We start from the raw sequence: 56,367 nt of genomic DNA on the forward strand, positions 1-56,367 counted from the left end.
CGCCCAACCCGCGTACAAAGCTGTGGTCGGTATAGGCGGGCCAGGCCGTGCCTGCGCCGTGGCGCAGCGCGGCAAAGGCGCGACCGTAATCGGCGTTGGTCCCAGAGCTCATGGCTTGGTAATGTCCATAGTGATCCGATCGACCGGGTTTACCGAGGGCACCATTCCGGTCTCGGCCAGGAACGCCTCGAACGCGGCATAGCGGCCATAATCCATCGCCGTGGGGCGCAGCGCAAAGCGCGGCAAGGTGTCGGCCCAGGCGCGCTTGTTCAGCTCATCCTGCAATTCGGTGGCGGTTGCTGCGAAAACTTCCCAGCTCTCATCCGGGTGATTGACCATGTATTGCGTCGCCTTTTCGGTTGCCGCAAGGAACCGCGCTACCATGTCTGTGTCCATAGTGTCGGGGTTGGCGACGTAGATCAGTTCGTCATAGGCGGGCAGGCCCTCTTCCTCGACAAAGAAACATTTGCCGGGCACGCCCTCGATATCCATCTGATTGAGTTCGAAATTGCGGTAGGCGCCGATCACCGCGTCGACCTGGCCCGACATAAGTGCGGGTGACAGCGACCAGTTCACATTGACTAGTTCGATGTCGCTCAGGGTCATGTCATATTTGTTCAGGATCGCCGACAGCACCGCCTCTTCGACACCACCGACCGAGAAGCCGACCTTGCGGTCCCGCAGATCGGCGGGGGATTTGATCGGCCCATCCGCCAGCGCCAACAAGCAGTTCAGCGGCGTGGCGACCAACGTCCCCACACGGATCAGCGGCAACCCTTCGTGGATTTGCAAGTGCAGTTGCGGCTGGTAGGAAATCGCCAAATCGGCCTGGCCTGCCGCCACCATCTTGGGCGGGTCCGACGGATCAGCGGGGGCGATAATCTCGACCTCCAGATCCTGTTCGGCAAAATAGCCCAGTTCCTGTGCCAGAATGACCGGCCCGTGGTCGGGGTTCACGAACCAATCGAGCATCAGGGTCATCTTGTCCTGCGCCAGCGCTGGTGAGGCGATCATCAGGGCGGCAACAATCGGGATCAGTTTCATTCGGAACCTTTCACAGTCAGTGCGGGCGCGTCGCCCATGGAGATAAGGGATATTTCGCCCGGCCAGCGGGCCTGAAGCAGTCGCGCCGCAGTCCAGGCGCGCAGGCCCGACCGGCAGCACAAAACGGTTCTTTGGTCAGGTTTTGGCAAGGGTCCACCGGGGCCAAAGTCTGTCGCAACGTGGCGCGCGGCGTGTGGGACAAAGGGCAGGGGGGCCTCGTCCTCACCGCGCAGTTCAACCGCGAAATCGTCGGATGTGACGCTGTCCGGGGCGACAAAAGACAATATGCGTTCGGGTTCCGGTGCGCCGTCAAAACGGAACCCGGCACTGCGAAACGTTCGCAGATCCAAAGTCAGCATTTGCCCCAGTGGCGCGGGTTTCAATGCCAGAAGATACGACAGCGCCATCTGCGCCTGCATCGCGCCCAGCGTTCCGACCAGCGGCCCCATCACACCGGCGGTGTCGCAGCTTGCCGCCTGGGCGGGCAGGTCGGGGAACACCGCCCGAAGTGATGGTGCACCGCCGCAGAATCCGCCCGCATAGCCCGCGAACCCCAGTGCAGAGGCCGAGAATAGCGGCAGTTCCCGCGCGTGACAGGCATCAGACAGCACATAGCTAACGGCGAAACTGTCGGCGCAATCGAGCACGGCATCAACTCCGTCCAGAAACCCGCCCACAGTTGCGGGGGTCAGCGACGCGCAGATCGGCACAATCGCGATGTCGCTGTTGCGGGCGCTCAGATGTGTTGCGGCCCTGTCAGCCTTGGGGTGGTCCACGTCCCCCTCCGTGTACAGAACCTGCCGGTGCAAATTGCTGCGCGACACGACGTCTGGGTCAACAATCGTGATCCGCCCGACTCCGGCCCCGGCAAGATACATCAACGCCGGACATCCCAGCCCACCAGCCCCCACAACCAGCAGATGCGCCGCCGTCAGCCGCGCCTGTCCATCAACGCCCACGTCGGGCAGGATCTGTTGGCGGGTATAGCGATTCATGTCGCCGCCCTCGTCGCGGCCAGCCACTCACGCACCCGCGCTTCGGGATCTGGGTTCAGGGTGATATCGGTCACGGCGGCTACGATGTCCGCCCCGGCATCAAACGCCCCGCCGACGCGTGCAATGTTCATTCCTCCGATGGCGACCAGAGGGATCTCACCTACCAGCGCCTTCCATTCGGTGACGCGTTCCAGCCCCTGTTGATGCCATTTCATCTGTTTGAGGATCGTCGGGTAAACCGGCCCCAGCGCGATATAATCGGGGTTCAGCGCCAATGCGCGTTCCAGTTCGGCCCGGTCGTGGGTGCTGATGCCCAGCCGCAAATCGGCGCGGCGGATCGCGTCCAGATCGGCGTCGTCCAGATCCTCCTGACCCAGATGCACGAAGTCGCACCCCTCGTCGATGGCGACCTGCCAGTGATCGTTGATTACCAGCACTGCCCCATGTGCGGCACACAGCGCCCGCGACCGGCGCACTTCTGCCCGCAGCGCATCGGGGGCCAGATCCTTGGCCCGCAGTTGAACGAGGCGGATGCCCAGCGGCAGCAGCCGCGCAAGCCAGTCGGCAGAGTCGAAAATCGGATAAAATCGGTCCAGCGTCATGACAGGAATGCCTTTCCCAACACCGGGGTCGATGGGGCGGCCATATCGCGCGGCTCCATCGGGTCAGCGTCGCAGGCCAGTCTGCCCGCCCGCAAGGCAAGGGCAAAAGCCTCGGCCATCGCGGCGGGATCACCAGCCTTGGCGACAGCAGTGTTCAGCAGCACCGCGTCATAGCCCAGTTCCATCGCCTGCGTTGCCTGTGACGGCAGGCCCAGCCCGGCATCAATCACCAGCGGTACATCCGGGAAATGCGCCCGCATCGCCCGCAGACCAAAGAGGTTGTTCAGCCCCAGCCCCGACCCGATCGGAGCCCCCCAGGGCATCAGCACTTCGCAGCCCGCATGCAGCAACCGGTCCGCGACGACCAGATCCTCGGTCGTGTAAGGAAAGACCTGAAAGCCGTCTTCGGTCAGGATTCGCGCTGCTTCGACCAGACCAAACACATCGGGTTGCAGGGTGTCCTCTTCGCCGATGACCTCAAGCTTGATCCATTTGGTACCAAAGACTTCGCGCGCCATATGGGCCGTGGTTACCGCCTCTTTGACACTGTGGCAGCCGGCGGTGTTGGGCAGCACATGCACGCCCAGATCGCGGATCAACGCCCAGAAATCCTGCCCCGCGCGGTCCTGTCCGCTTTCGCGGCGCAGCGACACGGTGGCCACGGCCGCGCCCGAGCGGCGGAACGCCTCGGCCAGAATGGCGGGCGAGGGGTATTGCGCCGTGCCCAACATTAGCGGGTTGTCGAGCGCGGTGCCGTAAAAGTTGCGCATCGCTCAGCCCCCCTGCATCGGCGCGAGGACTTCGATTGCGTCACCATTGGACAGGGTGAGCCCGGCGCGCAGCCCTTGCGGCACGAAATTGCCGTTGACGGCTGTGGCCACTACGGCATCGCCGTACCCGGCTTCGGTCAGGGCGTCGGTCAGGGTGGTGGCGGCGATCACGCGGGACTCACCGTTCAGGGTAATATTCATGGCAGAGCCTCCTCAGTCTGTTGGTCGAACACGGCCTCGGCCACCTGCCGCGCCATGGCGGGCGCCAGCAGGAAGCCGTGACGGTACAGCCCGTTTAGCCGGATCAGATTGTTCGTGCGGGCGACGCGCGGCATGTTGTCGGGATAGGCCGGGCGGATATCAACGCCGATCTCGATCACCTCGGCCTCGGCAAAGGCGGGGGCCAGCGCATAAGCCGACGACAGCAGTTCGAGCATGGCGCGGGCGGTGACGCCGCCACGTTCAGAACTTTCGATCATCGTCGCACCCAGCATGAATATGCCGTCGCCACGTGGCACAATATACAGCGGGATGCGCGGATGCAGCAGTCGCACCGGGCGGTGCAAAGTGACCTCCGGGCAGCGCAGCACCAGCATTTCGCCCTTGACGCCGCGCAGGTCGGGCAGGTCGTCGCGGGCGCTGTAGCCCCGGCAGTCGACCACCAGTCCGGGCAGATCAGCGGGGGTCGCCTCGCGCTGTTCAAAGGTGACGCCGTCGCGTTCCAACCCGTCACGCAGGGCAATCAGCGCCAGACGCGGGGTCAGATGCGCCTCGGACTCAAAGAACAGACCCGCTGGGAATCGTTCCCCCAGATCGGGCTCAAATGCCGCAATTTCGGTTGCTGTCACCGCACGATGGCCGTCGGTTCGGCGCGCAAAGCGCCGCAGATCCGCCCGGTCCCGCGCCAGCGACAGCACCAGCGATCCGTTGCGGGTGACAAGCCCTGTATGTGTGTGCCACCAGCCCGCAGCCTCTTGGCCCAGCCGGACAACAGGTTCCTCGGCGCTTTCGCCTTCGCAAAATGGTGCCAGCATACCCCCGGCCCACCAAGAGCACGCATGCGGACCGGGGGCCGCCGCACGGTCGATCAGATGCACGTGCGCCCCCCGGTCGGTCAGAGCGCGCGCGGCACAAAGCCCGGCCACGCCGCCACCAAGAACGGTGACCCCGATCATGCTTCGACTGCCTTTGTTGGCCAGAGCGCATGGAAATGATGCACCGGGCCATGACCCGAGCCGATGCGCAACTGGTCGGCGGCGGTGATCGCGGCCTGTAAATAATCGTGGGCGCGGCGCACGGCTGTCGTCAGGTCCAGACCCTGAGCCAGCCCGGACGCGATGGCCGCAGAATAGGTACAGCCGGTGCCGTGAGTGTTGCGCGTCTTTTGCCGCTCCGCTTGCAGTTCTGTCGCCCCATCCGGCCCCAGAAGTAGATCGGTGCAGATCGTCCCGGCCCCGTGCCCACCCTTGAGCAGGACGTTGCGCGGGCCAAGCGCCAGCAACGCCTCGGCCTGCGTTCGGGGCGCCGCGTCGGCCAGGTGCGGGACCAGTCGCGCCGCTTCGGGCAGGTTCGGCGTGATGAGCGTGGCGCGCGGGAATAGTTGCTCGATCATTGCTGCCATCGCGTCCTCTTGCAGCAATGCGTCGCCGGATTTGGCGATCATCACCGGGTCAAGGACAAGGGGTATGTCGGTGTCCTGCAGGGCCTGCGCCACCGCGTCGATGATTGCGGGCGAAAACAACATGCCGATCTTGATTGCGCGCACCTCAAGATCGTCGAGAACAGCGCGGATCTGTGCGGCGACCACAGCGGCAGGGATCTCATGCACTGCTGTCACCGCGCGGGTGTTCTGCGCCGTTACGGCTGTGATGACGGACGCGCCGTAAACGCCGAGAGCCGAAAACGTCTTGAGATCCGCCTGTATGCCGGCACCGCCGCCACTGTCGGACCCGGCAATCGTCAGAGTGATGGGGGGCGTGTCAAAGTCAGGTATCGTCGGCATCATGTCGTTCGCTTCGGTCATGGGACGTTGGGCGAAAAGACGTGCGTCGGGCGAATGGATCGCCCAGATACCCGTTCCCTACGCCGGTATTGCCCGGATCAGGTTCGACGGGTTATTCTCAGCCCCAAGAGGCACCCCGACGGATCGCGTGACGCTAGGATAGATTCGCTGGGGATGCAATGGGGGTGCTTAGCCCGCTGTGCCGCCCGAATGTGCCGGATGCCTGCGCCGCACGGACCCGGGGCGCTCCGGCAGGGACAGAACCGTGTCGTTGCGCTGGCGCTGGGCGATCACCTTGCCTTTGGCCACAACACACAACCGATCAGGGCGCAGGCGCAACGCCTCAATCGGGTTGCCGGCGTCCAGCACCACAAGCGATGCCTGCGCACCGACGCGCAGCCCGTAATCGGCCAGCCCCATGATCGACGCATTCACATTTGTCACCATGTCAAAGCAACGGCGCATTTCAGCCGGGCTGGTCATCTGCGCCACGTGTAACCCCATAAAGGCCACATCCAGCATGTCGCCCGTGCCCAGCGAATACCACGGATCCAGCACACAATCCTGACCCCAGCCTACGGCGATGCCCAAAGCCTGCATTTCCTTGACCCGCGTCAGGCCGCGACGTTTGGGATAGGTGTCGTGGCGTCCTTGAAGCACGATGTTGATCAGCGGATTCGGGATCGCGGCCACCTGCGCCTCGGCCATCAGGGGCAGCAGTTTCGAGACATAGTAATTGTCCATCGAATGCATCGAAGTCAGGTGCGATCCGGCCACACGCCCCTGCAATCCCAGTCGCTGGGTTTCAAACGTCAGCGTTTCGATATGCCGGGACAGCGGGTCATCGGTTTCATCGCAATGCAGATCGACCATCAATCCACGCTCGGCCGCGATCTCGCACAGGGCGGTGACCGAGGCCCGGCCATCCTCCATCGAGCGTTCAAAATGCGGGATGCCGCCGACCACATCAACGCCCATATCCAGCGCGCGCAAGGTATTGGCCAGTGCGGTCGGGTCGCGGTAGAGACCGTCCTGCGGAAACGCCACCAGTTGCAGATCAATATAGGGCGCGACCTGTTTGCGCACGTCCAGCAGCGCCTCGACCCCTAGCAGGCTATCGTCGCAGGTATCCACATGGCTGCGGATCGCCAGCAGACCCAGCGACGCCGCCCAGTCGCAATATTCCAGCGCCCGGTCGCGGACCTGTTCAAACGTCATCACCTGCTTCAGTTCACCCCAAAGCCCAATCCCTTCGAGCAGGGTGCCAGAGGCGTTGATGCGCGGCGTGCCGTAGGACAGCGTCGCATCCATATGGAAGTGCGGATCGACAAACGGCGGTGAGACGAGATCGCCGGTGGCGTCGATGACTTGCCCTGCCTCGGCCTCAATCTGGCCTATTGCGGCGATGCGGTCGCCCCGGATGCCAATATCGGCGACGGTGCCATCGGGCAGGGTGCCACCTTTGACAATCAAATCGAACATCAGCGGGATCCCTTGTTGAACGGCACCATGAGGGCGGCGGGCACCTGCGCGCGCCGCGCCATCACCACCAGTGCGAGAATGGACAGAAGATAGGGCGCCATCAAGAAGATCTGATACGGCACATCGGCGCCCAGTGACGTCTGCTGCACCCGGATTTGCAGGGCGTCAAACGCGGCAAACAGGATCGCGCCCAGCAACGTCTTGCCCGGCTTCCACGAGCCAAAGACCACCAGAGCGATGCAGATCCAGCCGCGACCGTTCACCATTTCAAAGAAGAATGAATTGAACGCCGACATGGTCAGGAATGCGCCGCCCACGGCCATCAACCCGCTGCCGACAACAACGGCGCCGATGCGCAACCCGCTGACGGACAGGCCTTGCGCCGCCACGGCGGACGGGTTTTCGCCCGCCGCTCTGATCGCGAGCCCCAGTGGTGTGCGCGTCAGCACCAGCGCCACCAGCGGCACCAGTGCAAAGGCCAGATAGGTCAGCGGAGTTTGACTGAACAGCGCGGTGCCGACCAGCGGGATATCGGACAGGATCGGGATCTCGAACGGTTGAAAGGCCGCGATCTTGGGAGGAGAGGTCACTTCTGGCAGGGCCACGCGGTAGACGTAATAGGTCAGCGACGTGGCCAGCAGGGTGATGCCCAGCCCGACGACATGCTGCGACAGGCCAAACGGCACCGTCAGCACCCCATGCAACAGCCCGAACGCCATGCCGGACAACATCGCGACCAGCACGCCTCCCCAAAGGCCAAGGCCGGCATAGACGCTCATCCAGCCGGCAAAGGCACCGACCACCATGATCCCCTCGATCCCGAGGTTCAGAACCCCGGCGCGTTCGCAGATCAACTCGCCCAGTGCGGCAAAGATCAGTGGGCTGGCGATGCGGATTGCGGCGGCCCAAAAGCTGGCAGAAAGGAGGATATCGAGGATTTCCATACGCCTAATCCCGCCTGATCCGAAACCGGGTGAGCATGATTGCCAGCACCATCAGCAGCAGTGCGGTGGCCAGCATGATATCGGCGATATAGGTCGGTACGCCGGCCGCGCGGCTCATGCTATCCGCCCCTACAAAGATGCCTGCCACGAACAGCGCCGCCACGACGACCCCCAGCGGGTGGAGCAGCGCCAGCATGGCGACGATGATGCCGGTATAGCCAAAGCCGGGCGAAAGATCGAGGGTGAGAGACCCCTTGAGGCCCGCCACCTCGGAAAACCCGGCCAGCGCTGCCAGGCCACCCGACAGCGCCGCCGTCTTGATCAGCACGCGTGTCACCGGGATACCGGCAAAGCGCGCGGCCTCGCGGTTGAGGCCGGTGGCGCGCATCTCGAATCCCAGGGTGGTGCGGGTCTGGATCACCCAGACCAGCGCGGCAGACAGCAGCGCCAGTCCAAAGCCCCAGTGCAGCCGCAGGCCGTCGATCAGGCGGGGCAGGCGTGCCTCGGTGATCAGGCGCGCGGATTTTGGCCAACCCATACCCATCGGATCCTTGAGCGGCCCTTCGAGCAGGTAGGACACCCACAGCAGGATCACAAAGTTCAACAGCAGGGTGGTCACCACCTCGTCCACGCCCAGTCGGGTCTTGAGGAATGTGGGCACCAGCAGCATCACCGCGCCTGCGGCAATTGCGGCCAGCGCCAGCGTGGGCAACAGAGTGGCGGCAGGCCACGCCAGCGCCCCGGTGCCCAGCACAACCGTGACAACGGCACCAACATATAGCTGCGCCTCGGCCCCGATGTTCCACAATTTGGCGCGAAAGGCGACAGCAACCGCGAGACCGGTAAAGATCAGCGGCGTGGCGCGATTCAGTGTTTCAAGGGCTGCGAATTTTGACCCCACCGCGCCCTTGATGATCAGACCCAGTACCGAAAAAGGTGCGCCGCCCGCCAGCAGCGCCAGCAAGGACGCAATCACGATGGTGCCTGCCAGTGCCAGCAGCGGCAGGCCCAGTGTGCGGCCCAGACCGGGTTCTGCAATCGGTTCAAGCCGCATCCGTCTGCCCTTCAAATCCGTGACCCGCCATCCAGACGCCCAGTTCAGCGGGTGTTTTTGAGCCGCGTGCAAACCCCGGCGACAGCCGCCCCTGAGAGATGACGTGGATCACATCGGACAGGGCCATGATCTCGTCCAGATCCTCGGAAATCAGCACCACGGCGGCGCCGCGGTCCCGTGCGGCCAGCAGTTGTTCGTGCACATAGGTCAGCGCCCCGATATCCAGCCCGCGCACCGGCTGGTTGGCCAAGACAACCCGGGGCGCGGTTTCCAGAACGCGGCCCAGAATCAATTTCTGCATGTTGCCGCCAGACAGCAGGCGGATGCGCGTCTCTGGCCCTGGACAGCGCACGTCATAGGTGTCGATGATGCGCCGGGTGAATTCCCGCGCGGCCCCCCGGTTCATCCAGCCCAGACGGCTGTAGGGCGGCTGATCATACAGTTCGAGCAGCGCGTTTTCCGTCAGGTCCATGTCGGCGATGGTGCCGGTCTTGTGCCGGTCTTCGGGAATGCGCGCCAGACCCGCCCGCACCGCAGTACGCGGTGACCATCCGGCCACGGCAGCGCCCCCCAACAGCAACTGACCCGCCGTCGGGGTGATCAGCCCGCCCAGCAGATCGGCCAGCGCCTGCTGGCCATTGCCCGACACCCCGGCCAGCCCGATGATCTGCCCGGCCCGCAGATCAAGGCTGACAGATTTTAGCCCCGGCGCGCTGCCATGATCCGGCGTTGTCACGGTATCAAGTCGCATCAACGCGGACCCCGGTTCGCAGGGGCGCACGGCGGGGGCGGCCACCTCGGTTCCGACCATCAGCGCGGCCATCTGTGCGCGGTCCAGATCGGCGGTCTGTGCCTCGGCTACGACCTTGCCCTGCCGCAGGACGATGACGCGGTCGGACATGGCGCTGACCTCGTGCAGCTTGTGCGAGATAAAGATCACCGACAGCCCCAGCGCCACCGCCTTGCGCATTGTGGCGAAGAGCGCGTCGGTTTCCTGCGGGGTCAGTACGGCGGTTGGTTCGTCCAGAATGAGGATACGTGCGTCGCGGTAGAGCGCCTTGAGGATCTCGACCCGCTGGCGTTCGCCGACGGTCAGATCCGCAACCCGCGCCTGTGGATCAACGGCAAGACCATAGTCACGTGACAGGTCGGCCACCTTTTGGCGGGCGGTGCCCAAGCCCAGCCCCAGATGCCACAGCGGCCGCGTGCCAAGCAGGATATTGTCCAGTACCGTCAGGTTTTCGGCCAGCGTAAATTGCTGATGCACCATGCCGACACCGGCGGCCAGCGCGGCACGCGGATTACCCGGGGGCAGGGGCGTGCCAAATACCTCGACCGAACCTTCATCCGCCGTGTACTGGCCAAAGAGAATATTCATCAGCGTGGTCTTGCCAGCACCATTTTCGCCCAACAGCGCGATCACTTCACCCTGATTCAGGGCAAAGCTGATCGCATCATTGGCTGTCAGCGCACCGAAACGCTTGGTAATGCCGTCAAGACGCAGGACGACCTGCGCCTCGTGTGCCCCCGACGGCATATCAGGACGACTTTGGCTCTTCGTCGTTGATCTCAACAACCAAGCTGCCGTCCTTGATCGCTGCCGTGCGTTCCGCGACCAGCGTCAGCGCCGCCTCGGGCACTTTGCCGTCGAACGTGCCGAGCGGGGCCAGAGAACAGCCGCCTTCCTTCATGAAGGAATAGATGCCGTAGTCAGCGGCTGCAAAGCTGCCCGCCTTGATGGCGGCAATCGCGGCATCCAGCGTCGGTTCAAAGTGCCAGATCGCCGACGCGACAACCGTGTCGGGGTAATCGGACTGGGTGTCGATGACATTGCCAATGGCCAGCACGCCGCGCTCCTGCGCCGCATCCGATACGCCAAAGCGTTCGGCGTACAGCAGGTCCGCGCCGCCTTCGAGCATGGCGAACGCGGTTTCCTTGGCTTTGGGCGGATCGAACCAGCTGCCGATAAAGCTGACCTGAAAGCTGATACCCGGCTTGCTTTCCACCGCACCGGCCATAAAGGCGTTCATCAGGCGGTTCACCTCGGGGATCGGAAAGCCGCCGACCATACCAATATTGCCGCTTTCCGTCATGGCACCAGCGATGATGCCCGACAGATAGGCCGCGTCCTGAATGTAGTTGTCAAAGACCGCAAAGTTCGGCAGGGCCGGGTCCTCTTTGAAGCTGGAGCCCATGAGGAACGCCACATCCGGATAATCGGCAGCGACTTCGCGCGCCTCTTGTTCGGCGCCAAAGACTTCGCCGACGATCAGCTGATAGCCCTGTTCGGCATATTCACGCATCACGCGCGGGTAGTCGGTGTTCGAGGTGTTTTCGGAATAGACATAGGCGATGTCACCCCGGTCCTGTGCGACCGTGGCGGCGACGTGGATGCGGCTGACCCATTGCTGTTCGACCGGTACGGTGTAGATGCCGGCGACCTTGATTGTGTCCTGTGCCATGGCGCGGACCGGCAGCAGGCTGGCCAGCCCCAGTGCGGCAGATGTGCCCAGCAGACGCCGACGCGTGAGCGCAGAAGTTTGTCTTGTCATGTCGTATCCCCCTTGTTGGTTTTTTGATCGTTTGATCAAACTGTCGCGCTGTCAACGTCTGGTTTCGGGCGCGGTGCCTGTATCCAAAGCACCGCGCATTATTTGAGCGTTGCTCAGAAGCAGTCGCGCAGCAGTTGCGTCGTGTTCTCGCGCGTAAGCTCGATCGGGTTGCCGCCACAGCTGGGATCGGCCAGTGCCGAAGTGACAAGCGCGTCGATATCCGGGTTGGTGATGCCCATGGCGGTCAGGTTTGCGGGGATGTTCAGTGCTGCGTTCAGCTCACCCACATAGGCGTAGAACCCGTCAAACCCGCCAGAGATGCCAAGGTAGGCGGCAGCCATGGCCAGCCGACCCTCGATTGCGGGGCGGTTCATGCGCAGGACAGGCTGCATAACCACTGCGTTGGTCGTGCCGTGGTGGGTATGAAACACCGCGCCGATGGGGTGAGACAGGGCATGGATTGCGCCCAGCCCCTTTTGGAACGCTGTGGCACCCATGGCGGCGGCGGACATCATATGCGCGCGGGCCTCGATATTGCCACCATCAGTATAAGCGGTCAGCAGGTTGTCGCGGACCAGCTTCATCCCTTCCAGCGCGATACCTTGACTCATCGGGTGGTAATGCGGCGAACAGAACGCTTCGAGGCAGTGGGCGAAGGCGTCCATGCCAGTGCCTGCAGTGATGGCGGGCGGCATGCCAACGGTCAGTTCCGGGTCACAAATCACCACTTTGGGCAGGATCAGCGGATGGAAGATGATCTTTTTCTCGTGGGTCAGAGAATTGGTGATGACGCTGGCGCGGCCCACTTCTGAACCTGTGCCGGCGGTGGTCGGCACCGCGACGATGGGGGCGATGGCCGATGCGTCGGCGCGGGTCCACCAGTCGCCGATATCCTCAAAATCCCACAGCGGGCGTTTCTGTCCAGCCATAAAGGCGACGACCTTGCCCAGATCCAGGCCCGAGCCGCCGCCAAAGGCGATCACGCCGTCATGCCCGCCGGATTGATACGCGGCGACGCCCGCAGCGGCGTTCACCTCGGTCGGGTTGGGGTCCACGTCCGAGAACATGGCGCGGCCCAGCCCGGCGGCCTCGATCAGATCCAGCGTTGCTGCGGTGATCGGCAGCGGGGCCAGGCCACGGTCGGTGACCAGCAGCGGTTTGGTGATGCCGGCCGCAGCGCAGGCTTCGGCAATCTCGGAAATGCGACCGGCGCCAAAGCGGATCGCGGTGGGGTAGGACCAGTTGGCGGTGGGGGACATGCGCTCAGGCTTTCTTGAAATGGTAAGATTTCGGACGGGTCAGGTTATGGTAGCCGATGCTCGACAATCCGCCGCCGCGCCCGGTGTCCTTGCAACCGGTCCAGCACAATGCGGGGTCAAGGTAATCGGCGCGGTTCATGAACACGGTGCCGGTTTCAATCTGGTCCGCGATAGCCTCGGCACGGGCAGGATCAGCGGTCCAGAGCGAAGCGGTCAGGCCATAGTCACTGTCGTTCATCAGGCGGATTGCCTCGGCGTCGTCCTTGACCGGCATGATGCCGACCACGGGACCAAAGCTTTCTTCGCGCATCACCCGCATGGAATGATCCACACCTGTCAGGATCTGCGGCATGAGGTAGGCGCCATTGTCTTGCGGGAACAGTGCCGGGTCAATTCGGGCCACGGCGCCGGCCGCGACGGCCTCGGCGGTCTGGCTGCGCACGAGATCAGCAAAGCGCGCCTGCGCCATCGGTCCAATGGTGGTTTCCGCGTCCAGCGGATTGCCCAGCTTGTAGCCCGACACGATAGCAACGGCCTTGTCGACAAACGCGTCGAACAGGCTTTCCGCGACATAGATCCGTTCGATCCCGCAGCAGCACTGACCCGAGTTGAACATCGCGCCGTCGATCAGTGTATCGACGGCTGCGTCCAGATTGGCGTCTTCCATGACATAGCCCGGATCTTTGCCGCCCAACTCCAGCCCCAGCGGGGTAAAGGTGCCCGAGGCAGCAGCCTCCATCGCCTTGCCGCCGCCGACCGAACCGGTGAAGTTCACAAAGCCAAAGGCGCGGGTGGCGATCAGGTCGGACGTGGTGGCGTGGTCAAGAAAGACGTTCTGGAACACATCCGCCGGCACACCGGCGGCATGAAAGGCAGCGGCCAGACGTTCACCGACCAGCGGCGTCTGGCTGGCATGTTTCAGCATCACCGCATTGCCCGCGATCAGCGCAGGTGCGACGGTGTTGATCGCTGTCATGTAGGGATAGTTCCACGGCGCTATGACCAGCACGACCCCATGCGGCACGCGCTTGATCCGGCGGGAAAAAGCGCCGCTGTCCTCGATCTCGATCGGGGCAAGCGCGCTTTCGGCGATATGCGCCATATACGTCGCGCGTTCGTTGAAGCCGCCGAATTCGCCGCCATAGCGGACGGGCCGACCCATTTGCCAGGCAAGTTCGGTCACGATCTCGTCGTTCATCGCGCCGACGCGGGCGACACCGTCCATGACCAGCGCGATACGCTCAGTCAGCGGGCGTGCGGCCCAGGCGCGCTGTGCGTCGCGGGCACGGGCGACGGCGGCGCGGGCGGCGTCCCCGGATAGGGTGGGACGGGTGGCATAGGCCGCTCCGTCGATGGGTGAGATGCAGGTGATGGTCTGGGTCATAGAAGTATTCCGTTGTATCCGGTCCCAAAGACGGGAAGGGGCGTGGTGGTTCAGTTTTCGGATCAACCGCCCGGACGGCCCGAGGGGCGTGTCCGTGGCGGCGTTCCGTCAGCAGATGTGTTCCGCAGCACAGTTTCCGCGCGCTTAGGCTTTTTCAAAGCCGCGCGCAATTTCCCAATCGGTGATGGCGCGGTCAAACTCTTCCTGCTCCCATTCGGCGGCGCGGGTGTAATGGTCGATCACTGCATCGCCCATTGCCGCGCGCAGCATGGCCGAACCGCGCAGGGTTTCGGTCGCGGCGCGCAGGGTTTGGGGAATATCGCGGGCTTTCTGGTCCTCGTAAACGTCGCCTGTGGTGGCGGGCGCCAGTTCCATCTTGTCCTCGATGCCTTTGATCCCGGCGGCCAGCATGGCGGCTTGTGCGAGGTAGGGGTTGAGGTCCGATCCGCCAATCCGGCATTCGACCCGCACCCCTTTGGTGCCATCGCCGCAGAGGCGGAAACCAGCGGTGCGGTTGTCAATCGACCAGACTGCTTTGGTCGGGGCAAAGGTGCCTTTGGCAAAGCGTTTGTAGCTGTTCACATAAGGCGCGAGGAACCAAGTGTAGTCCGGCGCATAGGCAATCAGACCGGCCATATAATGGCGCATGAGTTTTGACATGCCCAGCTTGTCCGAGGCGTCGTAGAACGCAGGCTTGCCGTCCTTCCACAGCGACTGGTGAACGTGGGAGGACGATCCCACCTTGTCGGGCGCCCATTTCGGCAGGAATGTAGCGGCGTGGCCATGGGCCCAGGCGATTTCCTTGACCGCATGTTTGGCGATGGTGTGGTGGTCAGCACAGTCTAGTGCCGGGGAGTAGCGGATGTTCAACTCTTCCTGGCCGGCCTCGGCCTCGCCCTTGGTATTCTCGACCGGGATGCCTGCGGCATAGAGGTGATTGCGCACCGGGCGCATGATCCCCTCTTCCTTGGTGGTCTGGAAGATGTGGTAATCCTCATTGTAGTCGCTCAGCGGTTTGAGGGTGCGATACTTGTCCGCGCGCAATTCCTCATGCGTCTTCTCAAAAAGGAAAAACTCCAGTTCGGTCGCCATCTGCGCCGTGAATCCCAGCGCGTCGAGCCGGGCAATCTGCGCCTTGAGAATCGCGCGCGGCGATTGCGGCACCGGCTCATAGGTGTGGTGGTCAAGGATATCGCACAGCACCATCGCCGTACCGTCGAGCCACGGCACCGGACGCAGCGTGCTGAGATCGGGACGCAGCACATAGTCGCCATAGCCAGCGCTCCAACTGGTGGTTGCGTAGCCTTCGGGTGTGGCCATCTCAAGGTCGGTGGCCAGCAGGTAGTTGCAGCAATGGGTTTCCGCATAAGAATGGTCGATGAAATTGGCGGCGTGGAATCGTTTGCCCATCAGGCGACCCTGCATATCGACCATGCAGACCAGCACGGTGTCGATGGTGCCATCTGCGACACGGGATTTCAGATCGTCAAAGCTCAGGGTGCCGGGCATAGGTATCTTCTTTTCTTATCAATCAGGAAGGGGGCACCCTGCATCGGATGCCCCCCACAATGCGTCTTAGCCAAAGGTATACGGCGGGCCGGCCTTGCCGATCACGTCGTTGTAGTCGCGGAAGATCTGCACGATCTTGGAATGAATCTCGCCCTCGCCTGCGATCTCTTCCCAGAACACCTTGGCGGCGTCCTCGACCTGCACCCATTCCTCTTGGGGGATCGACCGCAGTTGCAGCTTATCACCTTGGGCGCGCAGCCGCGCTTCGCCACCCCAGTACCACTGATTGCGGTAGGTGTGACCGGCTTCGATCCCGGCCATGACGATGGCCTTGAGGTGTTCGGGCAGATCCGACCACATCTTCTGGTTCACAAAGAACGACCCGATCCACGCACCCGAAATGTTGTTGGTCAGGAAGTAGTCGGTGACGTTGGCCCAGCCGACGGTGTAATCCTCGGTGATACCGGACCACGCCATGCCGTCCAACTCGCCGGTCTGCACGGCGACTTCGGCATCCTCGTAGGGGATGCTGACCGGCACAACGCCGAACTGCGACAGGAATCGACCCGCAGTGGGGAAGGTATACAGCTTGAGACCATCGAGATCGGCCAGCGATGTGACCTCTTTCTTGGTGTTGAAGTTGCACGGATCCTGACCGGCGGCGGACAGCCAGGCGACGCCGACCTTGGCGTATTCTTCGCGCCAGATATCGGCCAGACCGTATTGGTCGAACAGCACCGGCACATCGAGCGCGTGTTTGGTCGCCAGCGGGAAATACCCGCCAAAGACCTGAAGCGGCGTCGGCGAGGCCATGGAATCGTCATCCGAATGCACGCCGTCGATGGTGCCGCGCTGCAACGCCTGAAACAGCTCTCCGGTGGGGACGATCTGGTCGGCGTAGAACAGTTCGATCTCTAATTCGCCGTTGGCGGCGGCGTTGATGTAGTCGATCACCGGCTTGGTCACATGCTCGCCCAGTGCCGCGCCGGCGTAGGTCTGAAAACGCCATTTGATCGGTGCTTGTGCGTGAACGACCGCAGGGGCGGCCAGGGCACCGGCGCCACCCAGGGCGGCCGTGCGCAGGAAGGAACGTCTTGAAGTCATGGTCTTCTCCTTGTTGGTAATGGGAATGCTCCGTTGGCGGAGTTCTTGCGGTTAGTTATTGTACACATAGTTCGGCAGCCAAAGTGCGACCTGCGGAAAGATCATTACCACAGCCAGCGCCAGTGCCATCACCAGAACAAATGGTCCGATGGACCGGTAGATGTCGTGGATCGAAATTTCGGGCGGGGCCATGGCGCGCATGAGGAACAGGTTATAGCCAAATGGCGGTGTCATATAGGCAATCTGGCAGGTGATCGTATAAAGCACACCGTACCACACCAGATCGAACCCCAGCGCGCCGACCAAAGGCACATAAAGCGGGGCCACGATCACCAGCATGGCGGTGTCGTCCAGAAAGGTGCCCATCAGGATAAAGCTGAGCTGCATCAGGATCAGGATGACCCAAGGCGACAGGCCCAGCCGTTCGGTAAAGAGCGATTCAATCGCCTTGACCGCGCCCAGCCCGTCAAACACCGCGCCGAATGCGAGGGCAGCAAGGATGATCCACATGAACATGCAGGTGATGCCCAACGTGTTGCGCACCGAGTTTTCGAACACCGTGCGGGTCATCCGGCCCTTGAGCACGGCGGCCATAAAGGCCGCGATGGCACCAATGGCCGAACTTTCGACCAGCGACGTCCAGCCGTTCACAAATGGCACCATCATCACGGCAAAGATCACCAGCGGCAGCGCGCCGGCACGCAGCAGCCGCAGCTTTTCGGCCATAGGGATGTCGCGATCCTCTTTGGACAGGACCGGTCCCAGCGTCGGATTCATCCAGCATCGGATGATGATATAGGCGATGAACATGCCCGCCATCATCAGCCCCGGAATCACCCCCGCCAGCCACAGCTGGCCCACCGGTTGCCGCGCAATCATCGCGTAAAGCACCAGCACCACGGACGGCGGCACAAGAATTCCCAACGATGATCCCGCCTGGATCACCCCCGTCACCATCCTTTTGTCATAGCCGCGTTTGAGCAGTTCCGGCAGCGCGATGGTTGACCCGATGGCCATACCTGCCACCGACAGACCGTTCATCGCGGAAATCAGCACCATCAGGCCAATCGTGCCGATGGCCAGCCCGCCACGCAGCCCGCCCATCCAGACGTGAAACATCTTGTACAGATCGTCAGCGATCTTGGATTCCGACAACACATAGCCCATGAAAATGAACATCGGCAGGGTCAGCAGCGGATACCATTTCATCAGCTTCATCGCGGCGGAAAACCCGATGTCATAGCCGCCCCGGTCCCCCCAAAGCAGCATCGCAGACACCACGGCGATGAATCCAATGGCACCGAACACCCGCTGCCCGGTCAACAGCATCAGCATCATCGACGAGAACATCAGCGTTGCGATCAACTCGTAAGACATCAAATCTCCTCGCCACGCAGGCGCAACAGGTCTTTGGCGAATTCGGACAGGCATTGCAGCAGCATCAGGACGAAGCCAAAGATCATCACCACCTTGATCGGCCAGAGATAGGGCCGCCACGCGGACGAGGATCGCTCCATATGGCCGATCTCTTCGCTGCCGGTCAGCAGACCTGCAAAGAAGGATATCGGCTCACCCGTAAAATGACCCAGTGAATAGGCGGTCGATCCAATGGCCCCGTAAAGCAGCACACAAAGGTAGAAGATCAGCAGCAGCACAGTGAACAGATCGAACCACGCCTTGCGACGCGGCGACCAGTCTCCGTACAGGAGGTCCATCCGCACGTTCGACCCCAGTTGGAGCGAGTACGGCCCGCCGAGGATGTAATAGCCGACCATCACGAATTGCGCCATTTCCAGCGTCCACAGCGTCGGCGTGAAAAACGTTTTGTTGATCGACGAGATCAGCAAGATCCCCATAAGAGCAAAGATGCCGTACATGGCGATCCGCCCGATCCTGCGGTTCATGCGGTCGACGATGCGGATAAAGCCATAGGCTGCCCGCATCATACGCGCACCTCAGACAGATGCATCTTTGCCAGCGCAGCTTCCAGCCAGGGTGCCAGCAGGTCTGCCATCTGTTCTTGCTCTGCCTCGGTGGCGATCAGGTCGTTGCGGATCTCGATCATCACGTTGAGGTGGCCGCGGGGCAGGGCGTGTTCGCGCAGAGTGTGCGTCACGCCGTGTTCCGGCCCGTAGGGGTCGTTGCGGACCACGCGCAAATTGCTGTGCGCCGGTGCAAGGTCGAGCATGGCATCGGCCAGCCGACTGTCGGTGTCATGCAGGATGCCAATTTCCGTACACCGTGCTTCGCCCATGTAGATAGGGGTGAAGCTGTGAATGGTTACGATCACCGCATCGCTGGTCGCGGCGATGATCCGGGCCAAGGTGTCGCGAAAGGGCGCATAGACCTGCGCAACCCGCTGTGCACGCATGGCGTCGCTCAGATCCTGATTGCCGGGGACGTGGATGCGTTCGCTTTGCTCCGGCATCGCGTCAGGGGCTGAGGGTGGGCGGTTGCAATCGTAGATCAGCCGCGACAGGCCCCCTGCGATCAGACGGGCATCAAGGCGCTGCGCCAGCCGCGTGGCCACAGGCATCGCGCCCGGATCCCAGGCGACGTGGCTGATCCGGTCGACCGCGTTCAGACCCAGACCGCCATATTTCGCCGGCATGTGGTTCGAAGCATGCTCGCATACCAGCACAAAGGGCGACTTAGCCTCTGCGTTGATCACTTGCACGGGTCGCCCCGCGCTGTTGGTGCCGGATATCGTCATTCTGCCCCCATGTTGTAACAAACCTCTTGCCGGTTCGGGATTCTGTCAACACAATAATGTAACGTATCACACAGGATGACGCGTCCTGTAACGAATGTGACAAAATCTGAGGCAAATGAGTGTCCGACGCAACCCTGACCATATCCGATCGCATCCACAACGGGCTGGATCAGCTGACCCGCGCCGAACGTCAGCTGGCGCATTCGATCCTGGAAAACTATCCGGTTTCGGGGCTTGGTCCGCTGACGGCGCTTGCGCGGGATGCACAGGTGTCGACGCCGACCGTGGCGCGTATGGTGCAAAAACTGGGGTTCAAGGGCTATGCCGAGTTTCAGGCGGAACTGCGCGAAGAGCTGAAGGCCAAGGTCAGCAACCCGATCGCCAAGCATGACACATGGGCCGAAGGCGCGCCGTCGGGTCACGTGCTCAACCGCTTTACCGATGCCGTGATCGACAACATCCGTCTGTCGTTGGCGCAGGTCGCCCCCGAGACGTTTGACGCCGCTTGTGCATTAGTGGCGGATCGTGAAAGGCCGCTGTATGTCGTTGGTGGGCGGATCACCCACACAATGGCGGAATACCTGTTTCTGCATATGCAGGTGGTGCGGCCGGATGTGACGCATATTCAATCCACCTCGAACACATGGCCGCATTACCTGCTGGATGTGCAGCCGGGCGCGGTTTTTGTGATCTTTGATCAGCGCCGGTACGAAAACAGCACGCTCAAGCTGGCCGAGATTGCCCATGCCAAGGGGGCCAAGATCATCCTCTTTACGGATCAGTGGCGCAGCCCTGTGCACAGCCTTGCGGATCTGTGTTTCAGCACGCGGATCGTGGTGCCGTCGGCCTGGGATTCGGCAGTGACGACGCTGCTTTTGATTGAGACCATGATTGCCGCCGCGCAGGACCAGAACTGGGAGGGGACGCGGGCCCGGATGGAGACGCTTGAGGATATGTTTGATCAAACCAAACTCTTTCGCAAGTTCACCTGACGCCGTCTGACGTGCCGCGCTTGCATTCCGCAGCGCCAGATTGCAGACAGGTTTCAATAACACAAAAGGAAGCCCAATGCCGACTTGGCTGACCGTCCAGCGGGCGACTGGCGCGTTGCTCGCGGCGATCACAGTTCTGGTGATCCTGCGCGAATGGGGATTGTGGAGCTGGGCTGCAGCGATCAAGCCATGGCTGGTGCTGGCGCTTGTGACGCTGTTGACAACGCAGGTGCCATTCGCGCGCAAGGCCTTTGTGGCGGTGGCCGTTGCCTTGTCGGTCACGCTGGCCCTGACACAGACCGGTTGGCAGGGCGTGGTCATCCGCGGGCTCGATTCCGCAGCGTTTATCGCGGCATTCTTTTCGGCGCTGTCGACGCTGCGCAATGTGGCGCAGACATCGCCCGCGATCCAAAAAGCAGGGCGGTTCCTGTCCGGGCAAAAGCCGGGGCGCCGCTATGCCGCGCTGACGCTGGGCGGGCAGATGTTCGCGCTCCTGCTGAACTACGGCGCAATCCAGTTGCTGGGATCGCTCGCCATGGCCAACGCACGCTCGGAACCAAATGCCGAGATACGCGGACACAGGATTCGCCGGATGCTTTTGGCGATTCAGCGCGCCTTTGTCTCGACGCTGACGTGGTCGCCGCTGTCCTTTGCCGTCGCGGTGTCCATCACCGTGGTGCCGGGGGTATCCTGGACACAGATTTTGTTGCCGGGCCTTGTGTCGTCGGCGCTGCTGGCGGGGATCGGCTGGGCGCTGGATTCGATTTTCAAACCTCGCCTGAGCGTGGTGCCAGTGCGTACCGAACCCGAGGGTGACTGGTGGACGATGGTGCCGCTGCTGATCCTGCTGGGGCTGCTGATCAGTTCGGTGTCGGTGCTTTACGTGTTGTCGGGGGTGCGGGTCGTGGGCATGGTCGCGGTGGTCGTGCCGGTGATCGCGGTCAGCTGGCTGGTAATCCAGTATTGGCAGAACAGGCCGGGCCGCAACGTCGCCGCGCGAATCCGCGAATACGTCTTTGTTGAATTGCCCGGCTACCGGGGTGAGCTGACATTGCTGATGATGGCAGCATATATCGGTACGGTCGGGTCGGCGTTGCTAGTCCCAGTGATCGCCCAGCTTGGTATCGACGTGGCGGCGTTACCAACATGGGTGATTCTCGTGGGGTTTGTCTGGATTATCCCGCTGGCGGGGCAGGTGGGCATGAACCCGATCCTTGCGGTGACATTGCTGGCGCCGCTGATTCCCGCCGCCTCTGAACTGGGTGTTTCTCCGATCACGCTGGTCGTCGCCATAACGGCTGGCTGGGCGATGAGCGGGGCAAGTTCGCCCTACACCGCCACAACCCTGCTGATCGGGTCGTTTGCCGGGATTTCGGCGGTTCGGGTAGGGCTGGTCTGGAATGCGGCATATGTGGCATTGTGCGGCACGGCTCTGTCGGTTTGGGTGTTGATCTACGGGCTGGTGCTGTAACGCAATGGGTCCGCAGGATGCCCGGCTGTCGGAGGGTTCGTCACCGTGACCATTGACCTCGTTATCTTTGACTGCGACGGCGTTCTGGTCGACAGCGAACTGATCAGCGCCGATGTGCTGATCGGTCAGATGCGGGCGCTGGGCATCGCCATGGACCGTGACCATGTCCGGCGCGAATATCTGGGGCGCAGCTTTCCATCGGTTGCGGCGACCATCCGCAAGACCTTTGATCGTGATCTGCCCGAGGATATCGAGGCCCGGTATCGCGCCGCCCTTCTCAGTCGGTTCGAGGCCGAGTTGCGACCGACGCCGGGGATCGAGGATATTCTGGATCGGATGGTGTGCAAGACCTGCGTTGCCACCAGTTCCAGCCCGCCTCGGGTGCAGAATTCCCTGCGCTTTACAGGACTTGCCCGGTATTTCGACGCCAACGTTTTTACCGCGTCGCAGGTGGCGCGTGGGAAACCTGCGCCCGATCTTTTCCTGTTCGCCGCAGCGCAGATGGACACCACACCTGATCGCGTTCTGGTGATCGAGGACAGCCTGCCAGGCATTGCCGCGGCGGTGGCGGCGGGCATGCGCGTGCTAAGATATGCTGGGGGCGGGCACCTGCATGGGCAGTTCCTGAAACATGATGCTGATGTGACATGTTTTGACACTTGGGCCGATTTCCCGCAAAACCTGTTGCGTCCGAAGTAGAAGGAAACCGATTGGTGACGCTGGGTCGTATCATACCAGAGAGCGCACGTCTTGATGATGCCGCCCGCGCGGGCTGGCTTTATTATGTTGCGGGCAACACTCAGGACGAGATTGCGCGCAAGCTGGGCGTATCGCGCCAGTCGGCGCAGCGGCTGGTGTCGCTGGCAATGTCGGAACGCCTGGTCAAGGTGCGAATCGATCATCCGATTGCGGCTTGCATGGATCTGGCGCGGGCGCTGACCGACCGGTTCGGGCTGCGCCATTGCGATGTAGTGCCCTCGGATCCTGCCGCACCCGATCTGCTGACCGGGGTGGCCATTGCCGCCGCGACCGAGCTGGAGCGTCGGCTCAAGCAGTCTGAGGAACTGATCATCGCGCTGGGCACGGGTCGCGCGCTCAAAGCCTGTGTCGAGCAGTTGCCGCGGATGGATTGTCCGCAGCATCGCATCGTGTCGCTGCTGGGCAATATCATGGCCGACGGTTCGGCCACGCCCTACAATGCGACGATCCGTATGGCTGACCGGGTCGGGGCGCAGCATTATCCCTATCCCCTGCCGGTGCTGGCCCGCGACGCGCGCGAGCTTGAGTTGTTGCAAGGGCAGGAGGCCGTGCGCCACACGCTCGAACTCTGTGCGCGGGCAGATCTGACGCTGGTGGGAATCGGGCAGATGGGGCGCACCGCGCCGCTCTATGTTGATGGCTTCATCTCGGACGACGAAATGGCCGAGAATGAGGCCGCAGGCGCCATGGGCGAGATCACGAGCTGGATCTACGACGGTCGCGGGCGGATGATCGACACTGCCTTTTCCTCGCGCGTGGCAAGCGCCCCGTTGCCCTCGGCCAGCGGCCGCGATGTGATCGCAGTGGCGGTGGGGGCGGTCAAGACACCAGCGATTCTGGCGGCATTGACCGGAAACCTGATTAACGGTCTGATCACCAACGAAGCCACGGCCAGCCTACTCTTGGTGTGACGCTGCGTCATTTTTTTATTGCTGAAAATCAAGACAATATAAGAAAGCAATTTTCTGCTTTCTCAGAGCTATTGACAGACTCACTTTTTACGTGTGAATATTTGCCCATGCATTAAGCATTTGCCCAATGCGGCAAAAACGGGAGGAAGTTATGACAATTCGACTTGGCGCTCTTATGGGCGCAACGGCGCTATGCGCGGCGGCCACTGTGGTCTCGGCCCAGGACACAACCCTTACCATCGCGACTGTGAACAACGGCGACATGATCCGGATGCAGGGTCTGACCGACGATTTCACCGCCAAGAACCCCGGCATCGCTGTTGAGTGGGTCACTCTCGAAGAGAATGTGCTGCGCCAGCGTGTCACCACCGACGTTGCCACCAAGGGTGGCCAGTACGACGTGATGACCATCGGCACCTACGAAGTTCCGATCTGGGGCAAGCAGGGCTGGCTGATTTCGCTCAACGATCTTCCGGCGGAATATGATGTCGACGACCTGCTGCCGGCGATCCGTGGCGGTCTGACCGTCGATGGTGAGCTGTACGCTTCGCCGTTCTATGGTGAATCGTCGATGGTGATGTACCGCAAGGATCTGATGGAAAAGGCCGGACTGGAAATGCCTGACGCGCCGACCTGGGACTTCATCAAAGAAGCCGCAGCGGCCATGACCGACAAAGACGGTGAGATCTACGGCATTTGCCTGCGCGGCAAGGCTGGGTGGGGCGAAAACATGGCCTTTCTGAGCGCCATGGCCAATTCGTACGGCGCGCGCTGGTTCGACGAGGATTGGAACCCCCAGTTCGACGGCGAGGCATGGAACGCTACCCTGACCGACTACCTTGACCTGATGCACAATTACGGTCCTCCGGGCTCGTCCTCGAACGGGTTCAACGAAAACCTGTCGCTGTTTCAGACCGGCAAGTGCGGCATGTGGATCGACGCCACTGTAGCGGCATCCTTTGTGACCAACCCGACGGATTCGACCGTGGCTGAGCATGTTGGTTTTGCGCTGGCACCCGACAAGGGTCTGGGCAAACGCGGTAACTGGCTCTGGGCATGGTCGCTGGGCATCCCGGCGGGCACTCAGAAAGAAGAGGCAGCCAAGAAGTTCGTTGCTTGGGCCACTTCCAAGGAATACCTCGCCCTCGTTGCCGAGAAAGAAGGCTGGCCGAACGTTCCTCCCGGAACCCGGACGTCGCTGTATGAAAATCCCGAGTATCAGAAGGTACCGTTTGCCGCGATGACGCTTGAGTCGATCAACGCAGCTGACCCGAACAATCCGACTGTCGACCCGGTTCCCTATACTGGCGTGCAGTTTGTCGCGATCCCGGAATTCCAGGGTATCGGCACCGCTGTCGGTCAGCAGTTCTCGGCCGCTCTGGCCGGACAGATGTCAGCTGAGGACGCGCTGGCCGCGGCTCAGAAACTGGCAACGCGCGAAATGACCCGCGCGGGCTATATCAAGTAACCTCCCCAGAACGGGGCCGGCTTTGGTCGGCCCTGTTCGCCCCCTGCGTCGTGTACCAGCCGCTCAGGCGCCCCTCTCGGGATTGCAGCCTGAGGCTTCGTGCCCTGTCTTTTCAGGAGAAACCCGATGTCCACCCAGCATTCCCGTTCTGCCGCGCGCATCATGATCTCGCCTTCGATCATATTGCTGCTTGGCTGGATGATCATACCGCTCAGCCTGACGCTGTATTTCTCGTTTCTGCGCTACAATCTGCTGATGCCCGGCGACAATCCATTTGTCGGCTTCGAGAATTATTCCTACTTTCTGACCGATCCTGCGTTCTTTAGCGCCCTTACCAACACGCTGGTGCTGGTTGGTGGTGTGCTGCTGATCACGGTGATTGGCGGCGTGCTGTTTGCGCTGTTGCTGGATCAGCCAATGTGGGGGCAGGGGATCGTGCGGATCCTGGTGATCGCACCTTTCTTTGTCATGCCTACAGTTTCGGCACTGGTCTGGAAGAATATGTTCATGAACCCGGTCAGTGGCCTCTTTGCCTTTCTGGCTAAGGGGCTGGGGATGGAGCCATTCGATTTTCTGGCCCATGCACCGCTGTTTTCGATCATCATCATCGTCGCATGGCAGTGGCTGCCCTTTGCCACGCTGATCCTGCTGACTGCGATGCAGTCGCTGGACAGCGAACGCCTTGAGGCGGCTGAGATGGATGGCGCAGGCCCTTTCGCGCGCTTCTTTTATATGGTGGTGCCGCACCTGTCGCGGTCTATCACCGTCGTGATTCTGATCCAGACCATCTTCCTGTTGTCGGTCTTTGCCGAGATCCTGGTGACCACCAATGGCGGTCCTGGCACGTCGTCGACCAACCTGACCTATCTGGTCTACGCCCAGTCGCTGCTTAACTTTGATGTCGGTGGCGGATCTGCGGGCGGTGTGGTGGCGATCATTCTGGCCAACATCGTCGCGATCTTCCTGATGCGGATGATCGGCAAGAACCTCGATGCGTGATGCGACACGCCACGGCGCTCCGGGTCTGACCCGGGGCCGCCCCCGCCCCGCCGTCACCCATCCTGCCAACGCCACGCCCCAGCTGACCCACAAAGGAGCCTGACCCATGGCCCGTGCTGTCACAAACCAACGCAAGGCCACGATGACAATCATCGCCTGGACCCTTGGACTGCTGATCTTTTTTCCGATCCTCTGGACCATCCTGACCTCGTTCAAGACCGAGGCCGAGGCGATCGCCTCACCCCCGTCTTTCATGTTCTTTGAATGGACAACCGAGAATTACACCACCGTTCTGGAGCGGTCGAACTACTTCCGGCATTTCTGGAACTCGGTGATCATCTCGGTCGGTTCGACCGTGATTGGTCTGATCATCGCTGTCCCTGCCGCCTGGTCCATGGCCTTTGTGCCCGGCAAGCGGACCAAGAACATCCTGATGTGGATGCTGTCGACCAAAATGCTGCCGCCCGTCGGCGTGCTGATCCCGATCTACCTGATCTTCCGCGACACCGGCCTTCTCGACACTCGTACCGGGTTGGTGATCGTGCTGACGCTGATCAACCTGCCGATCATCGTCTGGATGCTTTATACCTACTTCAAGGAAATCCCGGTTGATATCCTTGAGGCGGCTCGGATGGACGGCGCATCGCTGCGCGACGAAGTGATCTATGTGCTGACGCCGATGGCGGTGCCGGGCATCGCCTCGACAATGCTGCTGAACATCATCCTGGCCTGGAACGAGGCGTTCTGGACGATCAACCTTACGGCCTCCAAGGCAGCGCCGCTCACGGCGTTCATCGCCAGCTATTCCAGCCCCGAAGGGCTGTTCTATGCCAAACTCAGCGCGGCCTCGACCATGGCCATTGCGCCAATCCTCATCATGGGCTGGTTCAGCCAGAAACAACTTGTGCGCGGCCTGACCTTCGGCGCGGTGAAATAAGGAACCAAAATCATGGGACGCATTACACTCGAAAAAGTCGCCAAACGGTTTGGTGAAGTCGAAGTCATCCCGCCGCTGGATCTGACCATCGAGGATGGCGAATTCGTGGTCTTCGTCGGTCCGTCGGGTTGCGGTAAATCCACCCTGCTGCGGCTGATTGCCGGGCTTGAGGATGTGTCGGGCGGAGAGATCCGCATCGACGGCCAGAACGCCACCGAACTGCCCCCCGCCAAGCGCGGACTGGCGATGGTGTTCCAGAGCTACGCGCTCTATCCGCACATGTCGGTGCGCAAGAACATTGCCTTCCCGCTCAAGATGGCGGGCATGCCCGAGGACGAACAGAAGAAGCGCATCGACAACGCGGCCAAGATCCTCAACCTGACCGACTATATCGACCGCCGCCCCGGGCAGCTTTCGGGTGGTCAGCGTCAGCGGGTCGCGATTGGCCGTGCCATCGTGCGCGAACCGGCGGCGTTTCTGTTCGACGAACCTCTGTCCAACCTCGACGCCGCGCTGCGCGTCGGGATGCGGCTGGAAATCACCGAACTGCACTCGCGGCTCAAGACGACGATGATCTACGTGACCCATGATCAGGTCGAGGCAATGACCATGGCGGACAAGATCGTCGTGCTGCGTGCCGGTTACATTGAACAGGTCGGCAGCCCGCTCGAACTCTATCACGCGCCGCGCAATCTGTTTGTGGCGGGCTTTATCGGCTCGCCCAAGATGAACCAGATCAGCGGCCCCGAGGCGCAGAAGTTCAGCGCGGAAACCATCGGCATCCGTCCCGAACATATCAGCGTCTCAACCACTGAGGGCATGTGGAAGGGCCGCGTTGGTGTATCCGAGCATCTTGGGTCGGACACGTTCTTTTACGTGCATGATACCGGGCTGATCGACGATATCACCGTGCGCGTCAGCGGCGAATTCGAAGTCCGTTCCGGCGACACGATCTATTTGACCCCCGACATGGACAAGTTGCATCGCTTTGATGCGCAGGGTCTGCGGATCGCATGACACGGCTTGCCGGGAAAACGGCCCTGATCACCGGGGCCGCGCGGGGCATCGGGCGCAGCTTTGCCGAAGCCTACATTCGCGAAGGCGCGACCGTCGCCATTGCCGACATCAATCTGGAGGCGGCGCAACTGGCCGCCTCTGAGATCGGCCGCGGAACGGGAGCGGGGGCCATCGCGGTGCAGGTGGATGTGGCTGATCAGGCCAGCATCGACGCCTGTGTCGCGCAGGCCGAGGCAGAGTTGGGTGGGATCGACATCCTGATCAACAACGCCGCGATCTTTACCGCCGCGCCGCTGGTCGAGATTTCGCGCGCAGATTATGACCGGGCTTTTGCGATCAACGTCTCGGGCACGCTATTTATGATGCAGGCGGTGGCGCAGCGCATGATCGCGCGCGGGCAGGGTGGCCGGATTATCAACATGGCGTCCCAGGCGGGCCGTCGCGGCGAACCTCTTGTGGCAGTTTACTGCGCCACCAAGGCGGCGGTGATCTCGCTCACTCAGTCGGCGGGCCTGAACCTGATCCAGCACGGTATCAACGTCAACGCCATCGCCCCTGGCGTCGTGGATGGCGAGCACTGGGACGGTGTCGATGCCTTCTTTGCGAAATATGAAAACCTCGCCCCCGGCGAGAAAAAACGCCAGGTCGGCGCGTCTGTGCCGTTCGGGCGCATGGGCACGGCCGAGGATCTGACCGGTATGGCGATCTTTCTGGCCTCGTCCGAGGCCGAATACATCGTCGCGCAATGTTACAACGTCGATGGCGGGAACTGGATGAACTGATGGCCAAGCAACTGAGCTCTGAAATTCTGGGCAACCTGCCTGACGGTGTGGCAGCCCCCGACTATGACCGCGCGGCACTGCGCGCGTCGATTCTGCATGTTGGTGTGGGCAATTTCCACCGAGCGCATATGGCGGTTTACCTCGATCGCCTATTCGCGACCGGGCAGGGGCTGGACTGGGCCCTCGTCGGCGCTGGCGTGCGCGCCGGGGATGCCGCGATGCGTGAGCGCCTGAAGGCGCAGGACTGGCTGACCACGGTGGTCGAGCTGGATCCGCAGGGGCTGTCGGCACGTGTTATCGGCTCGATGATCGACTTTGTCCCGGTTGAAGCAGAACAAACCATCGCCCGCATGGCCGATCCTGCAATCCGCATCGTGTCGCTGACCATCACCGAAGGTGGCTATTATGTGGACGCCCTGACCGGCGGTTTTGACGCCGCCCATGCCGATATGGTGGCGGATGCCGCCAGTCCAGACGCCCCGCGCAGCGTGTTCGGCATGATCCTCAAGGCGCTGCGGATGCGGCGCGCGGCGGGCCACGCGCCCTTTACCGTGCTGTCCTGCGATAACCTGCCAGAGAACGGCCATGTGGCGAAACAGACTGTGGTGGGGCTGGCGCAACTCAGCGATCCCGCACTGGCCACTTGGGTCGAGTCCGAGATCACGTTTCCCAATTCCATGGTCGATTGCATCACGCCTGCGACCTCGGACCGCGAACGTGCGCTGGTTGCCGACCGCTTTGGTCTGACCGATGCCGCCCCCGTGGTATGCGAGCCGTTCCGGCAATGGGTTCTCGAGGATACCTTTCCGCAGGGTCGCCCGCCGCTCGAACTGGTCGGGGCCGAGTTTGTGCCCAATGTCGCACCTTACGAGCTGATGAAACTGCGCATTCTTAACGGCGGCCATGCGACCATCGCCTATCCTGCGGCGTTGCTGGGGCACCACTTTGTCCATGATGCGATGGCCGATCCGCGCATCCGCGACTTTCTTGTCGCGCTTGAGCAGCGCGAGATCGTACCGTCACTGAAACCCATCGAGGGCGTCAGTTTCGACGCTTATCTCGACAAGATTGTCGAGCGGTTCTCGAACCCCGAAGTGGGGGACACCATTCCGCGCCTTTGCTTGGACGGTTCAAACCGTCAGCCGAAATTTGTCCTGCCGATCCTGTCCGAAGGCTTGCGCGCCGGGAAACCGGTCGATGGGCTGTCGCTCGAAGTGGCGCTCTGGTGTCGCTACTGTGCCGGCACCACTGACGCGGGTGAACCGATGGTGGTCAATGATGACAATGCCACTGAGCTGACGCAACTGGCCCTGGAAGCGCGTGACACTCCTGCGGCGTTTCTGTCTAACACGGCGGTATTTGGCACCTTGTCGGACAGCGCCGCGTTTCAGGCCTGTTTCGCCAAATGGCTGGGCTATCTATGGGCGGACGGAACCGAGGCAACCTTGCGTCGATATATCGACGGCTCGCTTTAGCGCGGCAGATCCCGGACCGTTTTCAACGCTTCATAGAGCGCGCGATACGCGGTCAGGCGTGATGCGTGGCGTGTGTTGTCCTGCGGTGAAAACACGGCGGACACTGGCGGCGGAGCGGCAATATCGCTCAGGGTCAGGGCGCCGACCGACATCGCACTCAGCCGTGCGGCCCCAAGGGCGGGGCCGACTTCGGCGTCGGTGCCACGATGGATGGTCTGGCCCAGCACATCGGCAATCGTCTGCAACAGCAGATCGCTGCGACTGCCGCCGCCAATTGCCAACAGGACCGAAGGCAGCGGCGTCACCGCCTGAATTGCATCGCGCGCGTCGGCAAAGCTGTAGGCGATGGCATCCAGGACCGCGCGCATCATCTCGGCGCGACCAGTGGCATTGCCAAGCCCATAGAACGCGCCCCGGATTGCGGAATCCGCGTGCGGTGTCCTTTCGCCCGTAAGGTAGGGCAGGAACAGGGGCAGGCGATCGGTTCGCGCGCTCTCGGCCTGGTCCAGCAATGCGCCGACGGATTGGCCGGTGATTTCTGAGAACCAGCTCATCGGGCGGGCGCCGTTCAGCATTGCGGCCATTTGGAACCAGGTGTCGGGCAGGCAATGCGCAAAGGAATGGATACCGCGTCCGGGTGCCGCACGATATTGCCCGGTTGCGACAAAGATCTGCCCGGACGTGCCCAGCGACAGAAAGCCCGAACCACTGCTTACCGCACCGACGGCAACCGCTCCTGCGGCGGCGTCGGCGGCCCCCGTCGCCACCGGCAGACCGGGGGGCAATCCCAGCGCCGCTGCCGCATTGGCTGTCAGCTGGCCGGCAATAGCCGACCCGTCACGCACCTCGGGCAGCCAATGGCGTTGAACACCCGTCGCCGCGCACAGGGCATCGGACCAATCGCGCGCGGCCTCGTCATAAACCCAGGTACCTGCGGCATCGCAGGGATCGGTCACATACTCACCATGCAGTTGCAGGCCGATGTAATCTTTGGGCAACAGCAGCTTGTGAATTCGGGCATAGGTTTCGGGTTCGTGGGCGCGCAGCCAGATGATTTTGGGCGCGGCAAAGCCTGTCATCGGGGCCACGCCCGCGACATTGGCCAGTTCGGGTGCATATTTCTGCAACGCCAGACATTGCGCCGCACTGCGGCCGTCATTCCATAGGATCGCCGGGCGGATCACAGCATCGTCGCGATCCAGCAAAACCGTGCCGTGCATCTGACCTGACAACCCAAGACCGCGGATATGCGAGGTGACACCGGGGTGCTGATCCAGCAATGCCTGTACTGCGGTCTGCACCGCCCGCCACCAGTCTTCGGGGTGTTGTTCGCTCCAGCCGGGATGCGGATGCGAGATGGCCAACGCACTGCTGGCGCTGCCCAGCGGATGACAGTCGGCGTCCGTCAGGATCGCCTTGACCGCCGAGGTGCCGATGTCGATACCGATAAACATGCGCCGCCTCCGAACCCTCATTTTGGGCGCACCCTAGGCAGGGTGCCGGGCTTGCGCCAGCCCCCGTTGTTGGAACAAGGCGGCTTTAGTCGTAGCCGGTCATTTCAAGATAGCCCGCCCCCTGATGGCTGCCGCTGACCTGTACCGGCCCCTCCCAATAGGCAAAGCGGGTGCCCATCCATGACTGGGGATTCAGCGGTGCGGTTTCGATATCCAGGCCGCGTTCGGGAAGGATCAGCCGCCAGCGCACCGGGACGTCACGCCCGGCCACGGTGGCGCGCTCCATCGGCTCCAGCCGCAACGCACCGTCGCCATACGCGGTGGTCGTGCCGTCCGGCGCGATCCATGTGGCCGAGGTGAAACGCGCGCCGTTCTTTTCCCGCAGACCAAAGCCCATCACCCTGGATCCATCGTCAAAATGCAGGGAAAACCAGTCCCATCCGGTTTGGTCCCGGGCCAGTGGCTGCGACGACCATTCGCGGTCGAGCCAGGCCTGACCTGTGACGTCCACCGCACCTTCGGGTAACGACAGGCGGCCTGTAACCTCATAAAACGGCTGGGAATAATAGTGGCTGGCCTGTCCCGTCGGCGATTTGACCGAATAGCCCGCATCGCCGTGCAACGCCAACGGCCCAGTCGCCCGCAGCGTCAGATCATAGCTGAACTCAGCCCCGCGCGCGGTCAGCGCCAGCGCGTCGAGCAGATCCAGGTCCGCGCTGGCAACCGAGCGCATCGACCAGTCATCGATATACGCGTTGAACGGCGATTCTGTCACTCCGGCCTGACCGATGCCTCCGCGTGCCAGACGCTCGGCGAACCGGTGGTGAGTGGCGCTGGTGACAGCGGCATGGCCCATCCAGATCTGGGGTGATTGCCAGCCCGGCGCTTCTGTGGGTGCCATGGCCGAGCGAAAGAGCGTCCATTGCACACCATAGTCTGCGCCGTCCGTGCCGCGCAGATTGGCGGTCAGATACCACCATTCGATGCGAAATTGGGGATGCGCGCCGTGATCCTGCGGGAATACCAATGCCTGCCCGCGCTGCGGCAGGGCAAATCCTGAAGCCGCGCGGCCCAGATCGGCGAACCCCTGCGCCCAGGTCATTTGTGCGCTCAGGCATAGGGCGATCACAATCCCCTTACCGATCATGCGCAAACACCCGCAACAGCTGCGACGGTGGCAGGCGCATCAGCCGCACCACCGGCCAGGCGCTGGCCAGCAATGCCGCAATCAGCGCCAGAAGGCCTAGCCGTAGCCAGTCGCCGGGAAAGATTGTCATCGGCAGCCGCCAGCCAAACGCCTGCACGTTGACAATCGCCAGTAGCACCCAAGCCAGCGCCAGTCCCACCGGCACGGCAAGCAGAAAGGTGAACAGCGCCAGCAGCGCCGTGCGCGCCACTTCGAACCCGGCCAATCGTCGCGGCGGCAACCCCAGCGCCCAGACCGGCGCAAGCTGTGGCAGCCGCAGTGCTGACAGCGTCAGCAGGCTGGTCAGCATGGCAAACCCAGCAACGCCCAGCGTCAGTACATTCAGCGCACCACTGACAAGGAATGTCTGGTCGAACACCTCGATCGAACGACGTTTGATGGTTGCCTGATCGACCACGTTCAGCGCGGGCAGGTCAAAGCGGTCGCGCAGCGCGTTGGCCAGCGGCGTGGTCTGTTCCTGCGCTACGCGCACGGCCCAGCGCAGCTGTGGCGCTGCGGGATAACGCTTGGCCAGCATATCGGTGCCCGCGATCAGCTGGCCGCGCGGATTGCCGTAGTCTGAATAGACGCCCAGCACCTGTGGCGCCCAGCCAGTAGCCAACTCTAAAGTGTCGCCAAGCGTCAGCGCTTCGCGGCGGAACAACTGCTCATTGATCAGTACGCCGTCGCCTGCGGCGAGCCTGTTCCAGACGTCTGGCAGTGCGCTCAGTAACGGCCAGTTGTCCCGATAGGTCGTGTGGTTGGCAACGCCGTAGATTTCGGTCGGGGCGCCGCGCACCTGTGCCTGGATCGACCAGACCGGCAGCACGGCATCGGCGCGCGGTATCAACCAGTCACGGATTGCGCGGGACTGAGCGTCGTCGCGGGCGGTGACATAAAGTTCGGACGCCAGCCGCTGATCGAGCCACCCGACAAAGGTGGCGCGGAACGATCCCACCATCGTACCGACACCGATATTTGCGGCCAACGCCAGCAGCAAGGCCATCAACGCCAGCGACAGGGCGGGCACCTGCTGGCGCGCATCGGCAAACAGCCATTCGCCCAATGGTCCGCGCATCCGTCCCGCCGCCAGATCCAGCGCGGCAATCAGCAACGCGGGCAGCGCCAGCGCCGCGCCGATCAGCAACGCCGCAATACAGGCAAACCCGGCGGTCAGCCCGTCGCCCCAGACCGCAAGGGCCAGGCTGCATAGCAGTAGCAGCGCGGCGCCGCCCCCCTGCGCCCGCAGCACCCGGACCGAAGCGCGTGCCCATGCGCGCGGCTGCGCCGGTGCCAGCAGCGGCATCCGTGCCACCCGCCACAGCGCCTGCGCCCCTGCTGCTGCCGTGCCCAGCAACGTGATCGCCAGCGCAGACACCGCCCAAAGTGGATCGAACCCCAGCGTTCCCGACACTTCGGCACCGTATAACCCGCGCAGGGTGCCCGCGACACCGGGCAGCAGTGTCGCCGCGATGCCATACCCCAGGGCAACCCCGATCCCACCGGCGACAACGGCGAGGATCAGTAATTCGACCGCCAGCAGCAGCATCAACCGACGCATGTCGACGCCCAAAGCGCGCAGAGTGCGAAAGGTCGGGCGGCGCTGCTCAAACGCGAGCCCGATGGCGGATTGCACGATGAACAGACCAACCGCAAAAGACAGCAGGCCAAAGGCGGTCAGGTTGAGGTGAAAGCTGTCGGTCAGTTGCGCGAGGTCAGTGCCGTCTGGCGGCGTGACGCGGCGCAGGGACGTGACCTGCGCCAGTGGCGCCACCCCCATGGGCTGATCACCGGCCAACAAGAGACGGCTGATTTGATCGGTGCCCAGCAGCCGCAGGGCGACGGCAATGTCCGTCACCGCCGTGCCCACAGGCACGTCCGCCGCGATGAGGCGCGGCGGCAGGGCCGCGTCAGTCAGCGCCTTCGCGGTTTCTGGCGCGACCAGCAGCCGGCCTTTGCCGCCGATGAAATCCGCCAGCGCGCTGTCGCCTGCAGCCAGCGCAGCCATCCCCGGCTGAGGTGGCGCGGTCAGCGGATCGACACCCAGCAGCCTCAGGTTGACACCGGCGACCTGCAATTCACCCTCAACCACCGGCGATACCAACCATCCGGCCCGCCGCAGCGCGATATAGGCGTCCAGTGTCACCGGCCCCTCCAGCCAGTCGGGCTGTTCCTGCCCAAGAGTCGAGGCCGCGCGGCTATAGCTGTTTCGGGCTTCGGCGTTGATCGCCTGCACGCCTGACCACAGCGCGGTGGCCAGCGCGAGACCCAGCAGCAGCGTTACCAATTGCACCGGATGCCGCCGCCAGTGGGACAACAGCGCGCTGAGCACGGTGCGCGTCATGCCAGTCGTCCGTCGCGCAGATGCAGCGCCCGGTCCAGCTTTGCCGCCAGACGCGGGCTGTGTGTAACCATCAGCAGCCCCGCACCGGAGCGCTGCACCAGATCCAACAGCAGTGTCAGCACGGTATCGGCGGTCTCTTCGTCCAGATTGCCGGTTGGTTCGTCCGCCAGCACCAGATCGGGACGATGTGCGATCGCCCGCCCGATCGCGACGCGCTGCTGCTGGCCGCCCGATAGCTGCTCGGGGTAGCGCGCCAGCAGGGTCGCCAGACCCAGCCTGCCGGTCAGTTCGTCCTGCCACGTCGAATCCAACCGCCCGCACAGACGCGCCTGAAAGGTCAGGTTCTGGCCCACAGTCAGCGACGGGATCAGGTTGAGCTGTTGAAACACCATGCCCATCCGCTGACGACGCACCGCTGCCCGCCCCGCCTCGGTCAAGCCATGCAGGGGAGTGCCGTCCATCAGCAGCGCGCCACCGTCGGGCGCATCCAGGCAGCCGAGCAGGTGCAGCAGCGTGCTTTTGCCGGAGCCGCTTTCGCCGGTCAGTGCCACGCTCTGGCCGCGGTCAAGGCTCAGTGACACCCCGCGCAGCACCTGCAACGGGCCTTCGCTGGTGGGATAGCTGCGGGTCAGATCAGAGGCGGTCAGCAACATCGGGCGGAGAGGGGCCTTTGCATCGGGTCCTCGACTACCTAGCAGGTGGGGCGTTGCGGGAAACCCCTGATGTTGTCGCAGTGAGCGAGACCGGGGCAGCACCGCATCAGACCGGGCAATACACCTCGCGGTTGGTGTTAAGGAAGAACTGGGCAAAAACCGGGGTGCAGGCCGCACCGATGGCGCGTGCATTGCCACCAACCGACCCTTCTTCGACGCGGGGCAGTTTGATCCCGCGGCTGTCCAGCCCAGGCAGATGCTGCGCCACCTGTGCGACCAGTCGCATGCGCACATCCGCCGGAAACCCACCGTCGATCACCACCGCTTCAAAGTCGATCACCGCGCAGACTGAAATGATCGCTGACGCGATGGCGGGTGCGGCGGTGTCGATCCAACGGTCCACGTGGGTTGCGATGTTCGACCAGTTCTGCGGCTGTTGCCATAGCCCCGAGGTCTCGATGCCATTGCGGCGCAGATCGGCATCAAGCAGGTACAGCGATGCGGTGTCGATCAGTTGTTTGTCGGTGCCGTCGGTTCCGATGCTGCGCAACGACCCAAAGCTGCCGGCATTGCCCTGATTGCCGTCGACCACCATATGATTCAGCACCACGCCGCCGCCGATGAACGATCCGACAAAGAAATAGGCGTAGTCTCGCGCAGGGAGGCCCTTGCCAAAGGTATGCTCGGCCCGGCAAGCGGCGGTGGCGTCATTCTCGACAAACACCGGGTGCGTGCTGAAGCGCGCGACTTCGCGGTTGAAGTCGATCCGTTTCCAGGCCTCGAACTTGTCTGCCGGGGCGCCAATGGCAGCGAGCCAGTTCCACATTTCGTGTGGCGCGGCGATGCCAATTCCGCAAATCCGATCCCGCTGGGCCGCCGTCAGCCGCGCCGACATTTCGGCGATGCCCCGATCCAGAAATTCGAACACGTCCTCTGGCATTGGATAGTCATAGGTGATCTGCATTTCGCCCATGATCTGGCCGTGAAACCCCATCAAGACAAGGTCGGCACTGCGCCGCCCCAGCTTGAGTCCAAATGAGATCGCGCCGTTTGGCGCAAGGGTCATCGGGATCGAGGGTTTGCCGACCTTGCCACGCAATGGTTGACCACGCTCCAGAAATCCTTCGGCCTCGAGGCTGCGCAGGATCACCGATACGGTCTGCGCCGACAGTCCTGCCACCTTGGCAAGCTCGCTTCCCGGCATCGGGCCGTGACGCTGGAGCGTTGATAAAAGCAGCCGCTCGTTATGGGCACGCACACCGCTCTGGTTGATGCCGCCGGCAATTTGATTGTGCTTGCCATGATCCATTTTATCCGCTCCTTGCTGGCGGCGGTACGGGTGGTGCGCTCATTCCGGTTCAAGTAACGTGACAGGGGGCAAACTCCCGCGAAAATACTTGGAAGTATGCGTAAGCATAGCCGTTTTTTAGAACTGGTATACTTGGACTATTGTAGGAGACTGGAAATGAACAGCGCAAAATCGGAAATTTTCCGATCATATCGTATTGGTCCTGACTGTTTTCAGTATTCTGCGACTCGATACCGGAGCAAGCGTTGAATCGGCGCGCGATTGCGATCACTGTCGGGGGATGAGTGAACCATTGCCGCCTTTTGATCTGCGTGATTTCACGCCCTATCTTCTTGCCATGTCGTCCGAGGTGGCCAGCCTCGAGTTTTCTCAGATCTATCGTTCGCGCTATGCCATGACCCGGCCGGAGTGGCGCGTGCTGTTTCACCTCGGGCGCTATGGCAGCATGACCGCCCGAGAGATCTGCGACCGCGCCAAGACCCACAAAACCAAGGTGTCGCGGGCGGTGCGCGCGCTTGAGGAGAAGCGATTTCTTGAACGCCGGACGGTTGAGGGTGACCGACGCTGCGAAATGTTGTCCCTGCGATCACCGGGGCAGGCGGCGTATCGCGATCTGTCGTCCGAGGCTGCCAGATTCGAGGCGCAACTGACAGCCAGACTGGGGGATCGCGATGCGCTGTTGCTCAAATCCCTGCTGCGCAAGCTGGCCGGGTTCGACTAACGCCGGGTTTCTGGTTCAGCGCGGCGGGGCCGCAGATTTGCGTCGGATCAGCTCAACCGGGATTACTTCTGACGGCCCGGTCAGTCGGCCATGGTCGATCATGTCCAACAGCAGCTCGGCTGCGCGTTCTCCGATCAGGGTGCGGGGTTGACGGATCGTGGTAAGCGCTGGGGTCAGGTGTTCGACCACCGCGATATTGTCAAACCCAATCAAAGAGATATCGCCCGGAACTGACACACCGGCATGTTGTACGACACCCAGAAAACCCACCGCCATCTCGTCCGAGGACAGGAATAGCGCCGTCGGCCTGTCCGGCATCTGTAACCAGCGCCGCGCAGCCGCAGCCCCCGAATCCATGCTGTAATCGCCGGCAAACAACCAGTCGTCACGCAATCTAAGCCCGTGTCGGGACATTGCGGCGCGAAATCCGTCAAAGCGCGCTTCGGTCAGCACGTTGCCACGGGGGCCCAGGACATGGCCGATACTGCGGTGGCCAAGGTCTACCAGATGATCCACGGCCAGCCCGGCACCGCCCGCATTTTCGACCCGGACCGACGGCAGATCCGACCCCATCCATTCGCAGGCCATCATCACCGGAGGACGCCCCGGCATCCCGAGCGGGGCACAGGACAACGTGCCATCGAACAGAATAAGCCCATCCGCCTGTCCAGAGGTCAGATAATGCGCCAGCCGTGCATCGGGATCCGGTCCGGCCTGGGTGTCGGCCAGCAGCAGGCCATACTGCGCCTGTGTCAGGACGGACGACAAACCCGCAAGAATCTGGGAAAAGAACGTATTGGCCAGATTGGGCACCAGCGCAATGACGCTGCCGGTGCGCTGACGGCGCAGGTTTGAAGCGGTTGAATTGACGCGGTAGCCGCTCTCTTGCACGGCCTTTAGAACCGCGTCACGAGTCGCCTCGGCCACCACCGATGGTTTGGACAATGTCCGGCTCACCGTGGCGGTCGATACACCTGCCATCCGGGCAACATCCTGAATCGTCGCCGTTTTTCGTTCCATGCGCAGCCTTTCGTTGATCGACAGAATGCCCATAAAAATAGTGCTTGTAAACGATTGCATCTTTTGTCACCCTTTTGGCAATAACGATTACATCAGACGCGCCGGGGGAGGCGCGAGGGGGGATGCTTCGTGCGGACATTACAGGGCCCGGCCCTGTTCCTGGCACAATTTGCCGGGGACAGCGCGCCGTTTAATTCTTGGTCAGCTATCACCAAATGGGCGGCGGACTGCGGGTACGTCGGTGTGCAGGTTCCCAGTTGGGACAAGCGGTTGTTCGACCTGGACAAAGCCGCAGACAGCAAGACATATTGCGACGACTGGGCAGGAGAGGCCGCAGAGAACGGCATCACCGTTACCGAACTGTCGTGCCATTTGCAGGGGCAATTGGTCGCCGTGCATCCGGCCTATGACACCGCTTTTGACGGTTTTGCCGACCCATCGGTGCACGCCAATCCGGTGGCGCGTCAGGCCTGGGCGGTTGATCAAGTCAAAAAGGTCATCCGCGCGTCGAACAACCTGAACCTTTCGGCGGTCGCAACCTTTTCCGGCGCTCTGGCCTGGCCCTATATCTACCCGTGGCCGCAGCGGCCCGCCGGGCTGGTCGAAGCAGCCTTTGATGAGCTGGGCAAACGCTGGCAGCCGCTTCTGGATCTTGCCGATGAAAACGGCGTTGACCTATGTTATGAAATCCATCCGGGCGAAGATTTGCACGATGGCGTCACGTTTGAGATGTTCCTTGATCGTGTGAACCAGCATTCCCGTGCCAAGATGCTGTACGATCCCAGCCACTACGTGCTGCAATGCCTTGATTACCTTGATAACCTTGATATTTACGCTGACCGCATCGGCATGTTTCATGTCAAGGATGCCGAGTTCAATCCAACCGGGCGGCAGGGTGTCTATGGCGGCTTTCAGTCTTGGGTCAATCGGGCCGGTCGGTTCCGCAGTCTTGGCGACGGGCAGGTCGATTTCGGTGCGGTGTTTTCGAAACTTGCAGCGATGGATTTTGACGGCTGGGCCGTGGTCGAATGGGAATGTGCGCTGAAGCACCCCGAAGATGGTGCTCGCGAAGGCGCGGCCTTTGTCCGCGATCACATCATCCGCGTCACGCCACATGCCTTTGACGATTTCGCCAGTGGCGGTACGGACGAGGCGGCAAACCGTAAAATGCTGGGGCTGGATCGATGAGCCGCTTTGCAGACCGCAGCGGCCCGATCCGTCTGGGTATGGTTGGCGGCGGGCAGGGGGCGATGATTGGATCGGTCCACCGTGTGGCTGCGCGGCTGGACGGTGCGTTCACACTCACGGCCGGGGCGCTGTCATCGACCCCGGAAAAGGCGCAGGCATCGGGTCGTGAGGTTGGCCTGTCCGATGACCGGATCTACAGCGATTACACCCAGATGGCGCAGCGCGAGGCGCGGCTCAAGGACGGGATCGAGGCGGTTGCCATCGTTACCCCGAACCACATGCACGCCCCGGTTGCCCGCGAATTCCTGAAACGTGGCATTCACGTGATCTGCGACAAGCCGCTGACCGCCACGCTGGCTGAGGCGAAAAAGCTCAAGGCGCTGGCCGACAAATCCGACGCGTTGTTTGTGCTGACCCACAACTACACCGGCTATCCGCTGGTGCGCGAGGCGCGTGCCCGCGTCGCAGCGGGCGAGTTGGGGGATATCCGCGTCGTGCAGGTTGAATATCCGCAGGACTGGCTGGCCAACGCCCCCGCACCGGACAACAAACAGGCGGAATGGCGCACCGATCCCGCCCGCAGCGGCCCCGGCGGGTCCACCGGCGATATTGGCACCCACGCGTGGAACCTGTCCCGCTTTGTCACCGGTTTACAACCCGAGGCGCTGGCAGCCGATTTGCACAGCTTTGTCGATGGCCGGCTGGTGGATGACAATGCCCATGTGATGATCCGCTATCAGGGCGGCGCACGCGGGATGTTGTGGTGCAGTCAGGTGGCTGCTGGTCAAGAAAACGCACTGCATCTGCGGGTGTTCGGCACCAAGGCAGGGCTGGAATGGTTCCAGGAGGATCCAAACGCGCTCTATATCACGCCGATTGGCGGGCCGCAGACGCGCATCACCCGTGGCAGCGCCCAGACTGGCGATGCTGCCGCCCGCATGACGCGCATTCCCGCCGGGCATCCCGAGGGATTCTTTGAAGCCTTCGCCAACATCTATTCCGAGGCTGCTACGGCGATCCGTGCCCGGCGCAGCGGAGTCGGCCTGCCCGAAGGCGTTACCTTTCCGACCATCGATGATGGTGTCGAAGGCGTCGCCTTTGTCGATGCCTGCGTTCGCTCATCCAAACGCAATGCCGCTTGGGTGACGCTGTGACAGCAGTGCTTGCGGCACGGGGTGTCACGCGACGCTTTGGCCCGATTCAGGTGCTGCACGGCGTCGATTTTGATCTGACGGCGGGCGAGGTCCATGCCCTGATCGGCGAAAACGGCGCTGGAAAGTCGACGATGATGAAAATCCTCGGCGGGTATCTGACGCCATCCGACGGGCAATTACTGCTGGATGGCGAGGCGGTCAATTTCAGCGACCAGAAACAGGCCGAAGCGGCGGGCATCCTGATGATCCATCAGGAATTCAACCTTGCGCTGCAACTGACGGTCGAAGAGAACATCTTTCTCGGTCGCGAGAAAAAACGTGGCCCCTTTCTGGATCACAAGGCGATGCAGGACGAGGCGCGTGCGCTGCTCGCCCGTCTGAACTGCCATGTCGATCCGCGCGCCCGCATCCGCGATCTGTCTGTGCCAAACCGCCAGATGGTCGAGATTGCCCGCGCCTTGGGTCGCAACGCCCGTGTGCTGATCATGGACGAACCGACCGCCGTTCTGACCAACCGCGAGACGGATATCCTGCTCGAACAGATCGACCGGCTGCGGAGCGAAGGTACGGCGATCCTCTATACCTCTCACAAGCTGGATGAAATCCGGCGCATTGCTGATCGCGTGACGGTGCTGCGTGATGGTCATCCGATTGTGACCCGCGCGGCAGCCGGGTTCACCGAGGATGCGATGGCTACCGCCATGGTGGGCCGCGAACTCAGCGATCTGTTTCCTGCCAAACCCGTGCCGCAGGACGATATCGTGCTGGATGTGCAGGGTCTGACTGTGCCGGGCCGGGTGCGCGATGCGTCGTTCCAACTGCGACGGGGCGAAGTGCTGGGCTTTGCCGGTTTGGTGGGCGCGGGGCGGACCGAGTTGATGGAGGGGATCGCCGGTTTGCGCCCAGCCACGGGTACCATTCGCGTCAATGGCTCTGCGCTGAAGTTGGGGTCGGTTCTGGCCGCGCGTCAGGCCGGGCTGGTCTATCTGACCGAGGACCGCAAGGACAAGGGCCTGTTGCTGGGTAAATCCCTGACCGAGAACCTGACGCTGCTGGCGCTCGACCGCTTTGGTCGGATTCGCATCGACAAACAGGCCGAAGATGCTGCACTGACTGACGCGATCCGGGACTTTGATATCCGCGTGAACGACCGTCAGATGATGGCCGGCAGTCTGTCGGGCGGCAACCAGCAGAAACTGCTGCTGGCCAAGACCATGCTGGCCGAACCGCAGATCGTTATCATCGACGAGCCGACGCGCGGCATCGACATTGGCACGAAACAGCAGATTTACGAATTTATCGCCGCGCTGGCGGGGCAGGGCAAGAGCGTCATCGTCGTCTCGTCGGAACTGCCCGAAGTGATCGGCCTTGCCTCGCGCATCATTGTCATGGGGCGCGGATATATCGCCGGGGAACTGACCGGGGCCGAGATCACCGAAAGCGCGATCCTCCGGCTCGCTATGGGTGCGGCTGACGCACAAAAGGACATCGCATGAGTGACACGACCACATCCAGCCCGCCGTCGCGCCGAAGCGGCCTGAACCTGCATGTGTTGGGCCCGGTGCTGGCGCTCTTGGCGTTGATCGCATTGGGTGCGGCGCTGAATGGTAATTTCCTGAGTTATGGCAATGTGACCAACGTTCTGGCGCGCTCCGCCTTTATCGGCATCATCGCCGTGGGCATGACATTTGTGATCACCGCAGGCGGCATCGACCTGTCGGTCGGCTCCATGGCGGCCTTTGTCGCCGGGGTGATGATCATGGCGATGAACGCGATGATCCCTGCACTTGGCGTCGGTGTACCGCTGATCATCGCCGGTATGGGTGTTGCGCTGCTGGCCGGGTTGGCGGCGGGGCTGGTCAACGGCTTTCTCATCGCGAAACTGGGGATCGAGGCGTTTATCGTCACGCTGGGGTCGATGGGCATCTATCGCAGCCTTGTTACATGGCTTGCGGATGGGGGCACACTGTCGCTGGATTTTGCCGCGCGCAGCTTTTATCGTCCGGTCTATTATGACGGTCTGCTGGGCATAGCCTGGCCGATCCTGGTCTTTGCGCTGGTGGCAATCCTGGGCGAGCTGGCAATGCGCCACACACCCTTTGGCCGCCACTGCGCCGCCCTTGGCGCCAACGAACAAGTCGCGCGCTATTCCGCGGTCAAAGTCGACCGCACCCGCATGGCAACCTACGTTCTGCTGGGCATGCTCGTCGGCGTTGCGACCATCATGTATGTGCCGCGCCTTGGCTCGGCCTCTGGGTCCACCGGCGTGTTGTGGGAGCTTGAGGCCATCGCGGCCGTCATCATTGGCGGCACCGTGCTCAAAGGTGGCTTTGGTCGCGTCTGGGGCACTGTCGTTGGGGTGCTGATCCTTAGTCTGATCGACAATATCCTGAACCTCGCCTCGATTGTGTCGCCGTACCTGAACGGCGCAATCCAAGGCATCATCGTAATTCTCGCTGTGGTTCTGCAGCGCGAAGGCAAGTCCGCCGATTAAAGCGGCAATACTGGGAGGAATGATTTTGAAACGCAGAGATATCCTGAAAGGCGCGGCGCTGGCGGCCACATTGGTTGCCACAACCGCGACAACGTCCATGGCGCAGGACGACAGCTACACCATCGGTGTCGCCATCCCGTCCGCCACTCATGGTTTCATGGGCGGGCTGAATTACCACGCGCAGGACACCATCAAACGGCTTGAGGCGACGTATCCCAACCTTAGCTTTGTGCTGGCCACAGCTGGCGATGCGGGCAAGATGGTCAACGATATCGAAGACATGGTCGCCACCCGCGATATCGACGCACTTGTTGTGCTGCCGTTCGAATCCGAGCCGCTGACCTCGCCGGTGCAGGCGGTCAAAGAGGCGGGGATCTGGGTCACTGTCGTGGATCGCGGCCTGTCGGTGCCGGGGATCGAAGATCTGTATGTCGCGGGCGACAACCCTGGTTTTGGCCGTACGGCGGGCGAATACTTTGCCGCCAACCTGAACGACGGCGACAATATCGTCGTGCTGCGCGGCATCCCAACCACGCTTGATAACGAACGGGTGGATGCCTTTACCGCCGCAATCGACGGGTCGGGTGTCAACGTGCTCGATATGCAGCACGGCAACTGGAACCGCGATGACGCGTTCAACGTGATGCAGGATTTCCTGTCAAAATACCCTGACATCGACGCCGTCTGGGCCGCTGATGACGATATGGCCATCGGTGTGCTCGAAGCCATCGCGCAGGCCGACCGCAGCGATGAAATGTGGGTTGTCGGCGGCGCCGGCATGAAAGAGATCATCAAGCGGATCATGGACGGTGACCCACAATTGCCGGTCAATGTGACCTACCCGCCGGCTCAGATCTCGACCGCGATCGAACTGACCGCGCTGGGGTTGGTGTCTTCCACCCCCGTCTCGGGCCGGTTCATCATCGGCAGCCAGATCATCACTCCCGAGAATGCGGAAAGCTTTTATTTCCCGGACAGCCCGTTCTGATCACTGTCGGCTAACATGAGACAAGCCCGGGCTGGAACGCCCGGGCTTTTGCGTTCTCGATGATCCAGAGCACAGATTCGACCCTGTTGCGGATATAAGCGAGGGCGGTGCGCAGGGACGCGTAATCAAAAGAGGCCGGGCCGACCCGAAGTCAGGATGACATCCGGGGCGCATCGTCATTTTGACCCGCTTGACCCTGCCGCCCCAAAAGGCCACTTTCCCGCCCGAGCAGAAACATTGAAAGGCATCAGACCTTGACCCGCACTCCCCCCCCCTTTGCCGGGTATGAATGGATGATTGCATGGCGCTATTTACGTGCCAAACGCGCCGAGGGCGGCGTCAGCGTAATGACCTGGATCAGCCTTTTGGGTATCACTCTGGCGGTGTTTGCCCTGATTGCGACATTGGCGGTCAGATCCGGGTTTCGAACCGAATTTGTTGATACGATCCTGGGCGCCAATGCGCATGTCACGGTGTACTACAATGCCGAGCAGGATGCCGCGGGCCTAGTGTCGCGCACCATTCCTGACTACGTCGAAAAGGCCGAAGCCTTGGCGCGGGTGCCGGGCGTGACCCGTGTTGCGCCGCTGGTCAAGGGGCAGGTCATGGCGACCTATGACGGGCGCAACGCCGGGGTTGAGGTGTTCGGCATTCGCACCGACGACCTGGAAACCATCCCGCGCATTGCTGACCCGGAAACCGGGCGCGGCGATATTGCGCAGTTCGATCGGGGGATTGCCATCGGATCGGGTGTCGCACGGGAATTAGGGATCACGCTGGGGGATCAGCTGCGTCTGATCTCGCCCGATGGGGTGAAAACTGCGTTCGGCACCAGCCCAAGGGTCAAGGCATATGAGGTCGTCTATATCTTTACCGCCGGTCGCTATGACATCGACCGAACCCGGATATACATGCCATTCGGCGAGGCGCAGTTATATTTCAACCGCGATGGTGTCGCCGATGAATTCGAGGTGATCACCGACGATCCCGAAACCGTCGATGCGCTGGCCACCCCGTTGTTGCAGGCTGCGGGCGAACGTGGCCTGATCTGGACATGGCAGGATGCGTCGGGTGGGTTTTTGCGCGCGCTAGAGATCGAGGATAACGTGATGTTCGTGATCCTGTCCGTGCTGGTGCTGATTGCTGCGATGAACATCGTGTCGGGACTGATCATGCTGGTCAAGAACAAGGGCCGCGACATCGGTATTCTGCGCACCATGGGTCTGACCGAAGGGGCTGTGATGCGGGTGTTCTTTATCTGCGGTGCGTTCACCGGCCTGATCGGTACAGCGGCGGGCGTCATCCTGGGCTGTCTGTTTGCGCTGTATATCGACCCGATCTTTTCGCTGGTAAACTATGTTGCGGGCGGCGGGGTCTGGGATCCGGCGGTGCGGGGCATCTATAAATTGCCAGCCGAATTGCGGCTGGGCGATGTGCTGTCGGCGGTGTCGCTGTCGCTGGGCCTGTCGTTTCTGGTCACAATCTTTCCGGCACGGCGCGCAGCGCGGATGAACCCGGTCGAGGCACTGCGCTATGAGTGATCCAGTTCTGCGACTCAGTGATATCCACATGGCTTACAATCGGGGTCAACCAAATGAAATCAACGTCTTGCGGGGGGCTGATCTGACTGTGCGCGCCGGCGAGATCGTCGCCCTTGTTGCGCCTTCGGGGGCGGGAAAGTCGACGCTGCTGCATATCGCGGGACTGCTCGACACTCCGGACAAAGGCAAAGTCGAGATCGAAGGAGAGGACATGGCGGGCCTGTCCGACCGCCGCCGCACCGTGTTGCGCCGTGACGGCGTGGGATTTGTCTACCAATTCCATCATCTGCTGCCGGAATTTACCGCACAGGAAAACATCGTCTTGCCGCAACTCGCCAATGGTGCGTCGCGCGCGGATGCGGATGCGCGCGCGCTGCTTCTGCTCAAATCCGTCGGTATCGCGCCACGCGCATCGCACCGACCGGCGGCATTGTCGGGGGGCGAACAGCAGCGGGTCGCCTTTTGTCGGGCGATGGCCAATACGCCGCGTTTGCTGCTCGCGGATGAGCCGACGGGAAACCTCGATCCGGACACCTCGGATCAGGTGTTTGGGGCGTTGCTGGCGTTGGTGCGCGGCACCGGCCTTTCGGCAGTGATTGCCACGCATAACCTTGACCTCGCGGGGCGGATGGATCGGCAACTGAGGTTGGATCAGGGCGTATTGCGCACGCTCTGATCCCGACGCCGCGCTTGTGGGACGGGGTCGGATTGCCTAGCGTTGTCGGCGAACCTAAGGGGACCACGCCATGCCGCAGCACCTGGTGACCGATATCGAAACCCTCTCTGCCACGGCCCTGCGCGCGCATGGGGCCGTGCCCTGGGTCGCCGCCGAAATGGCGCGCGCGGTTGCCTGGGCCGAGGCGCGACAGAACCGGATCTGCGGTCTTTACTATCTGGAAAGCTACTGCCAGCAACTGCGGTCTGGTCGTGTGCTGGGCAATCCTGATCCGCAGGTCAGCCGCCCGCGTGCGGGTGTTGTGCAAGTTGATGCCGGCAACAGCTTTGCACAGACCGCCTTTGGCCGTGCGCTACCGCAGGCGATTGCGGCGGCGCACGAGACCGGCACCGTCACCCTGACCATCAGCCGGTCGCATACCTGCACCGCGCTGGGGTATTTCACGGAACAGATTGCGCTGGCCGGGCTGATTGGCATTGGCATGACCAATGCGTCGGCCATCGTGGCGCCGCCCGGTGGACAGACGCGCGTGATCGGCACCAATCCGGTGTCCTGCGCTGTGCCGGACGGGCAGGGCGGTGTCGCGATGATGTTTGATCAATCCACCACCACGGTCGCGCTGGGGCGCATCACCATGGCGCGCGCTGCGGGTGAAACGATCCCCCGTGGCTGGGCCGTCGATGCAAACGGCCAACCCACCACCGACCCCGAGGCAGCGCTGGCGGGATCCCTGACCAGCACCGGCGGATACAAAGGCTGGGGTCTGGGCCTGATGGTCGAGCTGATGACAGCAGGGCTTACCGGAGGCGTGACCAGTCGCGATGTCAAACCGCTCAAGGCACCTGACGGCGCGCCGCATGGGTTGGGGCAGGTGTTCCTGCTGATTGATCCAGGGGTTTCTGAGGTGTTCGCCGACCGGGTGGCGCAGGTCGCCGCAGCGGTTGCGATGGACCCTGAGGCGCGGATGCCGGGACAGGGCAAGGCCCCGCGGAGCGAGGTCGACGTGCCAGACGCGCTGTGGTCGCAACTGACCGCGTTGGCGGCGGGGTAACGCCGCGATCACGGCATTGTCGGGTGGCGATAGTCGGTTTTTAACGCATCTTTGCGGCAAAGAGGGGGACCCCGATGTTTCGATTTTCCAGCCTTGCCATTGCCTGCGCCCTGACGACGGCGTTGCCCGCCGAGGCCGCTTCTGTCGGCTTTGACGGAGACTGGAAGCAACAAAAGTTTTCGCTGTTTTCGCAGAACCGCTATGGCTTCAGGGGCAACACCTTGACCGTCGCGTCGGACGGCGCGGTATCGCTCGCTTACAAGGCGCTGCCAGAGGCGCTCTGGCCCGCCAAGAGCGCGCGCTGGTCGTGGTCGGTGACAGAAGGCGTTCCGCCAACGGATCTGCGTAAAAAGGGCGGCGACGACCGCAACCTTGCGTTATATTTCGTGTTCCTGCCCGCCGATCAGGCACAGGCGTTCAAGGGGGCCAGTGTCCGAAAATTGATGGGTGCCGATGCCGCGCGGGTGTTGGTTTATGTCTGGGGTGGTGCGGCACAGCGGGGCGCCGTGCTCGACAGTCCTTATCTTGGCGCGCGGGGCAAGACGGTGGTTCTGCGCACTGCGGGCACAGGTCACAGTGCCGAATCTGTGGATTTGGCGCGCGATTATGGCCGGGCCTTTGGCGGTGTTCCGGGGGCTCTGGTCGGGTTGGCGGTGTCGGGTGACAGCGACGACACCGACAGCACTATCCGTGCCAGTGTCAGTGGATTGCAGGTGAACTAGGGGGCGTCTGGGTTACGCCCGCTGCGTGACCCAGACGCCCAGCACCATCAGTCCGATCCCGGTACTGCGCGTCAGGGACAACGGGCTGACCCGTGCGCCGAACAGTCCAAAGTGGTCGATCAGCGCCGCCGAGGCCAACTGTCCGATAAGCACAAAGAACACCGCATTTCCGACGCCGAATTTGGGGGCGATATAGGTGATCGAAATCACGTAAAAAGCCACCAGAAGCCCGCCGGTGTACAGATGTTTGGGCGCGCCGCCTGCGCGCATCAGGACCTGTGGCCCGGTCGCGATCAGCAGCAGCCCCGAGACAAGCAGCGCGACGCAAAACAGGATCGTGGCCGCGGCCAACGGTGATCCGATGCGCCCGCCAAGGGCCGCATTCAAAGCCGCCAGCACAGGGATGCCGAATCCGGCCAGCAGCATCGTGAGGGCGTAGATGGGCATCAAATGGATCTCCTTGGAACCGTCGTCCGTGGGGCGTTTTTGAATTGCGGTACTGTCCGCCTGGTTGCTGCATCCAGCGGCATGTTCGCAAACGAATAGGTTCGCTGCGTGACGCATGTGACCTTGCTGCGACTTGTCGCGCGAGAAGCGGCGTAGATCAAGCGCTCTGCATGTTCCCCCTTGAATTGATCGCCGTGGCGGGCAACAGAAGAGGGATAGGTAAATTTGTCGACAGGAGTCCGCTATGGTCAGAACATCCTTTGCAGTTTCCGCTCTGGCGGCCATCGCGCTCTGGGCTTGTACGCCCGCCGAGATCATGCCGCAGGCCAGCGACGGCCGGGCGCTGTTCTTGGCCAATTGTGCGGTGTGCCATGGTGACAGCGCCGTGGGTGATGGCCCGATGGCCCGTGCCATGGTCAAACCGCCCGCCAACCTGACGCTGATTTCTGTGCGCCATGGCGACACATTCCCCCGTGCCAAGGTGCTTTCGATCATCGACGGCTACACACGGGCCGATCTCAAGGGGCCGGATATGCCGGAATTCGGCGCGCTGCTTGAGGGCGACCTGATTCCGTTCGACACCGGGGATGGCAAGGCGACACCGACGCCACGCAAACTGGTGGCGCTGGTCGAATATCTTGAGAGCATTCAGGCCATCCGCTGAGCGCGGTGATGCAGCCGGGGCGTCTGCCATTGCTCGCAGATTCCCGAGGAGCGACGTTGAAATCCTCTGACCGATTACGGTTCGCATCTTTGTCGGCGCTAGCGTTTGGCTTGCTCCGCATGTCTGACTGCGGCATGAGGGGAATACCCTAGTAAAGGCTGACCCCCGGATGCGCCAGTTGCAATTGATCCTGCTGCCCCTGTTGCTGTGCGCCTGCGCCCAGTTCCCGGAACTGGATGCGTCGCAGTCGCCGGGTGTGGCCGGAGCAGCGTTTCCCGCGCTGGTCCCGATCGAGTCGCTGCTGGACGGGGCGGCGCCACGTGCCACGCCGGAGATGCGCGCCGGGGTTGACGGGCGTGTGGCGGGCCTGCGGGCACGGGCCGCGCGCCTCAGCGGGCCTGTGGTTGATGCACAAACGCGCAGCCGTATGCGGCGCGGCGTTTCAGACCCATTCTGAACCGGTCTCTGTCCGCGCGGGGCGTTGCACCACCCCTGCGAACCGGATATGGCAGCGCCTGATCCGAAACGGCCCCGACCGTTCCCCGAACAATGACAGGAGTCCCGCCATGACTGATCCTTTGCGCCTAGGAATTGCCGGTTTGGGCACCGTCGGTGCCGGGGTGGTCAAGATCATCCGCCAGAAATCTGTGCTATTGGCCGAACGCACCGGACGTCCGATCACGATCAGTGCTGTCTGTGCCCGTAACCGCGACCGTGACCGTGGCGTGCCGCTGGGGGATTACGCCTGGGAGGATGACGCCGTTGCACTGGCCAAACGTGACGACGTGGACGTGTTCGTCGAGTTGATGGGGGGCAGCGACGGTCCGGCCAAGGCAGCGACCGAAGCGGCTCTGGCCATGGGCAAGGATGTCGTAACAGCCAACAAGGCGCTGCTGGCGCATCACGGTACTGCGCTGGCCTTGCAGGCCGAGGCGGCGGGCAGCGTTTTGCGATTTGAGGCGGCTGTGGCGGGTGGTATCCCGGTGATCAAGGCCTTGACCGAAGGTCTGGCCGGCAACGAGATCACCCGCGTCATGGGAGTGATGAACGGCAGCTGCAACTATATCCTGACCCGGATGGAGAATGCCGGGCTGACCTATCAAGAGGCTTTTGCCGAGGCGGATGGGCTGGGGTATCTTGAAGCCGACCCCGAACTGGACGTCGGCGGGATCGACGCCGGGCACAAGCTGTCGCTGCTGGCGTCCATCGCCTTTGGCACACAAGTGGCCTTTAGCGCGGTCGAGCTGGAGGGCATCGGCAAGGTGTCGATCGACGATATTCGTCAGGCCGCTGATATGGGGTACAAGATCAAACTGCTGGGCGTCTGCCGGATGACCGGGCGCGGGCTGGAACAGCGTATGTCGCCGTGCCTGGTGCCGCAGACCTCGCCGCTGGGGCAGCTTGATGGCGGGACCAACATGGTGATGATCGAAGGCGATCAGGTTGGCCAGATCGTCATGCGCGGGGCAGGGGCCGGAGAAGGTCCGACCGCCAGCGCCGTTCTGGGGGATCTGATGGACATTGCCCGCGGCACGCGGCTGTCGACCTTTGGTCAGCCCGCCTCGTCGTTGAAATCGGTGACGGCTGCGCGGGTTGCTACCCCGGCGCCGTACTATGTGCGCATGGCTTTGGTGGACAAACCGGGCGCGCTGGCCAAGGTGGCGACCGCGCTGGGGGAGGCGGGGATTTCGATCAACCGGATGCGCCAGTATGATCACACGAACGAGGCCGCGCCGGTGCTGATCGTGACGCACAAGACAACGCGCGCCGCGCTGGATCAGGCGATTGAGGCAATGGCCCCAACCGGGGTTGTGGCCGCAGACCCGGTCGTGCTGCGAATCGAAGCCGTCTGAACCCCAAAGCTGCTAGCGCAACCATTCTTGTGTCGCTGGTCTGGGGCGCTTAACACCCCGCAAGACCTTTCAGCTGCATATTGGGAGACAGTGCATGGCCAATCCGACCGATTTCAACGACCGCATGTTATCGCTGGGCCTGGCCCGCGTATCCGAGGCTGCCGCCATTGCGTCGGCCAAGCTGATCGGGCGCGGTGATGAAAAAGCCGCAGATCAGGCTGCCGTCAACGCGATGCGCGAACAGTTGAATCTGCTCGATATCGCCGGTGTTGTGGTGATCGGTGAGGGCGAGCGTGACGAGGCGCCGATGCTGTTTATCGGCGAAGAGGTCGGCACCGGCAATGGCCCCGGCGTGGATATCGCGCTAGATCCGCTCGAAGGGACGACGCTGACCGCCAAGGACATGCCAAATGCGTTGACAGTCATCGCGATGGGGCCGCGCGGGTCGATGTTGCATGCGCCGGATGTGTATATGGACAAGCTGGCCGTGGGGCCGGGTTACGGCGAAAACGTCGTGACGTTGGATATGCCCCCCGAAGAGCGCGTGGCCGCGCTGGCGCGTGCCCGTGGCTGCGGCGCTTCGGATATCACGGTTTGTATTCTTGAGCGCCCGCGCCACGAGGATATGATCGCGGCCGTGCGCAGCACCGGTGCGTCGATCCGGCTGATCACCGATGGTGACGTGGCGGGTGTGATGCATTGCGCAGAACCGGCGATCACCGGTATCGACATGTACATGGGATCGGGTGGCGCGCCCGAGGGCGTGCTGGCGGCATCGGCGCTGAAATGTATGGGCGGTCAGATTCACGGTCGACTGATGTTTCGCAACGACGACGAAAAGGCCCGCGCCCGCAAGGCCGGGATCACCGATCTGGACCGCGTCTACACGCGCGATGAAATGGTGACGGATCACGTGATTTTTGCCGCAACTGGCGTGACCAGCGGATCGCTGCTGTCGGGGATCAAGCGCGAGGTCGGTTATCTAACCACCGAGACGATTTTGATGCGATCAAAGACCGGATCTGTGCGGCGCATGACCTATCGCAATCCGACGCGCTGACATCTGCGCCCTCTGGTGCTGGCGGTGAGGGCGGAATTTGCGTATTTGAGAAGAGAAGAAGCAGGGGGCCGTTCTGGCCTCCTGAGCGTTTCAATGGGGTGAAATGGATTTTCTTGGGGTTGCGCAATCGCTGACGGGACGGCGCTGGGTTGGACCTGGCGCAGAAATATCGAGGCAAGCCGAAGCGATGGCCCAGCAGACCGGGTTCGCTCCAGCGCTATGTCTGTTGCTGGCACGTCTCGGGGTGGGGGCTGACGGCGCGGCGGCCTATCTGGACCCCAAGCTGCGTGATCTGTTGCCGGACCCGCGGTCGTTGCGCGACATGGAGCTGGCGGCGGGCCGCATTCTGGATGCTGTGCGTGGTGGTGAACGGATTGCGATCTTTGCTGATTACGACGTAGATGGCGGGGCCTCAGCCGCGTTGCTGCTGGATTGGTTCGGGCAGCTTGGGGCGCGCGCGACGTTATATATTCCTGACAGGATTGACGAGGGCTATGGCCCGAACGAACCCGCGATGGCCGAGCTGGCCGCAGGGCATGATCTGATCATCTGCGTCGATTGTGGGACCTTGTCGCATGGGCCGATTGCCGCAGCTCGGGGTGCGGATGTTGTGGTTCTTGACCACCATCTGGGGGGCGAGACCCTGCCGGAGGCGTACGCCGTGGTAAACCCCAACCGCCAGGACGAGAGCGGAGATCTGGCGCATCTATGTGCTGCGGGTGTGGTGTTTCTGATGCTGGTCGAGGCCGGGCGACAGCGTCGCGCAGCAGGCGAGGCGGGTCCCGATCTAATAGGGTTACTGGATCTTGTGGCGTTGGCAACTGTGGCCGATGTCGCGCCGCTGAAAGGGGTGAACCGGGCCCTGGTGCGGCAAGGGTTGTTGGTGATGGCGCGGCGGGCGCGTCCCGGACTGGTGGCGTTGTCGGATGTGGCGCGGATTAGCACTGCGCCGTCGGCCTACCATCTGGGCTTTGTTCTGGGTCCGCGTGTCAATGCCGGGGGTCGTATTGGGCAGGCAGATCTGGGCGCGCGATTGCTGGCCTGTACAGCGGAACACGAGGCGCAGGCCATGGCCGAGCGTCTGGATAAATTGAATACAGAGCGGCGCGAGATTGAGGCTGCTGTGCGGGCCGCCGCGCTGGTGCAGGCCGAGACACGCGGGCTGGATGGGCCGTTGGTTTGGGCCGCAGGTGAGGGGTGGCATCCCGGCGTCGTTGGCATTGTTGCCTCGCGGCTCAAAGAACTGACAAACCGTCCTGCAATCGTGATCGGGCTGGACGGAGACGAGGGCAAGGGGTCGGGCCGGTCGGTCAGTGGCGTCGATCTGGGGGTCGCGATCCAGCGGTTGGCGTCGGAGGGGTTGCTGATCAAGGGCGGCGGCCACAAGATGGCTGCGGGTCTGACCGTGGCGCGCAACGCGCTGGAGCCCGCGATGGAGCGTTTGGCCGCGCTGCTTGAGCGTCAGGGTTCAGGCAGTGGTGGTGCGGCAGATCTGACGCTCGACGGAGTTTTGATGCCCGGTGCTGCAAGCGTCGATCTTCTGGAGCAGATCGAAAAGGCGGGTCCCTTTGGCGCTGGCGCTATAGGGCCGAGATTTGTCTTTCCCGACATGCAGATCCTCTTTGCCAAGCGTGTTGGGGAGGCACATCTGAAGCTGCGGTTCGGTGACGGGCTGGGAGTTCGAGTTGACGCGATCAGCTTTGGCGCGTTTGATGGGCCATTGGGACCTACGTTGCTGGAACATGGTGGGCAGCGATTCCACCTTGCCGGGCGGCTTGAAATCAACGAATGGGCCGGGCAACGTTCGGTACAGTTGCGGCTGGAAGATGCCTCTCTTTCGTCAACGCGTATGTAAGATTCCGGGTAAGATGTTGCCAGACTATAAGTTTTCGAGATGAGTGATGTTTCTTGCCCAAGGAGGGAAAAAACTTTCTGCGGAGGCGCGTTTTGTTGAAAAATCCGCTTGCGCGTCAGTCATGCTTTCCCTAGAACACGGCTCACGCCACGAGCTGGCCCGTTCGTCTATCGGTTAGGACGCCAGGTTTTCAACCTGGAAAGAGGGGTTCGATTCCCCTACGGGCTGCCAATTTTCCTAATTTTTCTTTGTTTTACTGGGCTCTACGGCGCCCAGTGTCCCACGATTTTCGGAGCGTGGGACACTCCGGGCTTCCGCAGCCGCCTCGGCGCGCACAAAAGCGCGCTCGGCGAGCTTCGCCCGGTCGACACGCTTGGTATAAATTGCAGCGGTTCTGGGGTCGCTGTGAGACAGATAGGCCATGACTTCGTAAACCGATCCCGACGCCTCTGCGATCTGCTCTGCGCGGCGCTTGCGGATGCCATGCTGAGACCGGGTCGCGCGCATCTTCGGCTTCCCATTCTTTTCCAGGACCGGGTTGCTGGCGTCGTCGAGCACAGGCTCACAGAGCCCTGCGGCGATGATCCACTTGCGGACGGCGTTGTCGAGCGAACCCGATGATGCGAAAGGCCTGCCCTTCTCGGTCAGGAGGTAGGCAGCAGCATTTACGGGAAGGTTGGCGGCCTCCAGCATGAAGTCCCATGGCAGCGGAAGCTGGACCTCCGACGAACCCTTCTTCGTAATCATGCCATTGATACCGCAGCTGGCAGTGGGTCAGTTTGAAATATCTTTTTTCTTATAGGGTCCGCGCTTCTTTGGTGCTGCATCTTCTGCCTTTTCAACCAGCTTTATAATGTCCTCAACTTCCCAAGGGCTTTCCACAAGGCCAGCGGCCATTGCTGGTGTCATGCGCAGCGTCTTGTGAGTGCGAACAAAGTTGTAGTGCATGAAGTGCAGTGCAACCGCGTAAGCGTGGTTCTCTGCCTTCTTTGAGAAAGCGTTGGTCAGGCGTGTAAAGCGACGCATCCCCATACGCATGGTCAGATTTTGACGCTCGATATGGCTGGTGCCGACTTCGGCCATGTCGGGCTTTCCAAAAATCGCCTCTTTCTTCGCGCCAGTGCATTCGGCGGGGGAATACTTGCGCTCCTGGCCCTTCTGGCCCGTCAGATCGCCGTACTGCTTGATCAGCATGGCGTAGTCCACATCACCGGAGAACGCGTCGGTGACTGCCTTGAGATAGCCGCCGTGGCCGTCTGTGGTGGTAATCCCCCATTTTTAACGTGGTGCATTCGTAGAACTTACGCGGCCATTTTCAGTTTCTGGGCGGGTGTGATGCCGCCGATGGCCATGTTCGAGCGGTCGTTGTTGTAAGTCCAGAGCCATTGTGTGGCGTGATCTTGGGCCTCCTCGATAGTTTCGATGATATATTGCAGCCATTCATGTCGGACGGTGCGGTTGTAGCGCTCGATGTAGGCGTTCTGCTGCGGCTGACCGGGTTGGATGTGCTGGAGCGTGATGCCCGTTTCTCAGCCCAGATCAGCAGCTTGCCACTGATGTATTCTGGGCCGTTATCTACTCTTATCGTCCCGGGTTTGCCGCGCCACTCGATGATCCTGTCCAAACTGCGAATGACCCGTTCAGCGGGTAGGGAAAAATCCACTTCGATGCCCAGGCCTTCGCGATTGAAGTCATCCAGCACGTTCAGCAGCCGGAATGCCCGACCATCGCCAAGCCGATCCGCCATGAAGTCCATTGACCA

General features: G+C 62.3%; 53 protein-coding genes, 1 tRNA gene, 2 pseudogenes and 1 riboswitch (2 of these 57 cut by a window edge). Of the genes and pseudogenes, 26 read left to right on the plus strand and 30 right to left on the minus strand.

Annotation, left to right across the window (positions count from 1 at the left end):
* The 20 genes from tenA to IMCC21224_RS05150 all read right to left on the minus strand — a co-directional run.
* Positions 1–112, minus strand: partial view of a thiaminase II gene (gene tenA, locus IMCC21224_RS05055; protein WP_047994425.1) — the start only. Its footprint begins 587 nt before the window's first position; the window shows 112 of its 699 coding nt (coding positions 1–112); the start codon lies at positions 110–112; its stop codon lies beyond the left edge, outside the window.
* Entirely contained in the window at positions 109–1,044 is a 936-nt protein-coding gene (locus tag IMCC21224_RS05060) for an ABC transporter substrate-binding protein (RefSeq protein ID WP_047994426.1), read from the minus strand. Before IMCC21224_RS05060 ends, tenA begins: the two co-directional genes overlap by 4 nt.
* The gene (locus tag IMCC21224_RS05065) at positions 1,041–2,039 is read right to left on the minus strand and encodes a HesA/MoeB/ThiF family protein (protein ID WP_156178129.1); all 999 of its coding nucleotides are present in this window, start codon (positions 2,037–2,039) and stop codon (positions 1,041–1,043) included. Before IMCC21224_RS05065 ends, IMCC21224_RS05060 begins: the two co-directional genes overlap by 4 nt.
* A complete protein-coding gene (locus IMCC21224_RS05070; protein ID WP_047994428.1) occupies positions 2,036–2,641 on the minus strand; it encodes a thiamine phosphate synthase in 606 nt (201 codons plus the stop codon). The genes IMCC21224_RS05065 and IMCC21224_RS05070 overlap by 4 nt, the downstream gene beginning before the upstream one ends.
* Positions 2,638–3,411, minus strand: a complete 774-nt coding sequence (locus IMCC21224_RS05075; protein ID WP_047994429.1) for a thiazole synthase — start codon at positions 3,409–3,411, stop codon at positions 2,638–2,640. Before IMCC21224_RS05075 ends, IMCC21224_RS05070 begins: the two co-directional genes overlap by 4 nt.
* A gap of 3 nt (positions 3,412–3,414) precedes the next feature.
* Positions 3,415–3,612: a sulfur carrier protein ThiS gene (gene thiS, locus IMCC21224_RS05080; protein ID WP_047994430.1), complete on the minus strand. Its 198-nt coding sequence runs from the start codon at positions 3,610–3,612 to the stop codon at positions 3,415–3,417.
* The gene (locus tag IMCC21224_RS05085; RefSeq protein WP_047994431.1) at positions 3,609–4,586 is read right to left on the minus strand and encodes an FAD-dependent oxidoreductase; all 978 of its coding nucleotides are present in this window, start codon (positions 4,584–4,586) and stop codon (positions 3,609–3,611) included. Before IMCC21224_RS05085 ends, thiS begins: the two co-directional genes overlap by 4 nt.
* Positions 4,583–5,434, minus strand: coding sequence for a bifunctional hydroxymethylpyrimidine kinase/phosphomethylpyrimidine kinase (gene thiD, locus IMCC21224_RS05090; RefSeq protein ID WP_082135295.1), 852 nt, complete (start codon positions 5,432–5,434; stop codon positions 4,583–4,585). Before thiD ends, IMCC21224_RS05085 begins: the two co-directional genes overlap by 4 nt.
* Positions 5,435–5,471: 37 nt before the next feature.
* Positions 5,472–5,562, minus strand: a riboswitch (TPP riboswitch).
* 40 nt (positions 5,563–5,602) lie between these two features.
* Positions 5,603–6,895, minus strand: a complete 1,293-nt coding sequence (locus tag IMCC21224_RS05095; RefSeq protein ID WP_047994432.1) for an amidohydrolase family protein — start codon at positions 6,893–6,895, stop codon at positions 5,603–5,605.
* Positions 6,895–7,839, minus strand: a complete 945-nt coding sequence (locus IMCC21224_RS05100; protein ID WP_047994433.1) for an ABC transporter permease — start codon at positions 7,837–7,839, stop codon at positions 6,895–6,897. Before IMCC21224_RS05100 ends, IMCC21224_RS05095 begins: the two co-directional genes overlap by 1 nt.
* Positions 7,840–7,843: 4 nt before the next feature.
* Positions 7,844–8,893 carry an ABC transporter permease gene (locus IMCC21224_RS05105; protein ID WP_047994434.1) on the minus strand — a complete coding sequence of 350 codons (1,050 nt, stop codon included), beginning with the start codon at positions 8,891–8,893 and terminating at the stop codon, positions 7,844–7,846.
* Entirely contained in the window at positions 8,883–10,430 is a 1,548-nt protein-coding gene (locus IMCC21224_RS05110; protein WP_047994435.1) for an ABC transporter ATP-binding protein, read from the minus strand. The genes IMCC21224_RS05105 and IMCC21224_RS05110 overlap by 11 nt, the downstream gene beginning before the upstream one ends.
* A 1-nt stretch (position 10,431) precedes the next feature.
* Entirely contained in the window at positions 10,432–11,445 is a 1,014-nt protein-coding gene (locus IMCC21224_RS05115; RefSeq protein WP_047994436.1) for a BMP family protein, read from the minus strand.
* Between the two features lie 113 nt (positions 11,446–11,558).
* On the minus strand, positions 11,559–12,704 hold the full coding sequence (locus IMCC21224_RS05120) for an iron-containing alcohol dehydrogenase (RefSeq protein ID WP_047994437.1): 1,146 nt from the start codon (positions 12,702–12,704) through the stop codon (positions 11,559–11,561).
* A 4-nt stretch (positions 12,705–12,708) separates the two neighbouring features.
* Complete coding sequence (locus IMCC21224_RS05125) at positions 12,709–14,088, minus strand: aldehyde dehydrogenase family protein (RefSeq protein ID WP_047994438.1); 1,380 nt, start codon at positions 14,086–14,088, stop codon at positions 12,709–12,711.
* Positions 14,089–14,232: 144 nt separating this feature from the next.
* Entirely contained in the window at positions 14,233–15,597 is a 1,365-nt protein-coding gene (locus tag IMCC21224_RS05130) for a glutamine synthetase family protein (RefSeq protein WP_047994439.1), read from the minus strand.
* Positions 15,598–15,663: 66 nt separating this feature from the next.
* Complete coding sequence (locus IMCC21224_RS05135) at positions 15,664–16,701, minus strand: TRAP transporter substrate-binding protein (RefSeq protein WP_047994440.1); 1,038 nt, start codon at positions 16,699–16,701, stop codon at positions 15,664–15,666.
* Positions 16,702–16,752: 51 nt separating this feature from the next.
* Positions 16,753–18,078 (minus strand): TRAP transporter large permease subunit, encoded by a 1,326-nt coding sequence (locus tag IMCC21224_RS05140; protein WP_047994441.1) that lies wholly within the window; start codon positions 18,076–18,078, stop codon positions 16,753–16,755.
* Positions 18,078–18,647, minus strand: coding sequence for a TRAP transporter small permease subunit (locus IMCC21224_RS05145; RefSeq protein WP_047994442.1), 570 nt, complete (start codon positions 18,645–18,647; stop codon positions 18,078–18,080). Before IMCC21224_RS05145 ends, IMCC21224_RS05140 begins: the two co-directional genes overlap by 1 nt.
* Positions 18,644–19,414, minus strand: a complete 771-nt coding sequence (locus tag IMCC21224_RS05150) for an N-formylglutamate amidohydrolase (RefSeq protein WP_047994443.1) — start codon at positions 19,412–19,414, stop codon at positions 18,644–18,646. The genes IMCC21224_RS05145 and IMCC21224_RS05150 overlap by 4 nt, the downstream gene beginning before the upstream one ends.
* 119 nt (positions 19,415–19,533) lie before the next feature.
* On the opposite strand from IMCC21224_RS05150, the gene IMCC21224_RS05155 reads away from it, so the two are divergent.
* The 10 genes from IMCC21224_RS05155 (at position 19,534) to IMCC21224_RS05200 (ending at position 30,225) form a co-directional block, all read left to right on the plus strand.
* On the plus strand, positions 19,534–20,406 hold the full coding sequence (locus IMCC21224_RS05155; protein WP_047994444.1) for a MurR/RpiR family transcriptional regulator: 873 nt from the start codon (positions 19,534–19,536) through the stop codon (positions 20,404–20,406).
* A 76-nt stretch (positions 20,407–20,482) separates the two neighbouring features.
* A complete protein-coding gene (locus IMCC21224_RS05160) occupies positions 20,483–21,877 on the plus strand; it encodes a hypothetical protein (protein ID WP_047994445.1) in 1,395 nt (464 codons plus the stop codon).
* A gap of 45 nt (positions 21,878–21,922) precedes the next feature.
* On the plus strand, positions 21,923–22,576 hold the full coding sequence (locus IMCC21224_RS05165; RefSeq protein ID WP_047994446.1) for an HAD family phosphatase: 654 nt from the start codon (positions 21,923–21,925) through the stop codon (positions 22,574–22,576).
* 14 nt (positions 22,577–22,590) lie between these two features.
* Positions 22,591–23,547, plus strand: coding sequence for a sugar-binding transcriptional regulator (locus IMCC21224_RS05170; RefSeq protein ID WP_082135296.1), 957 nt, complete (start codon positions 22,591–22,593; stop codon positions 23,545–23,547).
* Positions 23,548–23,698: 151 nt separating this feature from the next.
* The gene (locus IMCC21224_RS05175) at positions 23,699–25,015 is read left to right on the plus strand and encodes a sugar ABC transporter substrate-binding protein (protein ID WP_047994447.1); all 1,317 of its coding nucleotides are present in this window, start codon (positions 23,699–23,701) and stop codon (positions 25,013–25,015) included.
* A gap of 126 nt (positions 25,016–25,141) precedes the next feature.
* Complete coding sequence (locus IMCC21224_RS05180) at positions 25,142–26,014, plus strand: carbohydrate ABC transporter permease (protein ID WP_047994448.1); 873 nt, start codon at positions 25,142–25,144, stop codon at positions 26,012–26,014.
* Between the two features lie 106 nt (positions 26,015–26,120).
* Positions 26,121–26,951: a carbohydrate ABC transporter permease gene (locus IMCC21224_RS05185; protein WP_047994449.1), complete on the plus strand. Its 831-nt coding sequence runs from the start codon at positions 26,121–26,123 to the stop codon at positions 26,949–26,951.
* 12 nt (positions 26,952–26,963) lie between these two features.
* On the plus strand, positions 26,964–27,968 hold the full coding sequence (locus tag IMCC21224_RS05190; protein ID WP_047994450.1) for an ABC transporter ATP-binding protein: 1,005 nt from the start codon (positions 26,964–26,966) through the stop codon (positions 27,966–27,968).
* The gene (locus tag IMCC21224_RS05195) at positions 27,965–28,750 is read left to right on the plus strand and encodes an L-iditol 2-dehydrogenase (RefSeq protein ID WP_047994451.1); all 786 of its coding nucleotides are present in this window, start codon (positions 27,965–27,967) and stop codon (positions 28,748–28,750) included. The genes IMCC21224_RS05190 and IMCC21224_RS05195 overlap by 4 nt, the downstream gene beginning before the upstream one ends.
* On the plus strand, positions 28,750–30,225 hold the full coding sequence (locus IMCC21224_RS05200) for a mannitol dehydrogenase family protein (RefSeq protein ID WP_047994452.1): 1,476 nt from the start codon (positions 28,750–28,752) through the stop codon (positions 30,223–30,225). Before IMCC21224_RS05195 ends, IMCC21224_RS05200 begins: the two co-directional genes overlap by 1 nt.
* Here the strand turns inward: IMCC21224_RS05200 and xylB are convergent.
* The 5 genes from xylB to IMCC21224_RS05225 form a co-directional block, all read right to left on the minus strand.
* Positions 30,222–31,679, minus strand: coding sequence for a xylulokinase (xylB, locus tag IMCC21224_RS05205; RefSeq protein WP_047994453.1), 1,458 nt, complete (start codon positions 31,677–31,679; stop codon positions 30,222–30,224). The genes IMCC21224_RS05200 and xylB overlap by 4 nt on opposite strands.
* Positions 31,680–31,764: 85 nt before the next feature.
* Entirely contained in the window at positions 31,765–32,826 is a 1,062-nt protein-coding gene (locus IMCC21224_RS05210) for a lipocalin-like domain-containing protein (RefSeq protein WP_047994454.1), read from the minus strand.
* Positions 32,816–35,209 (minus strand): ABC transporter permease, encoded by a 2,394-nt coding sequence (locus IMCC21224_RS05215; RefSeq protein WP_047994455.1) that lies wholly within the window; start codon positions 35,207–35,209, stop codon positions 32,816–32,818. Before IMCC21224_RS05215 ends, IMCC21224_RS05210 begins: the two co-directional genes overlap by 11 nt.
* Positions 35,206–35,862, minus strand: a complete 657-nt coding sequence (locus tag IMCC21224_RS05220) for an ABC transporter ATP-binding protein (protein WP_047994456.1) — start codon at positions 35,860–35,862, stop codon at positions 35,206–35,208. The genes IMCC21224_RS05215 and IMCC21224_RS05220 overlap by 4 nt, the downstream gene beginning before the upstream one ends.
* 106 nt (positions 35,863–35,968) lie before the next feature.
* Positions 35,969–37,171 carry an ROK family transcriptional regulator gene (locus tag IMCC21224_RS05225; RefSeq protein WP_047994457.1) on the minus strand — a complete coding sequence of 401 codons (1,203 nt, stop codon included), beginning with the start codon at positions 37,169–37,171 and terminating at the stop codon, positions 35,969–35,971.
* A 280-nt stretch (positions 37,172–37,451) separates the two neighbouring features.
* Here IMCC21224_RS05225 and IMCC21224_RS05230 point away from each other — a divergent pair, with 280 nt between their 5' ends.
* Positions 37,452–37,892 carry a MarR family transcriptional regulator gene (locus IMCC21224_RS05230; RefSeq protein WP_047994458.1) on the plus strand — a complete coding sequence of 147 codons (441 nt, stop codon included), beginning with the start codon at positions 37,452–37,454 and terminating at the stop codon, positions 37,890–37,892.
* Between the two features lie 15 nt (positions 37,893–37,907).
* Here the strand turns inward: IMCC21224_RS05230 and IMCC21224_RS05235 are convergent, their stop codons facing one another.
* Positions 37,908–38,912, minus strand: a complete 1,005-nt coding sequence (locus tag IMCC21224_RS05235; RefSeq protein WP_047996881.1) for a LacI family DNA-binding transcriptional regulator — start codon at positions 38,910–38,912, stop codon at positions 37,908–37,910.
* A 129-nt stretch (positions 38,913–39,041) separates the two neighbouring features.
* Between IMCC21224_RS05235 and IMCC21224_RS05240 the strand changes: the two genes are divergently transcribed.
* The 9 genes from IMCC21224_RS05240 (at position 39,042) to IMCC21224_RS05280 (ending at position 48,726) form a co-directional block, all read left to right on the plus strand.
* A complete protein-coding gene (locus tag IMCC21224_RS05240; RefSeq protein ID WP_047994459.1) occupies positions 39,042–40,100 on the plus strand; it encodes a sugar phosphate isomerase/epimerase in 1,059 nt (352 codons plus the stop codon).
* Entirely contained in the window at positions 40,097–41,254 is a 1,158-nt protein-coding gene (locus tag IMCC21224_RS05245; protein WP_047994460.1) for a Gfo/Idh/MocA family protein, read from the plus strand. The genes IMCC21224_RS05240 and IMCC21224_RS05245 overlap by 4 nt, the downstream gene beginning before the upstream one ends.
* Entirely contained in the window at positions 41,251–42,750 is a 1,500-nt protein-coding gene (locus tag IMCC21224_RS05250; RefSeq protein ID WP_047994461.1) for a sugar ABC transporter ATP-binding protein, read from the plus strand. The genes IMCC21224_RS05245 and IMCC21224_RS05250 overlap by 4 nt, the downstream gene beginning before the upstream one ends.
* On the plus strand, positions 42,747–43,748 hold the full coding sequence (locus IMCC21224_RS05255; RefSeq protein WP_047994462.1) for an ABC transporter permease: 1,002 nt from the start codon (positions 42,747–42,749) through the stop codon (positions 43,746–43,748). Before IMCC21224_RS05250 ends, IMCC21224_RS05255 begins: the two co-directional genes overlap by 4 nt.
* Before the next feature lie 25 nt (positions 43,749–43,773).
* The gene (locus IMCC21224_RS05260) at positions 43,774–44,736 is read left to right on the plus strand and encodes an ABC transporter substrate-binding protein (protein WP_047996882.1); all 963 of its coding nucleotides are present in this window, start codon (positions 43,774–43,776) and stop codon (positions 44,734–44,736) included.
* A 254-nt stretch (positions 44,737–44,990) separates the two neighbouring features.
* Positions 44,991–46,277 carry a lipoprotein-releasing ABC transporter permease subunit gene (locus IMCC21224_RS05265; protein ID WP_156178135.1) on the plus strand — a complete coding sequence of 429 codons (1,287 nt, stop codon included), beginning with the start codon at positions 44,991–44,993 and terminating at the stop codon, positions 46,275–46,277.
* Positions 46,270–46,953 (plus strand): ABC transporter ATP-binding protein, encoded by a 684-nt coding sequence (locus IMCC21224_RS05270; RefSeq protein WP_047994464.1) that lies wholly within the window; start codon positions 46,270–46,272, stop codon positions 46,951–46,953. The genes IMCC21224_RS05265 and IMCC21224_RS05270 overlap by 8 nt, the downstream gene beginning before the upstream one ends.
* A gap of 70 nt (positions 46,954–47,023) precedes the next feature.
* Complete coding sequence (locus IMCC21224_RS05275) at positions 47,024–48,004, plus strand: Ldh family oxidoreductase (protein WP_047994465.1); 981 nt, start codon at positions 47,024–47,026, stop codon at positions 48,002–48,004.
* Positions 48,005–48,078: 74 nt separating this feature from the next.
* Complete coding sequence (locus IMCC21224_RS05280) at positions 48,079–48,726, plus strand: DUF3047 domain-containing protein (RefSeq protein ID WP_047994466.1); 648 nt, start codon at positions 48,079–48,081, stop codon at positions 48,724–48,726.
* A gap of 12 nt (positions 48,727–48,738) precedes the next feature.
* On the opposite strand, the gene IMCC21224_RS05285 is transcribed toward IMCC21224_RS05280, so the two are convergent.
* Complete coding sequence (locus tag IMCC21224_RS05285) at positions 48,739–49,173, minus strand: DMT family transporter (protein WP_047996883.1); 435 nt, start codon at positions 49,171–49,173, stop codon at positions 48,739–48,741.
* 244 nt (positions 49,174–49,417) lie between these two features.
* Here IMCC21224_RS05285 and IMCC21224_RS05290 point away from each other — a divergent pair, with 244 nt between their 5' ends.
* From IMCC21224_RS05290 to IMCC21224_RS05315, 6 genes are all read left to right on the plus strand, one after another.
* Entirely contained in the window at positions 49,418–49,837 is a 420-nt protein-coding gene (locus IMCC21224_RS05290; RefSeq protein ID WP_047994467.1) for a c-type cytochrome, read from the plus strand.
* 169 nt (positions 49,838–50,006) lie between these two features.
* A complete protein-coding gene (locus IMCC21224_RS05295; RefSeq protein WP_047994468.1) occupies positions 50,007–50,294 on the plus strand; it encodes a hypothetical protein in 288 nt (95 codons plus the stop codon).
* Positions 50,295–50,403: 109 nt separating this feature from the next.
* On the plus strand, positions 50,404–51,690 hold the full coding sequence (locus IMCC21224_RS05300; protein ID WP_047994469.1) for a homoserine dehydrogenase: 1,287 nt from the start codon (positions 50,404–50,406) through the stop codon (positions 51,688–51,690).
* A gap of 94 nt (positions 51,691–51,784) precedes the next feature.
* Complete coding sequence (glpX, locus tag IMCC21224_RS05305; RefSeq protein WP_047994470.1) at positions 51,785–52,750, plus strand: class II fructose-bisphosphatase; 966 nt, start codon at positions 51,785–51,787, stop codon at positions 52,748–52,750.
* Between the two features lie 103 nt (positions 52,751–52,853).
* Positions 52,854–54,605, plus strand: a complete 1,752-nt coding sequence (gene recJ / locus IMCC21224_RS05310; RefSeq protein WP_047994471.1) for a single-stranded-DNA-specific exonuclease RecJ — start codon at positions 52,854–52,856, stop codon at positions 54,603–54,605.
* A 156-nt stretch (positions 54,606–54,761) separates the two neighbouring features.
* A tRNA-Glu gene (locus IMCC21224_RS05315) sits at positions 54,762–54,836 on the plus strand.
* Positions 54,837–54,842: 6 nt separating this feature from the next.
* On the opposite strand, the gene IMCC21224_RS05320 is transcribed toward IMCC21224_RS05315, so the two are convergent.
* The 3 genes and pseudogenes from IMCC21224_RS05320 to IMCC21224_RS05330 all read right to left on the minus strand — a co-directional run.
* Positions 54,843–55,352, minus strand: coding sequence for a hypothetical protein (locus IMCC21224_RS05320; RefSeq protein ID WP_047994472.1), 510 nt, complete (start codon positions 55,350–55,352; stop codon positions 54,843–54,845).
* Positions 55,353–55,379: 27 nt separating this feature from the next.
* Positions 55,380–55,868 (minus strand): annotated as a pseudogene (locus IMCC21224_RS05325) (IS1 family transposase); the annotation flags it as partial.
* A 38-nt stretch (positions 55,869–55,906) separates the two neighbouring features.
* A pseudogene (locus IMCC21224_RS05330) lies at positions 55,907–56,367 on the minus strand (IS3 family transposase) (it continues 608 nt past the right edge of the window).

It is taken from the genome of Puniceibacterium sp. IMCC21224 (genome assembly GCF_001038505.1).
Classification (GTDB): domain Bacteria; phylum Pseudomonadota; class Alphaproteobacteria; order Rhodobacterales; family Rhodobacteraceae; genus Puniceibacterium.

Excerpts from the sequence above, each read along its gene's own strand:
- IMCC21224_RS05135 (WP_047994440.1), bottom strand. The coding sequence starts at position 16,701 with ATGACTTCAAGACGTTCCTTCCTGCGCACGGCCGCCCTGGGTGGCGCC.
- IMCC21224_RS05185 (WP_047994449.1), top strand. The coding sequence starts at position 26,121 with ATGGCCCGTGCTGTCACAAACCAACGCAAGGCCACGATGACAATCATC.
- IMCC21224_RS05295 (WP_047994468.1), top strand. The coding sequence starts at position 50,007 with ATGCGCCAGTTGCAATTGATCCTGCTGCCCCTGTTGCTGTGCGCCTGC.
- IMCC21224_RS05255 (WP_047994462.1), top strand. The coding sequence starts at position 42,747 with ATGAGTGACACGACCACATCCAGCCCGCCGTCGCGCCGAAGCGGCCTG.
- IMCC21224_RS05065 (WP_156178129.1), bottom strand. The coding sequence starts at position 2,039 with ATGAATCGCTATACCCGCCAACAGATCCTGCCCGACGTGGGCGTTGAT.
- IMCC21224_RS05160 (WP_047994445.1), top strand. The coding sequence starts at position 20,483 with ATGCCGACTTGGCTGACCGTCCAGCGGGCGACTGGCGCGTTGCTCGCG.
- IMCC21224_RS05200 (WP_047994452.1), top strand. The coding sequence starts at position 28,750 with ATGGCCAAGCAACTGAGCTCTGAAATTCTGGGCAACCTGCCTGACGGT.
- xylB (WP_047994453.1), bottom strand. The coding sequence starts at position 31,679 with ATGTTTATCGGTATCGACATCGGCACCTCGGCGGTCAAGGCGATCCTG.
- IMCC21224_RS05145 (WP_047994442.1), bottom strand. The coding sequence starts at position 18,647 with ATGATGCGGGCAGCCTATGGCTTTATCCGCATCGTCGACCGCATGAAC.
- IMCC21224_RS05245 (WP_047994460.1), top strand. The coding sequence starts at position 40,097 with ATGAGCCGCTTTGCAGACCGCAGCGGCCCGATCCGTCTGGGTATGGTT.
- IMCC21224_RS05285 (WP_047996883.1), bottom strand. The coding sequence starts at position 49,173 with ATGCCCATCTACGCCCTCACGATGCTGCTGGCCGGATTCGGCATCCCT.
- IMCC21224_RS05085 (WP_047994431.1), bottom strand. The coding sequence starts at position 4,586 with ATGATCGGGGTCACCGTTCTTGGTGGCGGCGTGGCCGGGCTTTGTGCC.
- IMCC21224_RS05195 (WP_047994451.1), top strand. The coding sequence starts at position 27,965 with ATGACACGGCTTGCCGGGAAAACGGCCCTGATCACCGGGGCCGCGCGG.
- IMCC21224_RS05215 (WP_047994455.1), bottom strand. The coding sequence starts at position 35,209 with ATGACGCGCACCGTGCTCAGCGCGCTGTTGTCCCACTGGCGGCGGCAT.
- IMCC21224_RS05095 (WP_047994432.1), bottom strand. The coding sequence starts at position 6,895 with ATGTTCGATTTGATTGTCAAAGGTGGCACCCTGCCCGATGGCACCGTC.
- IMCC21224_RS05280 (WP_047994466.1), top strand. The coding sequence starts at position 48,079 with ATGTTTCGATTTTCCAGCCTTGCCATTGCCTGCGCCCTGACGACGGCG.
- IMCC21224_RS05220 (WP_047994456.1), bottom strand. The coding sequence starts at position 35,862 with ATGTTGCTGACCGCCTCTGATCTGACCCGCAGCTATCCCACCAGCGAA.
- thiD (WP_082135295.1), bottom strand. The coding sequence starts at position 5,434 with ATGACCGAAGCGAACGACATGATGCCGACGATACCTGACTTTGACACG.
- IMCC21224_RS05235 (WP_047996881.1), bottom strand. The coding sequence starts at position 38,912 with ATGGAACGAAAAACGGCGACGATTCAGGATGTTGCCCGGATGGCAGGT.
- IMCC21224_RS05120 (WP_047994437.1), bottom strand. The coding sequence starts at position 12,704 with ATGTCCCCCACCGCCAACTGGTCCTACCCCACCGCGATCCGCTTTGGC.
- thiS (WP_047994430.1), bottom strand. The coding sequence starts at position 3,612 with ATGAATATTACCCTGAACGGTGAGTCCCGCGTGATCGCCGCCACCACC.
- IMCC21224_RS05320 (WP_047994472.1), bottom strand. The coding sequence starts at position 55,352 with ATGATTACGAAGAAGGGTTCGTCGGAGGTCCAGCTTCCGCTGCCATGG.
- IMCC21224_RS05230 (WP_047994458.1), top strand. The coding sequence starts at position 37,452 with ATGAGTGAACCATTGCCGCCTTTTGATCTGCGTGATTTCACGCCCTAT.
- IMCC21224_RS05270 (WP_047994464.1), top strand. The coding sequence starts at position 46,270 with ATGAGTGATCCAGTTCTGCGACTCAGTGATATCCACATGGCTTACAAT.
- IMCC21224_RS05150 (WP_047994443.1), bottom strand. The coding sequence starts at position 19,414 with ATGACGATATCCGGCACCAACAGCGCGGGGCGACCCGTGCAAGTGATC.
- IMCC21224_RS05290 (WP_047994467.1), top strand. The coding sequence starts at position 49,418 with ATGGTCAGAACATCCTTTGCAGTTTCCGCTCTGGCGGCCATCGCGCTC.
- IMCC21224_RS05175 (WP_047994447.1), top strand. The coding sequence starts at position 23,699 with ATGACAATTCGACTTGGCGCTCTTATGGGCGCAACGGCGCTATGCGCG.
- IMCC21224_RS05225 (WP_047994457.1), bottom strand. The coding sequence starts at position 37,171 with ATGGATCATGGCAAGCACAATCAAATTGCCGGCGGCATCAACCAGAGC.
- IMCC21224_RS05110 (WP_047994435.1), bottom strand. The coding sequence starts at position 10,430 with ATGCCGTCGGGGGCACACGAGGCGCAGGTCGTCCTGCGTCTTGACGGC.
- IMCC21224_RS05075 (WP_047994429.1), bottom strand. The coding sequence starts at position 3,411 with ATGCGCAACTTTTACGGCACCGCGCTCGACAACCCGCTAATGTTGGGC.
- IMCC21224_RS05275 (WP_047994465.1), top strand. The coding sequence starts at position 47,024 with ATGCCGCAGCACCTGGTGACCGATATCGAAACCCTCTCTGCCACGGCC.
- IMCC21224_RS05100 (WP_047994433.1), bottom strand. The coding sequence starts at position 7,839 with ATGGAAATCCTCGATATCCTCCTTTCTGCCAGCTTTTGGGCCGCCGCA.
- IMCC21224_RS05190 (WP_047994450.1), top strand. The coding sequence starts at position 26,964 with ATGGGACGCATTACACTCGAAAAAGTCGCCAAACGGTTTGGTGAAGTC.
- recJ (WP_047994471.1), top strand. The coding sequence starts at position 52,854 with ATGGATTTTCTTGGGGTTGCGCAATCGCTGACGGGACGGCGCTGGGTT.
- IMCC21224_RS05105 (WP_047994434.1), bottom strand. The coding sequence starts at position 8,893 with ATGCGGCTTGAACCGATTGCAGAACCCGGTCTGGGCCGCACACTGGGC.
- IMCC21224_RS05115 (WP_047994436.1), bottom strand. The coding sequence starts at position 11,445 with ATGACAAGACAAACTTCTGCGCTCACGCGTCGGCGTCTGCTGGGCACA.
- IMCC21224_RS05180 (WP_047994448.1), top strand. The coding sequence starts at position 25,142 with ATGTCCACCCAGCATTCCCGTTCTGCCGCGCGCATCATGATCTCGCCT.
- IMCC21224_RS05060 (WP_047994426.1), bottom strand. The coding sequence starts at position 1,044 with ATGAAACTGATCCCGATTGTTGCCGCCCTGATGATCGCCTCACCAGCG.
- IMCC21224_RS05210 (WP_047994454.1), bottom strand. The coding sequence starts at position 32,826 with ATGATCGGTAAGGGGATTGTGATCGCCCTATGCCTGAGCGCACAAATG.
- IMCC21224_RS05140 (WP_047994441.1), bottom strand. The coding sequence starts at position 18,078 with ATGTCTTACGAGTTGATCGCAACGCTGATGTTCTCGTCGATGATGCTG.
- IMCC21224_RS05070 (WP_047994428.1), bottom strand. The coding sequence starts at position 2,641 with ATGACGCTGGACCGATTTTATCCGATTTTCGACTCTGCCGACTGGCTT.
- IMCC21224_RS05130 (WP_047994439.1), bottom strand. The coding sequence starts at position 15,597 with ATGCCCGGCACCCTGAGCTTTGACGATCTGAAATCCCGTGTCGCAGAT.
- IMCC21224_RS05125 (WP_047994438.1), bottom strand. The coding sequence starts at position 14,088 with ATGACCCAGACCATCACCTGCATCTCACCCATCGACGGAGCGGCCTAT.
- glpX (WP_047994470.1), top strand. The coding sequence starts at position 51,785 with ATGGCCAATCCGACCGATTTCAACGACCGCATGTTATCGCTGGGCCTG.
- IMCC21224_RS05300 (WP_047994469.1), top strand. The coding sequence starts at position 50,404 with ATGACTGATCCTTTGCGCCTAGGAATTGCCGGTTTGGGCACCGTCGGT.